We start from the raw sequence: 56282 nt of genomic DNA on the forward strand, positions 1-56282 counted from the left end.
CCCGAGTTCGACACCAAATCGTCTAAGTGGTTGATCTGTATAGGGTGAGCCCTTCGGCCTGCCACTACAAAAGGGACATTTGAGCGTCGTGGGTGGGTTTCTTGATGTTGAGTGCGGCCAGGACGGCGGCCTGGGCAGGAGTGATGGTGGAGAGGCCCTGGACGGGCGGCGCGTCGTCGATGCTGACGCTGTGGCGCTGGATGCGGCGCAGGTCTGACAGTGCGGCTTCAGGGGAGAGCGGGCTGCCGGCAAGCTTCAGTCGTGAGCGCATGACGCGGTACAGGATCAGCGCTGTGAAGCAGATGCTCGCGTGCGCCTTGATGCGCTCGGGCAGGCGATGGAACACCGGTGCGATCTCGATCTCGGACTTCAGCACGCGGAAGCCTCGCTCGATGTCGGCCAGACTTTTGTAGCGCTGCAGCACCTCGCGCGGCGTCAGGTCTTTGACGTTGGTGACCAGCAGCAACTTGCCGTCCATCGCCTGCGCGCGGGCCAGTGCGGCTTCGTCGATCTCGTAGGTGAACAGCTCGGACTTCAGGTCGACCTTGATGATGCGCGCCAAGTGCGCTTCGCTGACCTCGTGGAAGAAGCGCGCCTTGGCGCCAGAGTCGGAGAGCTTGCGTCCGCGCTGCACCTTGCCCTCGTCCTGCGCATCCAACTTGCCGGCCAGCTGCGCCGCACGCTGCACCAACGTGTCGATGCGGGCTCGACGTTGCGCGGTCTGCTCTGCCCCTTGCACGGGATCGTGGGCCACCACCAGGCGACGGCCTTGCCACGCCAGTTCTTGCACGTCCTGCTCGCTTGCTCCCGCAGTCTGCGCGCTCAATGGGGCCAGCAGATCGACGAACTCACCGTAGCGCCGCCCGGGGACGGCCAGGATGAATTCCAGCGCCTGCTGGCGCCCTGCCAGCATGAGCTTGCTCAGCGCTTCAAGGTTGTCCAACGAGAGCAGCCCCCGGTCTGCCACCACGACCAGGCGCTTGATATGCGGGTATCGCGCCAGCACCTTCTTGAGTGTGGGCTCCAACGTGGGGGCCTCAGCCGTGTTGCCGTCGAACACCTCGTGATAGATCGGCATGCCGTCGGCCGTCTGCACCACGCCTAGCATGAACTGGCGGGCGATCACGCCCTCCTTGGACATGCCGAAATGGCGCACGTCGTCGTCTTGTTGGCTCAGGCCCGCCGCGCGAATCGTGGTGAGGTCGTAGAACACCACCGACAGCTCGTCATCGATGAGCGGTCGCAGCAAGCCGGCGATGCAATCGTCCACCGCCGCCTGGTGGTCCATCAACGCGTCCATGCTGCGCAGCAACTGCTGATGCGTCAGCGCCGCCGGATCGACCCCCGGCATGCTCACCGTCTGCAACCAGCGCAGCACGCCCAGCTTGGAATCCGGGTCGCACAGCCGGTTGAAGACCATCGCCCGCAGCGCCTGCTCGACCGGCGTGGTGAAGCGGGCGCGCCGGAACACGGCGGAGAGGCGGTCAAAGCCCAGTTCGTGCCACAGCTCGTGAAGCGCCCACACGTCGCCCAGCGCCAGCGCCGACTCGAAGCGCAGCTGTGGCGCGGTGTTCGCTACCGTGGGACGGCCCTTGGAGCGCAGCAGCCCGTTGAGCAGCGCGTCGACCTGGCCACCGCTCTCGTCGACGCGGCCCAAGGTGGCGACGGTGCGCTGACGGGGCTTGCCGTGCTCATCGCGAAACGACTCCACCAACTGGGCGTAGGTGTGGCCGCCGGCGCGGGTGAGCTTGATGAACATTCGGGGAGTGTAGCGACGGTGCCAATTATTGCCAACACCCTTGACAACAGACTTTGCCACTACAGAAATTCTTCCGCGACGCCTCTAAGACATTGATTCACAATGGCGCGGCCTACGCAAATCGCCCGAAATGCCGATTTGGTGTCGAACTCGGGGGACAACGCCGGGCTTCGGCGGCGAAGAAGGTGCCACACCGGTGCGAAGCCGCGCAGCGCGCAGACCCCGAGAGCCCGCCGCGCGCGGGCTTTCTTTTTTCTTTGCTTTCTGTTTTGTTGCGCGGCCTCCTACACGCCCGGCCCGCGCCACACCGCCCAATCAAGGCATTCACCCGAGGAGTGCCCATGCCCACCGATCCCAACGAACATCCCGCCCACAAGGTGCCCGAGCAGTTTCCCCTGCCCCCGGGCGACCTGCCCCCGGGCGACCTGCCCCCGAGCACGGACAAGCCCACGCTGCCCCCACAGCCCAGCCTGCCCCCGGCATCGCAGGGCGGGCCCTATGCAGGCGAGAAAGAGGACGAGGCGGGCGACCCGGTGGGCAAGTCGCCCCGGATGTAAGCGGCGGCCACGCCGCACGGGCGGCGATGGCGCTTGGGCTGTTCGTGATGGGGCCGTGCCAAGATCCTGTTCAGGAACCCGCATGAACGGTGGGATTGCCGCGATTTCTCGCAACGTGTACCGAAAATAGCATCTATCGCTAGCTGCGTGAGACCTCGCCATGAGGCGTGATAGAGGCGCGAACGCGCAACATTACCGAGCCAAGTAAGCACTTCGACGACGTCTGGGTGAAATTTGGGTACGACCCGGAAAGGGGTGCATCCTCAAAGCGGGCATTTTTCGAGTCCTCCAGCTGTATTTCAGTATCCTGTTAGGCAGCGAAGTATGAAAAATGAGGATTCCGACTTATTTTTCCGGGGTGTAATGTTTTTGCGCTTTAGTTACATTTTTTTGATGTAACCAATCAATCCTCCGCCAACTTCACTTCCCATGCAGCAATGCGGAATTGACCATGTTGTTAGATAAATCATGCCCAGGATATAAAATATTCTTTTTTTGGGTAATTTTGTTTGAATATTTTCGGAAAGCGCCGTGCAGAAAATTAAGAAAACCAAGATGTATACCCATCGCCCATAATCAACTGCGACGAAAAAGAGTGGGGAAATTGTGATGGTGCTAACAATCAGTAGCAGAAACGTTTCTTTCCTGATCCATGTAGTGAATAACAATGGTGCAATCGCCAGGATAAATAAAATTGGTGTCCAGAGTGATTTTTGGGATATCAAACTTTTTACTGTGTTGGTGGCTGTTTTTGTATCTTCTTTTAGCCAATTTATGGCGCCATCACAGATTGATGGAGAAATGCTATTTTTGATCAAAGACAGGCAAATTAAATCTGCTGATTTCGCAGTTCCTTTGTTCAAAGATGCGAACAAAAGCACCGCTGCGCTGAGGAAAATTAGCGCGAGGCTGAATATGGTGGCGGTTCTCTGTGAAATGAGGCCTTCTTTTGCGCTGTTATAAATGATATAAGCAAAAAATGGCCAAGTGAGGGCATTTAATTCGTGGGAGAAGGCTGCAATTAAATAGGCAATGCTTATTAAGATGAGTTTTGGTGGGGTAACATTTTTTTTGCAGTAGAGGAGGCATAGAAAAGAATAAATGGCAAAAATCATTATTTCTTTTCTAAAGCTGCCTTGAGTATCATAGAATGAAAACAATAAAAACGCAGGCGAAAACAGAATCAGTAGCCAGAATGCACTGCGGTCCCGGATTTTGTAAATTGCAAACACAAGCAGGAAAGTTGCTAAGTAAAAAAAAGTTTGTATTGTGTATGCGATCCAAAGTGCAGGTATTTTTTCGGATGAAAGGGATAAAATCAACTCGCCGATCAAGCCTCTTCGAATGGGGCCTGCACTGTAATTTATCAGCCAATCGCCTGTTATCCAGCTGTTTCCCCCGTTATTTATTATCGCTGCGTATTGAAATATAGAATATGCAAAGAATATCCACACCCCATAAGGCAAATATTTTTCGAGCGACGTCCTGGTGCTCGGGGGAGTGATGGCTATTTCTTGCATGTCAAATGTCAAGCTTGCTAAAAATCATTATTGGTAGATGGCGAATTATCATCATAATGTACTGCCATTTTTTTGGAGTGTAAATGACCGGAGTGCCAGATTCCACTCCCTTAAAAATCTGCTTCGCCACGCTGTCAACCGACGCCAACTTGGCGCCCTTCTCCTTGAGATGAGTCGTCATCGGCGTGTCAGTAGGGCCAGGTTTGATGAGAACCACCTTGACCCCGCTACCCGCGAAGCGATGTTGTAAGCCTTGGGCGTAGCGTGTGACCAGTCCTTTTGCTGCTCCATATATATAGTTCGATTTGCGCCCGCGATCACCGGCGACTGAGCCTATCAGTGCAATGGTCCCGTGGTTCACTTTTTCCATCTCATTGGCAAATGCCTCGGCGAACAAGACGGGTGACAACCCGTTGAGTGCGAGTGCATCATGGCAAGCCTGAAGGTCGTGTTGGCATTCGGGCTGCTGAGGCAGTGATCCGTGCGCAATGAGGACGATATCTATGCGACCCAAGCTGACGATGTCCTTAACGGTTGCATTTATCGCCTGCGGGTTCAGAAATTCTGTTATGACAATCCGAGTCCCGGATTGCGGACCGCGCACCCTCAAGTCATTTGCAATCCGATCTAAGCGCTTGGTATCGCGGCCTACCAGAATCAACTCTGTCGGCTTTTGTGCCAGCCATAATCTGGCGCAATGCTCGGCGATTGCCGAGGTGGCGCCAACAATGACGATTCTCTTGTTGCTGTTCATTCAGCTTCCCATTAAGCGGCGTGAGAGAGAAGAGCTGATTCCCGGGTCTCGGTACTTCATGAATTCAGCGAGGCGGGGATAGCCTGCTTCAAACAGCTCTCTGGGCATACGTGCATCTTTGGCCAAATAGATACGGCCGTTGGCCTCGCGCACTATGGCGTCAAGACGATCAAAAAGTTTGTGGGTGCGTTGCCCATGGTTTGGGAAGTCCAGCGCTAGCGTAACCCCCGGCTGTGGGAAGCTCAGCATCCCCGTCGACCGGCGGTTGCCAAAAGTTTTTAGGACAGCTAGAAACGAGCCACTTCCCGATCGAGCGATCTCTTTGAGCATGGCCTGCACCGCTGCTGGCCCAACTTCTCGCGGAACCACACACTGGTATTGGAAGAACCCCTTCGGGCCGTACATCTTGTTCCAATCAAGCAGATTGTCCAGCGGGTAGAAATAAGATTCGTAGTGCGTAATGGCCCGTCCAGCCTGCCACTTTTTGAAGTAGTAATAGGCCATGTTGACCGGACGCAGCGACAGCTGGTTGATCAAAGAAACGGGTGGCACCACTGGCATGGTCAACTTCCGTCTCTGAGGTGCAGGGCGATCTCCGGCGGCAGTGGGATTGCCTCGCGTAAATAGGCCGCGCCCACCGTCGTCTGCAATGCAGTCGATCCAGGACACCGTGTGCTCCCACTCAACCTCGGAGTCATCCGCGAGCCGGAAGAACTCGCCCAGGTTGCTATAGTGCACAGTCTCGGTATCTAGCCATGGACCGGAAATACGGCGTAGCTGGATCTCGGCTTGTGTGATCACCCCGGTCAGGCCCAATCCGCCGACAGTGGCGGCAAACCAATCTGGCTGCTCATGAGGGCCACAAATTATGACTTCACCATTGGTGCGAATGAGCGTTAGGCTGTGTACGTGATCGCCAAAAGAACCCGCTACGTGATGGTTCTTGCCGTGCACATCATTGGCAATAGCCCCTCCTACGGTCACCAACTGGGTGCCCGGGGTCACGGGCAGAATCCATCCTCTCGGAACGGTAAGTCGCTGAATGTCTCGCAGTAGTACGCCGGCTTCACACACCAGACGACCGGTGCTGTCGTCAAAAGCGATGAAATGGTCGAGGCCGGTTGTGAGCCAGAGAGTTGCTTCCGGATTTAGGCAGACGTCGCCATAGCTGCGCCCCATGCCGTAAGCCACGCCCAGTTGGTTGCCATGGCAAACGAGCGACTTAACTCTGACCGGGTCAGTGAGACCGACGACGCGATGAGGATGGGCGCTCAAACGTCCCCAGGAAGATACTGGCTTCATACAGCTTCCATGCGAAAGACGTAGCGCTTATCGAGGTGGTACTTGGATAAATAACCGATCACTAGACCGACAACGCCGCCGATGTAGCGCATTTCCTTGGTTTCGAAGACGTGGTGGAAGCCAAACTCAAAAGCCCAGAAAATTATGGTTGTGGCCAAGCCCATAGCCGCATAGAGAACGAACGTTTGTGTGTCGTGGTTCAAGCTGCGGGGCCGGAATCGGAAGATATAGCGCTTGTCAAGGATGTACTTCACCACCAGCCCGGTGCCTGTTCCGACCACGACCGAGGTCAAAATGTTGGCCGTGCCGCTGTATGTGCGGATGACAAGATCCTGTGCACCAATGTTTGCTGCTGTTGCAATCAGTGCGAAAATTGCATAAGTAACTGCCAGCTTAGATGAGGTCATTATTCATTTAAATCGACGGGATTCAAAAATAATGCATGGTACCGCGATGGTCTGCTCGCCCTGGGATCGTCTGCTGGGCCTCGTCAAGCTGATGCGGCCAAAGCAGTGGATCAAGAACGGCTTTGTTCTGGCGCCACTTGTATTTTCCAAGGCGTTTTTAGATGTTGAAGCTGTCGGTCACGCCCTTTTGGCGGTACTGCTGTTCTGTGTGGCTTCATCGGCGACATACATCGTCAACGACATGCACGACATCGAGCGTGACCGTCGGCACCCCAAAAAGTCCAAGGCTCGTCCCCTTGCAGCCGGGATTGTGACGGTTCGCGCTGCGCTGGTCTTGTTGGTGGCACTTTACGCAGTGCTTGTGTGGGGCTGGTTTGTTGCCCCAAAGGTGGTGATGGTTATCGCGGCCTATTTGGTGCTAAACCTGGCGTACACCTTCGTGCTGAAGCACCAGCCTGTAGTCGACATCTTTACCATCGCTATAGGTTTTGTTCTGCGGGTCTATTCAGGGGCAATGGCCCTTGACGTGCCCGTGTCGTCATGGATGTTCATTACGACCCTGTGCTTGGCGCTGTACTTGGCCGCTGTGAAGCGCCGTCAAGAGCTCAGCCAAAGCGGAACAGAGGGCCGCAAGGTCTTAGAGAAATACTCCGTTTCGCTGGTGGATCGCTACGCTGAGATGTCAGCAACCGGAGCATTGTTTTTCTACAGCATGTTTGTGATGTCTGCGAAGCCTGAGTTGGTCATAACGGTTCCAATGGTCTTGTTTGGACTATTTCGCTACTGGTTCGTGGTGGAAGCACTCGATGGCGGCGAGTCGCCAACCGATGTTCTGCTGGCTGATTGGCAGCTTATGGTCACTGTGCTGCTGTGGGTGGCTGTGTGTGGCTGGGCGCTTTTACCGGTGCAGGAGTGATCATGGATTTGTCTTACGCTCTTACCCCATTCCTGGCATGGTTTGTCGCCGGAGTCTCAAAGTTCGTCATCAATAGCATCAAGACGAAGCAGCTAGCGTTCAGCCTCATCGGCTACGGTGGGCTGCCCAGCAACCACAGTTCTATCGTTAGCAGTATGGCTGCGCTTGTCGCGCTTAAGGAGGGAGTCGAACACCCTGCTTTCGGCGTCGCAACTTCGTTGGCGTTTATTGTGGTTCTCGATGCCAGTAGCCTGCGTCGGCAGGTGGGCAAGCATGCGGCAGCCATCAACAAACTGGCGGCCGGGGCGCCTGGTCAGGAGACCTTGCGTGAACGTATGGGTCACACCAGATTGGAAATTGCCGCTGGCATCCTCGTAGGTATTGCCGTTGCCGCATCGGTGAACTTGATGTCGACTGTATAGGGGGCTGCGGGTGGGCAGTGCTTAGGCCACGGCCGACCGACACGCTGAGCACGTCGTGATGCTCCTGGAAGCGTAGCCGCCTGGAAGCGTAGCCGCTAACGCCGCGCTAAGTTGATTTTTTACACCAACCGCGCGCCTCTTGACTCAAAAACCATAGCATAAAACCTATGGTGCCCGGGGCCGGAATCGAACCGGCACGCCTTGCGGCGGGGGATTTTGAGTCCCCTGCGTCTACCAATTTCACCACCCGGGCTGGAATTCGTGAAGCCGCAAATTATGGCACAGTAGGGCGCATGAAATATCCGACCATAGAAGACGCGGTGGGCCACACGCCGCTGGTGGCGCTGCAGCGCATCGGGGCGCAGGACAACGCAGCGCGGGGCAATGTGGTGCTGGGCAAGCTGGAGGGCAACAACCCGGCCGGGTCGGTCAAAGACCGGCCGGCGCTGTCGATGATCCGCCGCGCCGAGGAGCGCGGTGACATCCGCCCTGGCGACACGCTGATCGAGGCCACGTCGGGCAACACAGGCATTGCGCTGGCCATGGCGGCGGCCATCAAGGGCTATCGCATGGTGCTGGTGATGCCCGAGGACCTCTCCATCGAACGTGCGCAGACCATGAAGGCCTTTGGGGCCGAGCTGGTGCTCACGCCCAAGAGCGGTGGCATGGAGCATGCGCGCGACCTGGCCGAGGCCATGCAAAAGCGCGGCGAAGGCAAGGTGCTGGACCAGTTCGCCAATGCGGACAATCCGCGCGTTCACTACGAAACCACGGGCCCCGAGATCTGGGAGCAGACGGGCGGGCGCATCACACACTTCGTGAGCGCCATGGGCACCACGGGCACCATCACGGGCGTGTCGCGGTTCCTCAAAGAGAAAAACCCTGCCATCCAGATCATCGGCGCGCAGCCGGAGGAGGGCTCGCGCATTCCGGGCATCCGCAAGTGGCCGCAAGAGTATTTGCCCAAGATCTATGACGCGAGCACGGTGGACGAACTCGTGTACGTGAGCCAGGACGATGCCGAGGAAATGTGCCGCCGCCTGGCGCGCGAGGAAGGCATCTTTGCGGGCATTTCGGCGGCCGGAGCCTGCTGGGTGGCGCAGCAGATCGCCGCGCGCGAGAGCAATGCCACCATCGTGTTCGTGGTGTGCGACCGGGGCGACAGGTATCTGTCGACCGGCGTGTTTCCCGCGTGAGTTGGCCCGCGCGGGCTGGCGTCAAAACTTCAAGCAAAATGGGCCCCCAGCGCTTTATGGATAAGCGCTGGCAGCTATCAAATTCATAGTTTGCCATGCACTACGACGTTCGCTTTTGCACGCACTGCGGCACCGGCCTGCAGCCCATCACGCTGGCCGAGGATGGCGGCGACAAGGAGCGGCTTCGCTGCCCCGCCTGCGGCTGGACGCACTGGAACAACCCCACGCCCGTGCTGGCTGCGATCGTGGAAGTGGATGGCAAGGTGCTGTTGGCGCGCAACGCGGCCTGGCCCGCCAAGATGTTTGCGCTGATCACCGGCTTCATGGAGGCGGGCGAGTCGCCCCAGGAAGGCATTGCGCGCGAGGTGAAGGAAGAGACCAACCTCGACGTGCAGGCCGCCACCCTGGTGGGCGCCTACGAGTTCCTGCGCATGAACCAGATCATCATTGCCTACCACGTGGTGGCCACGGGGCAGGTAAAGCTGTCGCCCGAGCTGGTGGACTACCGCTTTTACGAGCTGAACGAGCTCAAGTGCTGGCCCGCCGGCACGGGGTATGCCTTGGCCGACTGGCTGCGAACCCGGGGGCATGAGCCTGTGTTCTTCACGGCAGAGGAAAATGCGGAGCGGCGCCGGGGGCTGGACCAGCCCGAGCCGCCCAAGCACTGATGGATCACCATGGACATTCACAAAGAAATCGACACCCGGGGCCTGAACTGCCCCCTGCCCATCCTCAAGGCCAAGAAGGCGCTGTCCGACATGGCCAGCGGCCAGCTGCTCAAGGTGGTGGCCACCGACAGCGGCTCGCTGCGCGACTTCCAGGCGTTTGCCAAGCAGACGGGCAACGAGCTGGTGGAGCAGCAGACGGTGGATGAGGAATTCATCCACATCCTGCGCCGCCGATAACGCGCTGGGCGCCGCGCCGTGGGATGCGGGTTTACAGGCTCAGGCCCTTGAGGTAGTCACGGAAGTAGTCACCCACCTGTGCATGCTGCAGCGCCAGTTCCACGGTCGCCTCCAAAAATCCTTCCTTGCTGCCGCAGTCATAGCGCTTGCCTTCGTACTGGAAGGCATACACCGTTTCATGGCTCATCAGGCGGGCGATGGCGTCGGTCAGCTGGATCTCGCCGCCTACGCCCCGGGGCTGGTTGCGGATCTCGGCAAAGATGCGCGGTGTGAGCACATAGCGGCCGGCCACGCCCATGCGGGAGGGGGCTTTTTCGGGCGCGGGCTTTTCCACGATTTCATCCACGCGCATCAGTGCGCCCCCGGCGGCCTCGCCCTTGACGATGCCGTAGCGCCGGGTGTGATCTTGCGGCACTTCCTGCACGGCCAGCAGTGACCGGCCCTGCTTGGAGAACGCGGCCGTCATCTGTGCCATCACGCCGGGGCCGCCGTTCTTGCCCACCATCAGGTCGTCGGCCAGCAGAACGGCAAAGGGCTCGTTGCCCACCAGCGGCTCGGCGCACAGCACCGCATGGCCCAAGCCCAGGCTGCGCGGCTGGCGCACGAACAGGCAGTTCATGTCGTCGGGCGCAATGCTGCGCACCAGCGACAGCATTTCCTGCTTGCCTGCGTTTTCCAGCTCGCTCTCCAGCTCGTAAGCGGTGTCGAAGTGGTCTTCAATGGCGCGCTTGCTGCGCCCGGTGACGAACACCATGTCGCGGATGCCGGCCTCGTAAGCTTCTTCCACGGCGTACTGGATCAGCGGCTTGTCCACCACGGGCAGCATTTCCTTCGGGCTCGCCTTGGTGGCGGGCAGAAAACGGGTGCCCAGGCCGGCAACGGGAAACACGGCTTTGCGGACGGTGGTGGCAGTGGTCATGGGGCTCCTTCCAGGCAGGCAAGCAGGGTGCTGGCGCCGCTGTGGGCCTCCGCCGGGCAAGCCGGCGCAAGCGCAACAACGACCGATCAACAACACCCGTGCAAAAAACAGTCTGCGAACGCAGACGGGAGATGGCGATGAGGCCCTGGCAGCAGGGCCACACCCGACAGTATGGCCCGGGTCTCAGCCCAGCCGTGTCAGCTGATCGCGCAATCTGGCGAGGGTGGCAGTGAAATCGGCCACGCGCTTCCTCTCCTGCTCCAGCACCGCCGCGGGCGCCTTGGCCACAAAGGCCTCGTTGGAGAGTTTGCCATTCGCCTTTGCAACCTCGCCCTCGATGCGAGAGACTTCCTTGCGCAGGCGCGCCTTTTCGGCGACCACATCAATTTCCATGAACAGGCACATGCGCGCATCGCCCACCACGGCCACGGGCGCGGCCTGGGCGGCGGCGGCCCAGGCCGCCTCGTCGTCAAACATCTTGACTTCGCTCAGCTTGGCCAGCGCCTGCAGCACCGGTGCCACGCCGCGCATGAAGTCGGCATCGCCCACCACGTACAGCGGCAGGCGGGTGGAGGGCGACACGTTCATCTCGCCGCGCAGCGCGCGGCAGGTGTCCACCAGGCCCTTCACGCGGCCCATGTGGGCAATCGCGGCCTCGTCGATCTTTGCGGGCTGCGCCTCTGGGTAGCGCGCAATGCTGACTGAATCGCCAGGGATGCCGGCGACGGGTGCCACCACCTGCCACAGGGCTTCGGTGATGAACGGGATGATGGGGTGGGCCAGGCGCAGGATGGCTTCGAGCGTGCGGATCAGGGTGCGGCGCGTGGCGCGCTGCTCGGCCTCGGTGCCGTTCTGGATCTGCACCTTGGCGATCTCCAGGTACCAGTCGCAGTACTCGTTCCAGACAAAGTCGTAGATCGTGTTGGCCACGTTGTCCAGGCGGTATTCCTCAAAGCCCTTGGCCACCTCGGCTTCGGTCTTTTGCAGCAGCGAAGTGATCCAGCGGTCGGCCTGGCTGAACTGCATGTAGCCGTGGGCGCTGCCGCCGGGCTGGCATTCTTCCTTGGTGTGCTCCTTCAGGCCGCAGTCCTGGCCCTCGCAGTTCATCAGCACAAAGCGGCTGGCGTTCCAGAGCTTGTTGCAGAAGTTGCGGTAGCCCTCGCAGCGCTTGCTGTCGAAGTTGATGCTGCGCCCCAGCGATGCCAGCGCGGCAAAGGTGAAGCGCAGCGCATCCGCGCCATAGGCCGGAATGCCCTCGGGGAATTCCTTTTGCGTGTTCTTGCGCACGGTGGGCGCGGTCTCGGGCTTGCGCAGGCCGGTGGTGCGCTTGCCGAGCAGGGGCTCCAGCGCGATGCCATCGATCAGGTCCACCGGGTCAAGCACGTTGCCCTCGGACTTGGACATCTTCTTGCCCTGCGCGTCGCGCACCAAGCCGTGGATGTACACATGCTTGAACGGCACGCGGCCCGTGAAGTGCGTCGTCATCATGATCATCCGGGCAACCCAGAAGAAGATGATGTCGTAGCCCGTCACCAGCACGGTGCTGGGCAGGTACAGGTTGAAGTCGTCCGTTTCGTCCGTGCCCTGGTTGGGCCAGCCCATGGTGCTGAAGGGCACGAGGGCGGACGAGTACCAGGTGTCCAGCACGTCCTCATCGCGGCGCAGCGTCTTGCCCGGTGCCTTGTCCTGCGCCTCGGCTTCTGTGCGGGCCACGATCACGTTGCCGTCTTCGTCGTACCACGCCGGGATCTGGTGGCCCCACCACAGCTGGCGGCTGATGCACCAGTCCTGGATGTTGTTCATCCACTGGTTGTAGGTGTTCACCCAGTTCTCGGGCACAAAGGTCACTTCGCCGCTGGCCACGGCGTCGATGGCCTTTTGCGCGATGCTCTTGCCCGTGGGGTCCTGGTCGGACACCTTGCTCATGGCCACAAACCACTGGTCGGTCAGCATGGGCTCGACCACCTGGCCGGTGCGGGTGCAGATGGGCACCATGAGCTTGTGCTTCTTCACCTCGACCAGTGCGCCGATGGCTTCGAGGTCGGCCACCACAGCCTTGCGGGCCACGAAGCGGTCCATGCCTTGGTACTTGGCGGGGGCGTTTTCGTTGATGGTGGCCTGCAGCGTCAGCACCACGATCATCGGCAGCTTGTGGCGCTGTCCCACGGCATAGTCGTTCTGGTCGTGCGCGGGGGTGACCTTGACCACGCCCGTGCCGAATTCCTTGTCCACGTACTCGTCGGCGATCACCGGGATCTGGCGGTCGCACAGCGGCAGGTTGACCATCTTGCCGATCAGGTGTGTGTAGCGCGCGTCTTCGGGGTGCACCATCAGCGCCACGTCGCCCAGCATGGTTTCAGGCCGCGTAGTGGCCACCGTCAGGCTGCCCGATCCATCGGCCAGCGGGTAGGCGATGTGCCACAGCGAGCCGTCTTTTTCTTCGTTCTCGACTTCCAGGTCGGACACGGCGGACTGCAGCTTCGGGTCCCAGTTCACCAGGCGCTTGCCGCGGTAGATCAGGCCCTGCTCGTACAGCTTCACAAAGGTGTCGGTCACCACGGCGCTCAGCTTGTCGTCCATGGTGAAGTATTCGCGGCTCCAGTCCACGCTATCGCCCATGCGGCGCATTTGCGTGGTGATGGTGTTGCCGGACTTTTCCTTCCACTCCCACACCTTGCTCACAAAGTTCTTGCGCGCCTCGGGCGGGGTAGGGCCCATGTCGTAGCGGCTGATGCCCTGCTCCTGCAGCTGGCGTTCCACCACGATCTGGGTGGCGATGCCCGCGTGGTCGGTGCCGGGCACCCACACCGTGTTGAAGCCGCGCATGCGGTGGTAGCGGGTCAGGCTGTCCATGATCGTCTGGTTGAACGCATGGCCCATGTGCAGCGTGCCCGTCACATTGGGTGGCGGCAGCTGGATGGAGAACGCGGGTTCACCCGCCTGTGGAACGCCCGTGCCCCGGTGGCCCGCGGTGCCGTAGCCGCGCTTTTCCCATTCGGGGCCCCAGTGGGCTTCCAGCGCGGCGGGTTCAAACGACTTGGACAGGCTTTCGAGGCCGGGTTGTGGTTGGGGCGTGCTCATGGGGTGTGGCGGTGAGGAGGAGGCGGCCCGCACGGGCGCCTCCGCAGACAAGAGGGTGAACCGCGCATTTTACGGGGAGCGCCAAGGCGCTTCGCGGGCGCCCAGGCAGCGGGTGCCGCTATCGATTTGTTACCTTGATGCGGCGCGTTCTGCCGCGTGCGTCCCCATAATCGCCGCGCATGGAGCGGGAGGGTGGGCGCACAACGCGCACCGGGCTCCACGCGTGCCTTCCGGATCGACAACTCACAACACAAACGGTCGGCGCAACACACCACTCAAGCAGCCCAAGGGATGGGCTAGTCCAGGGCCGCGCCCCGTGCCCGGCTGGACGGTGGTGGCGTTGCCCGAGCCAATCCACACGTCCGAACCATGACAATTCAATCTGCTCTGAAGGTGGGCCTGGCCAAGGTCTTTGCTTATGCGCTGCTCGCGCTGTTTTTCATACCCGCCATCACCTACGTCTTTGCCGGCCACGTGCAGCGCGACCAGGACGCCCGCTTTGTGGCCGGCATCAGCCAGCGCATCGACGCCGACCGGGCCCTGCCTGCCGCTGAAAAGCAGGCCCGCAAGGACTACTACCGCGCCCACCCTCCGTCCACCATCTGCACCAGCACCGACCCCGAAGCGCAGGACTACCGCGCCGCGTTGTGCGAGCGCTATGGCGACGTGTGGCAGTTCCACCTGGCGCGCCAGGCCTCGCTGTGGACGCTGGTGGCCGGCGGGGCGCTGCTGGTGGCCGTGCTGGGCCTTGGGGCGCTGGCCTTTGTGGACCGCAAGCTGCAGTACGCGAGCTTTGTGGCGGGCTGGCGCCTCACCACCTGGGCCAGCGCGGCGGCGCTGGTGGTGCAGGGCGCCATGGCCGTGTGGCTGTCGTTCTGGGTCACGGCGTTCTTCTTTCACAAATATTCGCCCAAGCTCATCATCATCGTGGGGCTGGCCGTGGCAGTGGGCGTGTTCGTGGCCGTGGCCGGCATCTTCAAGCGGGTGCAGGCGGGCAGCCATGCGGTGGGCGAGCTGGTGTCGGAAGAAGATGCCCCCATGCTCTGGAAGCGCATCCGCCACATGGCCCGGCGCCTCAACACCGAGCCGCCCCAGCACATCGTGGCAGGCATCGACGCCAACTTCTTCGTCACCGAAGCGCCCCTCACCGTGGGCACGCAGACCCTCACGGGGCGCACGCTGTTCGTCAGCCTGCCGCTGCTGCGCATCCTTGACCAGAGCGAGGCCGACGCCGTGTTTGGCCATGAGCTGGCCCACCTGCGCGGTGGCGACACCCAGAGCAGCGCCCGCCTGGGCCCCAAGCTCGTGCAGTTCGACCACTACCGCCATGCCATCCGCACCGGCGGCTTGTCGGCCGTGGTGTCGCCCCTGCTCGACCTGTACCGCACCATCTTCGAAATCGCCCTGGCCCGCGACAGCCGCGAGCGCGAGTTCAAGGCCGACCGCGTCGCCGCCAAGCTGGTCACGCCCGGCGCCATCGCGCAGTCGCTCGTCAAGATTGCGGCCTATGCGCAATACCGCTTCAAGATCGAGGACGAGCTGTTTGGCCGCAACGAGCGGCACGGCCAAGAGACGCTGGGCATCGCGGGCTTTGTGGCCCAGGGCCTGGCACCGTATGCGTCGTCCAGCGACTTTGTGGACGCCATGAAAACCGCCAACGTGCCGCACCCGTTCGACTCGCACCCCGCGATGCCCGAACGCCTGCGCAACGTGGGCATGCCGCTGAAAGAGCACGACTACGGCGCCATCGCGGTGCGCAAGCCCGCCAGCACCTGGGTGCAGGAGATCCTCACCGCCGACGCCATCGAACAACGCCTGTGGAGCGACTACGAACAGCAGTTCGCGCAAGACCACGAGCGCAGCCTGGCCTACCGCTACGAGCCCGCCAACGATGAAGAGCGTGCCCTGGTGCTGCAGTACTTCCCGCCCGTGGTGTTCGCGCTCAAGGGCGCCGACACGGTGGAGGTCAGCATTGACGGCATCCGCACCTTGGCCGACGGCGTGACCGTGGGCTGGGACGCGGTGAAGGCGCTCGAATTCAAGGAAAGCAGCTTCGGCAACGCGCTCATCGTCTCGCACCCCGAGAAGAACGCCATCGGTCTGGGCGCCAAGACCAGCAAGATCAAGCTGCCCGGGTTGAAAAAGGAAAAGGATTATTTCAACGCCGTGGTGGGCGACTACTGGCAGCGCCACCAGATCATGCGGGCGCAGCAGCAAGTGCCGCAGGCGCCGCAGGTGCCGATAGAGTGAATGCTATATTTTTGATAGCTGTCAGCGCTTGATGGTAAAGCGCTGAGAGCCATTTTTGTTCGAAGTCAGAGGATTGCTCAGTCCTTGGCAAACTCCGGCCGGTCGTTCTGCTGCGGCTTGAGCGGCGCTGCCTCCTTGCCTTCTGCGCGCTCCTTGCGCCATTGCTCCTTGCGGGCGGTCCATTCCTTCAGGCGCGCGTGGGCCACGGTGCTGTCTTTTTCCATCTGCTCTTCGTTGGCCAGCTGGGCCGACAGCTCCAGCCGAATGCCGTTGGGGTCGAAGAAGTAGATGCTCTTGAAGATGTGGTGGTCCGTCACGCCCAGCACCTCGATGCCATGTGCCTGCAGGCGCTGCTTGGTGTTCTCCAGCTCTTCGATGGTGTTCACGCGGAAGGCGATGTGGTTGACCCACAGCGGCGTGTTGGGCGAGGGCTCGGCCTTGATGTCGTCGCCCAGGTCAAAAAAGGCGATGAACGAGCCATCCTGCAGTCGGAAGAAAAAGTGCGTGTAGGGGCAGTATTCGCCGGTGCTGGGCACATAGTCGCTCTGGATGATGTGGTAGAGCGGCAGGCCCAGGATGTCTTCGTAGAAATGGCGCGTTTCCTCGGCGTCGCGCGCCTTGTAGGCGTAGTGGTGCAGCTGCTGGATCTTGGCGGGCGCGGGCAGCGAGGCCAGGTCGGGCGTCAGGATGGCGTTCATGCAGTGTCTCCTTGGGTGATCGCCTGATTCTACTATTCGTAATTCATTTACGTTAAGTTAATTTCGATCTTGCCAGTGCGCCATCGCAAAAAAGCCACCCGGGCGGATGCGCGGGTGGCTGGCATGGGGCGGGCGGCGGAGTGCTTATTGCTTCACAGCTTCGATCTGCACCACCAGGCGCACGTTCTTGGGAAAGCCCCATTCCACGCCGTAGTTCATGCCCCACTGCGTGCGGTCGATCGTGGTTTCAAAGTCGCCGCCGCACACCTCCCGCTTGAGCATGGGGCTGTCGTAGCAGTTGAACTGCGTGGCCTTGAGCGTGACGGGCGCGGTCTTGCCCAGCAGGGTGAGTTGGCCGCTCACTTCGCTGACCTTGTCGCCGTTGAAGCTGAACTTGTCGGACACGAACTTGATCGTGGGGTGCTTGGCGGCGTCGAACAGGTCGGCGCTTTGCAGGTGCTTGTCGAAGGCGGGCGTGCCGCTGTTGATCGAGGTGGCGTCGATGGCGATGTCCACCTTGCCGGTCTTGGCGGCGCGGTCAAACTCCACCGTGCCCTGCTTCTTGTCGAAGCGGCCGCGGTTGGTGGTGGCGCCAAAGTGGCTGATCTCGAACGTCACGAACGTGTGCGTGGGGTCGATGGCGTAGTTGGCGGCCTGGGCGGCGCCCGCGGTCATGGCTGTGGCAGCGGCCACAGCGAGCAGGGAGAACAAAGACTTACGCATGGAAAAGACTCCTTGAAAAGAGAAACTACGAAACGAACCAGGGGAAGTGGGGGCGAAAGAGGCGGTACTGCGGTCAAAGGGCATTCGAAGGCCGTCCAGAGGACGTTCAAAGCTTGCCGATGCCCGTCAGCGCCAGCTTGAATTTCACGGTCACGTCGTCGGCCACCATGGAGGTGTCGGCCCACTCGTTCTCGCCGATCTTGAACGCCAGGCGCTTGATGGGCAGGGTGCCGGTGGCGGTGGTGGTGGCGCCGCTCTGGGCCAGCGCCACGGGCACGGTCACGTTCTGCGCATTGCCCTTGATGGTGAGCTTGCCGGCCACTTCAAATTTGCCGCCGCCCAGTGCCTTGATGCTGGTCGACTCGAACTGCGCCTGCGGAAATTTGGCGACGTTGAACCAGGTGGGCTTGGGCAGCTCGGCGTCGGTCTCGCGCGAGCCCAGCGTGGCGCTGCCGGTGTCCACGGTGAGCGCCATCTTGCTGGTCGCGAGCTTGGCCGGGTCAAACGCCACCTGGGCGCTGAACGTCTTGAAGTGCCCCTCCAGCGGCACGCCCATCTGGCGCGCGGTGAACTGCACCTCGCTCTGGGCGGGCACCAGCGCCTGCTGGGCCAGGGCGGCCTGGGCCCCGATGGCGAGGGCGGCGCCCAGCAAGCTGCGCGAGAAGGCAAAAGACAAGCTCATTCAGAAACCCCGATCAAAAAAGGAAGAAGAAAGGCGCGGCAAGGCGTGTGAAAGCGCGTGAAGGCGTTGGAAAGCGCGGGAAAGTGGGGACGGCTCGGCGTGCAGATATTCGAAAGCGGCGCTAGGGCTCATCCCCACATGCGCTGCAGCAGGCCATCCCGGTCGATCAGCTGGTGCTTGAGCGCCGCCGCCACATGCAGCACCACCAGCCCCGCCATGGCAAACGCGGTGTACTGGTGCCAGGGCTTGATGGCCTCGGCCAGCTCCTTGCTCACCGGCACGAAATCGGGCAACGGCCACACGCCCAGGAACACGATGGGAAACCCGGCGGCCGAGCTGTAGGCCCAGCCGATCAGGGGCACGGCGAAGAACAGCACGTAGAGAAGACCATGCGTGCCGTGGTGCGCCAGCTTTTGCCAGCCGGGCATGGCCTGGGCCATGGCGGCGGGCAAGGCGGGCGGGCGGTGCGTGAGCCGCCAGAGCAGGCGCAATGCAGACAGCGCCAGCAGCGTGACGCCCGCCCACTTGTGCCAGTTGTAGAGCTTGAGGCGCTGCGGCGAAAACGGCAGCCCCGTCATGTACAGGCCCACGCCAAACAGACCGATGAGGGCCAGGCCCAGCACCCAGTGCATGGCCATGGCGGTGCGCGTGTAGCGGCCGGGCGCGGTCGGTGTCTTGGGGGGCGCTGGGCGCGCGGGGGGGGCAGAGGCGGTCATCAAGGTCGGCGCAAGAGGGGCGGGCGGTGCCCGGGTGTTGCGCAGTGTAGGAACGGCGGTGGCAGCCGGCCTTCAGCAGGATTGATGCCTTAATTCAAAAAAACTGAACCGATATGGGGCTAACGATTAAAGTTCCCCAACGGTGGAAATTTTTCTGCAGACCCTTGTGCACGTGTTCAGTGCCCGAGGGGAACGCATGGATGGTGGACGGGCGAGCCCGGCGCTGCGCGCGCTTGGCCGCCGGTGAGGCCCGGCAATGATGGAGGGGAATGCGGGAACGAAGGGGCTGTGCCCGGCGCCTCAGCGGCCGAGCGCCGCCTTCTTCCAGGCTTCTGCCGCCACGGCGGTGTCGCCGCGCTGCTCGGCCAGTTCGGCCAGGTGCCGCCATGCGCTGGCGCGCAACGCGGCGTCGGCCAGCTGGTGCGCGGCCTGGGTCAGCAGTTGCTGCGCCTTGCCCCACAGCTGGCGCTTGAGGCAGGCCATGCCCGCCAGGTACTGCAGGCGCGCATCGCGCGGGTTGGCCTGCTGGGCGGACTCGATGCGGGCCAGCCACGCTGCATCCACGGCGTCGAGGCCCGCCTCCAGTGCGCGCACCAGGCGCAGCGCGTGGTGCTCGGCCAGGGCATCGGGCAGGTCCACCATGCGCTCCCACACCGGCAGCAGCCAGGTGCGTACCTGCGCCGCCTCGCCACCCAGCGCGGCCAGGCGCTGCGCGGCATGGATGGCCAGTTCTGGCATGTTGCGCTCGGCGGGCTCCAGCGACAGCCAGATCTGCTGCAGTTGGGCGGTGTCGTGGGCGCTGTTGATCAGCTCGGTGGCCAGCCCGCGCACGATGCTTTGCGCGGCGGCCGCCGAAAACGCGCGGTGCTTGCCCAGCAGGCGCGCGGTGTCCAGCGCCTCCTGCGTCTGCCGCGCCAGCCGCGTGGCCTTGAGCTTTATGCGAAGAGCCAGCGTGCGGCGGGCCGCGCCCTGGGGCAGGGCGGCCAGTCGGTCGAGTGCGGCGGTGGCGTCGCGGTCGTCCAGCGACCAGCGCGCGGCCCGCATCTGCGCGCCTTCGCGCATCTCCTGCTCATTCACCGTGCCACGCGCCGGCGCCTCCTGCAGCGCGTCGTTCAGGTGGCTTTCGCGCGTGGCGCTGTCCTGCAGCGCATGCGACGCCTCGGCGGCAATCATGTGCGCGAGGGAGCGCAACTGGCGGCCGTGCGGCACGGCCTCGCCTGCGGCCGCCAGCGCGTGCTCCTGCGCCAGCGCCGCCACGGCGGCCTTGCGCGAGCGGATGAAGCGCCCGCCCAGCATGTGCGTGAGGGCGTCCAGCAGCGAAGCATGCATGGCGCGCTCTTTTTGCTGCACACGCCAGCGGCGGGCTTGGCGCGGCAGCTCCAGCAGCGCCGCCAACGCCCGCAGCGCGGCATACACGGTGACAAAGCCGCCCACCAGCAGCAGCACCACCATGTTCAGCGACAGGTCGATGCGGTAGGGCGGCCAGTACAGCGTGACCGTGCCCTGGTTGTTGCCCGCAAACAGCGCAGCCGCCACGGCCACGCCAAACAATGCCAAAAGCCAGAGAGCTGCGCGCATATCGCTTCAGTTGTTGAGTGCGTTGCAAGCAGGCCACTGCAACTGGCGCGCCCAAGACCAGTGCACCCGCGCAAGGGCCGCCAAGCCGTTCAAGCGGCGCTTCGCTCCCGTGCGCTGGGTGCGTCCCCCTCCCGCTTCGCGAAGCAAAACGAGAGAGGGGGAAGGCGCGAAGCGACTCAGGGGGTGGTTCATCTATCGGCCTGCAGCCGCTGTTGCCAGCGCAGACAGCGTTTCGTCCAGCCGGGGCATCTCGGCCGCCTTCATGCTGGCCTGGGCGGCCTGCAGGGTGCTGGCGGCGTTCTGTGTGCGGCGCGACGCCGGATCGAAATATTTGTTGAGCGCCGTGGTCGCTGCGGCCAGGTCGGCGCGGGCCGACTCGTACTGGCGCGCCAGCACGCCCAGGCGGGCGTTCAGCAGCTTGAGCTTGAGGTTTTCGCGCAGGAAGAAGGTCTGCTCGGGCGCCAGCAAGATGGCCTCGGGCTGGTCGATGCGGCTCACGCGCACCAGGGTGCGGGCCTCGTCGCGCACCACCTCCCAGCTGCGCTGCAGCGCGGCCTGCCACCAGGGTTGGTCACCTTGGGCGGCAGACGAAGAGGGAGCGGCCTGCGCAGTGGAGGCTGCACCCGCCAGTCGCCGAGTGGCCGCAGCCTGGGCCACGGCGTTCAGCACGGGCAGGTCGTCCACCTGGCGCACCAGCTCGTCCAGCCGGGCGAGCAGGCCGGCCGTGTCGGCCACGGCGGTGCGGGTGAGGCGGTCCAGGTCGCGGCCGATGGCGCGCTGCACAGGGGCCAGCCGGGGCTGGGCGGCGCGGCTGATGCGCTGGTCCGCGCTCTTGAGGGCGCCCACCAGCGGCTCCAGGCTGCCGGTGAGCTGGGCCTGCTGCTGGGCCAGGCGGATGGACGACTCGATGTCCACCACCAGGTTTTCATCGCGCGACCGCGACAGGCTCTGCATCAATTCTTCGAGCTGGCTGCGTTGCAGCGCCACCTCGCTCACGCGCGCTTCGGTCACCGACAGCCGCGCAGCGGTCTCGCGCACCTGCTCTTCGGCCTGGCGGGCCATGGTGCGCGCCTCGATGGCCAGCGCGCCCGAGTCGGCGGACTGCCGCGCCAGCTGTTCCTGAATGCTGCCCAGCTTTTGCCACAGCAGGCCGCAGCCGACCAGGGCCGCCACCGCCACCACTGCCAGCAGCACGGTGACCAGGGTGCTCCCGCGCCCTGCGGACGGTGCCGACGCGGCTGCCGCCACCGGCGCCGCAGTCGGAGCAGGGGCCGGGGCTGCAGTGGCTGCAAGGAACGGGTCGTTGGGGGGCACGGAACTCATGCGGCCGATTCTATCGACGCCACCACGTCGGCCAGTGCCGGGCGGCACTCCGCCACGCTGCCGAAACCCGCCGCGCGGGCGGCCTCGGCGATGCGCGGGTGCGTGGCCAGCGCGCGCGCTGCGCCCCAATGCACCGTGGGCAGAGCCTGCGCCAGGTGGGCCACGGCTTCCGAGCTGCTCAGCAGCCAGGTGGACCCGTCAGCCGCCGCCTGTTGCGCCAGCGCCACTTCGTCCGCACTGAACGTGGGGGCACCCCGCTCGTACGCCACCACGTAGTCCACCACCCCGCCGGCGGCCTCGATCTGCCTTGCGAGCCAGTCGCGCCCCGTGCCCACACCGCTGTCGTGCACGCCGTCTGAGCGGCCGCGAACGATCAGCACCCGGTCGCCAGGCCGCACCTGTGTGCCCACCTGCTGCCACAGCGCCTCCGAATCGAACTGGGCGGCGTCGGCTGCAGGCCCGTCGATGTGGTCACGCGGCACGCCCGCCTGCACCAGCGCGCGCGCCGTGCCGGGGCCAGGGGCCCATGCTCTTGTTTTGATAGCTGTCAGGGCTTTATCAGTAAGCGCTGATGGCCCATTTTGTTCAAAAAAATAAGTGGCCGCATTGCCGCTCACAAACATGAGGGCGCGGTACTGCGGCCACTGGCTGCGCGCCTGCTGCAAGGCGGCGTGGGCACCCGGCCCGGTGGCCGGGCCAATGGCGATGAGGGGCAGGGCCACGGCCTCTATGCCCTGGGCCTGCAGCTGCTGCACCCAGTGCGCCGCCTCGCGGGCGGGCCGCGTGACGATCACCCGGCGCATGCTGCGGCCTACCCCGCCGAGGCGGCCGCGCCCGCGCCCCGCGCGCCACCGGCGCGCAGGCGCTGGGCCACGGCCTCGCCCAGGGCTTCGGCCTGTGCCAGCGTGCCGACGGGGCCCGAGGCCTGTGCGCGCACCAGCGGGGCCTGGCCTTCGGTGTCGCCCCAGGCAGCATCCAGCTGCAGCACGCTGGCGGCCATCGTGCCGTGGGCCGCCAGCGGCATCGAGCAGCTGCCGCCCATGGCGCGGCTCACCGCGCGCTCGGCCGCCACGGTGAGCCAGGTGGGCTGGTGCGCCAGCGGCGCCAGCGCGTCGATCAGGTCTTGTCGGTCGCTGCGCACCTCGATACCCAGGGCGCCCTGGCCTGCGGCGGGCAGCATGGCGGCGGGCGTGAACGTGTCGCGGATGCGGTGCGCCAGTTCCAGGCGCTTGAGGCCGGCCGCTGCCAGCACGATGGCGTCGTACTGGCCCTCGTCCAGCTTGCGCAGGCGGGTGTCCAGGTTGCCGCGCAGCGGCTCGATCTTCAGGTCGGGCCGCAGGGCCTGCAGCAGCACTTGGCGGCGCAGGCTCGACGTGCCCACCACCGCGCCCTGGGGCAGTGCGTCCAGGTTCTCGTAGCGCGGCGAGACAAAGGCATCGCGCGGGTCTTCGCGCTCCATCACGCAGGCCAGGGCAAAGCCCTCGGGCAGCTCCATGGGCACGTCTTTCAGCGAATGCACGGCGATGTGCGCGCGGCCTTGTTCCAGCGCCACTTCCAGCTCTTTCACGAACAGGCCCTTGCCCCCCACCTTCGACAGCGAACGGTCCAGGATCTGGTCGCCCTGCGTCGTCATGCCCAGCAGTTGCACGGTGTGGCCGTGCGCCTGCAGCAGGGCCTTCACATGCTCTGCCTGCCACAGCGCCAGGCGGCTTTCGCGTGTGGCAATCACGAGGGATTGGGGGGTCTGGGGCATGCTCAAGTTCGTAACCTGTTTGTAATCATTCAGGGGCGGGCGATGCTAGCATGCGCCCGCACTGGGGTTGGTGCGCCCCGGGGGAGGGGAGCAGGCAGCGCCGGGCACTCTTTTCCATTCCCGGAGACACCTGCATGAAACGATCCGACAAGGACCAGCCCCTGATCGACGACATCCGCCTGCTCGGCCGCATTCTGGGCGATGTGATCCGCGAACAGGAGGGTGTGGCCGCCTACGAACTCGTCGAGCAGGTGCGCAAGCTCTCGGTGGCCTTCCGCCGCGATGCCGACCACGAGGCCGACCGCGCGCTCAAGCGGTTGCTCAAGTCCCTGTCGGGCGACCAGACGGTGAGCGTGATCCGCGCCTTCACCTACTTCAGCCACCTGGCCAACCTGGCCGAAGACCGCCACCACATCCGCCGCCGCGCCGTGCACGAGCGCGCGGGCGACACGCAGGAGGGCAGCATCGAAGTGGCCCTGTCGCGCCTGCGCTGGGCCGGCATTGCGCCCAAGACCATCGCCCAGACGCTGGCCGGCAGTTACGTGGCCCCGGTGCTCACCGCCCACCCCACCGAAGTGCAGCGCAAAAGCATTCTGGATGCCGAGCGCGACATCGCCCAGCTGCTGGCCGCGCGCGACGACATCCAGGTGCGCGCCCAGCTCTACAACAGCGCCAAGGACGCGCTCACCCCGCGCGAGCTGGCCGCCAACGAGGCCCAGCTGCGTGCCCGCGTAGCCCAGCTGTGGCAAACGCGCCTGCTGCGCTACAGCAAGCTCACCGTGGCCGACGAGATCGAAAACGCGCTGAGCTACTACGAGGCCACCTTCCTGCGCGAGATTCCCAAGATCTATGCCGACCTGGAAAGCGAGCTGGGCCAATACCCCGTGCACAGCTTTCTGCGCATGGGCCAGTGGATCGGGGGCGACCGCGACGGCAACCCCAACGTCACGGCGCAGACGCTGCGCTACGCGCTCGGCCGCCAGGCCGAGGTGGCCCTGCGCCACTACCTGACCGAAGTGCACTACCTGGGCGGCGAGCTGTCGCTGTCGGCCCGCCTGGTGCAGGTGTCGGCCGAGATGGAGGCCCTGGCCCTGCGCTCGCCCGACACGAACGAGCACCGCGTGGACGAGCCCTACCGCCGCGCACTCACCGGCATCTACGCGCGCCTGGCCGCGTCGCTGAAAGAGCTGACCGGCGGCGACGCAGCGCGCCATGCGGTGGCGCCGCAAAACCCTTATGCCAGTGCCGACGAGTTTCTGGCCGACCTGCGCGTCATCGAGGCGTCGCTGAAATCGCACCACGGCGAAGCCCTGGCCGGCGAGCGCCTGCACCCGCTGATCCGCGCCGTGCAGGTGTTCGGCTTTCACCTGGCCACGGTGGACCTGCGCCAAAGCTCCGACAAGCACGAAGACGTGGTGGCCGAGCTGCTGGCCCAGGCCCGCATCGAGCCCCACTATGCCGGCCTGCAAGAGGCCGCCAAGCGCGCGCTGCTGATCAAGCTGCTGAATGACGCGCGCCCGCTGCGCGTGGTGGGCGCCGAGTATTCCGCGCACGCCCAGGGCGAGCTGGCCATTTTCGAAACCGCCCGCGTGATGCGCGAGCGCTTCGGCCACGACGCCATCCGCCACTACATCATCAGCCACACCGAAACCGTGAGCGACCTGCTCGAAGTGCTGCTGCTGCAAAAGGAAGTGGGGCTGATGAGCGGCACGCTGGACGCCGAGTCGAAGAACCACCTCATCGTGGTGCCGCTGTTCGAAACCATCGAAGACCTGCGCAATGCCGCGCCCATCATGCGCGAGTTCTACGGCCTGCCCGGCGTGGCAGCACTGGTACAGCGCAGCGGCGGCGAGCAGGACATCATGCTGGGCTACAGCGACAGCAACAAGGACGGCGGCATCTTCACCAGCAACTGGGAGCTGTACCGCGCCGAGATCGCACTCGTCGACCTGTTCGACGAACTCGCCACCAGCCACGGCATTCAGCTGCGCATGTTCCACGGCCGGGGCGGCACCGTGGGCCGCGGCGGCGGCCCCAGCTACCAGGCCATCCTGGCGCAACCCCCGGGCACCGTGCGCGGCCAGATCCGCCTGACCGAGCAGGGCGAAGTCATCGCATCCAAATACGCCAACCCCGAAATCGGCCGCCGCAACCTCGAAACCCTGGTGGCCGCCACGCTCGAAGCCACGCTGCTGCAACCCACCAAGCCCGCCACCAAGGCGTTTCTGGACGCCGCCGCACAGCTCTCGCTGGCCAGCATGGGCGCCTACCGCGCGCTGGTGTACGACACCCCCGGCTTCACCGACTACTTCTTCAACAGCACCCCCATCCGCGAGATCGCCGAGCTGAACATCGGCTCGCGCCCCGCCAGCCGCAAGGCCAGCCAGAAGATCGAAGACCTGCGCGCCATCCCCTGGGGCTTCAGCTGGGGCCAGTGCCGCCTCACGCTGCCCGGCTGGTTCGGCTTTGGCGCGGCGGTGGAGGTGTTCATCAACGCCGAAGGCAAAGACCCCAAGGCGCAACTGGCCCTGCTGCAAAAGATGTACCGCCAGTGGCCGTTCTTCCGTACCCTGCTGTCCAACATGGACATGGTGCTGGCCAAGAGCGACCTGGCCCTGGCCTCACGCTACAGCGAGCTGGTGACGGACGCCCGCCTGCGCAAGAAGGTCTTCACCAGCATCGAAGCCGAATGGCACCGCACGGCCGAGGCGCTGACTCGCATCACGGGCGACAAGCAACGCCTCACGCATAACACCGCGCTGGCCCGCTCCATCAAACACCGCTTTCCGTACATCGACCCGCTGCACCACCTGCAGGTCGAACTGGTGCGCCGCTGGCGCGCGGGGCAGGGGGATGAGCGGGTGCAGACGGGGATTCATATATCTATCAACGGGATTGCGGCGGGGTTGCGCAATACAGGTTGACCGGACGCTGGGGCGGCCTCAATCCCCCAGCAGTTCTCCCACCGCCTTCAAATCCTCCACCCGGTCGCACACGGCCTTGACGGCCATCATGACGGGGATGCCCAGCAGCAGGCCCCACAGGCCCCACAGCCAGCCCCAGGCCAGCACGCTGACGAAGACGGCCACGGGGCTCATGCGGCTGGTGCGGCTGGTGAGCCAGGGGGTCAGCAGGTTGCCGATGAGGGTGTGGATGACCAGCGATGCGCCGCCGATGGCCAGGGCCATGTCGATGGTGCCGAACTGCAAAAACGCGACCAGCGCCGAGGCGCCGGTGACGAGGGCGGAGCCGATGTAGGGCGCGAGGTTGAGCACGGCCGCCACCACGCCCCACACGGCGGCGTTCTGCAGGCCCAGCGCCCAGTAGGCCACGCCGGTGGCCACGCCCACGAGCACGCTGGTGAACACCTGCACCAGCAGATAGCGCTGGATGTTGCCGGTGATGTCTTCCAGCACGTGGATGGTGATCTTGCGCCGCTCCAGGCTGGTGCCCGCGATGCGCAGCAGCTTGTTGCGAAACAGGTTGCCCGAGGCCAGCGCGAAGAAGGTCAGAAACACGACCACGGTCATCTGGCCCAGCGCGGACATGAGGCCCATGGTGCCGCTCCACAGATAGTCGCGGATGTTGAACGGGGGGCGCTCCACGACGACGCGCTGCACCCCGCGGCGGGTGGGTGCGGGCACGGTGTTTTCGCTGGCGGCCTGTTCGATCTGGGTGGCGGCCTTCTGCACGGTGTCCAGCGGGTTGGGGGCGCTGGATCGTGTTCGCAGGCTGTCGCGCACTTTCTTGGCCGCCACGGGCAGCGAGTCCACCAGCTCCACGGCGCCGTCGCTGAGCGCCCATGCGGTGCCGGCCAGTCCCGAGACGATGGCAATGAGCAGCACGCCCGCCCCCAGCCAGCGCGGCACGCGGTGGCGCCACAGGGCCTCCACGGCGGGGCGCAGCGCGGTGGTCATCAGCAGGCTGACCATGATGGGAATGAACACCGCGCTGGCCCAGTGCAGCAGGGCCACGCTGGCGAACAGGGCCAGCAGCGCGAGCGAGAGGTTGCGCACGTCCACGGGCATGTGCAGCATGACCGGGCCGGAAAAGGGTGGGGCGCCGTTGACGGGTGGCGCAGGGTGCGCGGGTGTGCTGCCGGGCTGGGGCTCCGCTGCCGGGGGCGCGGCGTTGATGTGTGCCTGGGCCTGGACAGCCGCAGCCGCCGCTGCCTCGGCCGCCGATGCTGCTTGCGATGCTGCCGTGGTTGATGATGGTTTTGTGGCTGTCGCCGTGGCTGCAGCTTCTGCTGGTTCTGGCGAAGCCTGCCTCCCGGGGCTTGGCGTTGGTGTGCCGGATGGTGCTGCGGCTTGCGCGGGGGAGGATGAGGGCGCAGTCACTGGGGGGCTTTCTGCGGTGCGGTGGGCCGGGGCGGGCGGCGAGGTGGGGTTGGCGGGGGCGGCAGGTTCGGGCGGCGGCGCAGTCATCTGCGGATTGTGCAGCGGCGCCTGGGCGGTGCGCTGTAGGCGGCTTCCCCGAGAGCGGTGGCCGCGTGCCTGTGCGAAGTGGGCCGCAAACCCGGGCTTGTTCGGCCCATCGCCGTGGCGCGCGCGGCATAGCATGTGGCCCATGCAATCTGATCAAGTAGCCCCTACTCGCCCCGGCCGTGCGCGCGGTGCCCGCTGGCCGGTGGCCGGGGCGGCGGTGCCCTTGCTGGGCCTGGCGCTGCTGGGCGCGGGCTGCGCCGCGCCCGATGTGCCGCAGGACAGCCGCCACGCGCCCTCTACCCAGAAAACGATGCGGGCCGTGCACCACTGGGACGTGTTGGCCCAGGACATGGCCAGCCGCATCGCCGACAAGACGCGCGACTGGCCTGCGGGCCAGCACCCGATCTATGTGGCGTCGAAGGCGGACACGCGCTTCAACCATGGGTTTCGCAAGCTGCTGATGGCGCGGCTGGCCGACCTGGGCGTGACGGTGTCGACTGAGCCCGCCACGGCCGTGCACCTGGTGGTGGAAGCCCAGGTGGTGCAGCACCTGCAGCCGCAGTCGAGCGCGCTGCACTGGGTGCCGCTGGCCTCGGGCGTGAGCGTGGCGCGCGACGGCGTGCACTTTCATGGCGCGCATTCGTTCAGCGCGCAGGGCGCCGCAGGCGCGCCCGCAGCGGGTGCCATGGGTGCGGACCCACGCGCCAGCGCGCTGCAGCCAGGCCGGGCGGCCCCTGCAGCGGCCGAGCGCGAGGTGATCGTGGCGCCCGGCAGTGCCTTTGGCGCGGCGGTGGCGGCGATCGGCCCCACCGGCCCCTCTGGCCCCGCCACGGCGTCGGCAGGGTCGGCATCCGGCTATGAACCAGCACCCTCTGCGATCCGCCGCGCGCCCCCTGCGCCGGAAACGCCCGTGGTCTACCCCCAGCCGGGCGTGCCCGCGCGGTCCGAAGTGCTGGTAACGGCGTCGCTGGAAAGCGGCGGGCGCTACCTGGCGGGCACGTCGGACGTGTATTCGCTGGCGCATGACGATGCGCTGCTGTACCTGGCGCCCGAGCCGCGCCTGCCCGGCCCGCCGTCTGCGGCCATCAAGACCTGGCGCGTGGTGGCCCCATGGTGACGCCGCGCCGTGCCGGGTTGCGGGGGCTGGCTGCCACCACCGCTGCAGTGGCCGCACTGTCTCTGGCGGGCTGCGCATCGCGCTATTACTACGGCGAGGCCGGGGGCGCGGGCGTGGGCGGTGCGCCGCGCACCTCGGTGATCCACGCCAACCACCATGCGGCCGACATGCTGCTGATGAACGCGCCGCTGGACCGTGAGCACGCGGTGCTGGTGGCCACGCTGGTGAACGTGGACCGGCTGGGCGAGTCGTCGCGCCTGGGGCGCATTTTCTCGGAGCAGATCGCGGGGCGGCTGGTGCAGCGCGGCCTGCCGGTCACCGAGCTCAAGCTGCGCGATTCCGTGATGATCCAGCGCGAGCAGGGCGAGCTGCTGCTCTCGCGCGAGCTGCGCGAACTGAGCCGGTCGCACGACGCGCAGGCCGTGGTGGTGGGCACCTATGCCGCGTCGGCCACGGTGCTGTATGTGAGCATCAAGCTGGTGAAGCCTGAGGGCAATGTGGTGGTGGCCGCGCACAACTACGCTGTGCCGATGGACGACAACGTGCGTGCGCTGCTGGCGGGGCGCTGAAGGGAAGTATCAATTTGATAGCTGCAAGCGCTTGCTGAATAAGCGCTGGAGGCAGATTTGCCTGATTCGGTACTTATCTCAGACAGACCCGTTCGCCCTGAGCCTGTCGAAGGGCTGCTGGCAAAGGGCGCCCCGGCTTCGACAAGCTCAGCCCGAACGGATGGGGGGCAGGCATCTGAGGAATGTACATAGTCAGGCATTTTTATACTCAGTAATCGTCTCCGGACCCCATCGCCAGGTTCTCGAAGCGCGTCTGGTTCTTCTGGAAGAACAGCTTCACCGTGCCCGTCGGGCCGTTCCGCTGTTTGCCGATGATGACCTCGGCCACATTGGGCTCCTTGGAGTCCTTGTTGTAGTAGTCGTCGCGGTAGATGAACATGATGATGTCCGCGTCCTGCTCGATGGCACCGGACTCGCGAAGGTCGGACATCATGGGGCGCTTGTCGGTGCGCTGCTCCACCGAGCGGTTGAGCTGCGACAGCGCAATCACCGGGCATTGCAGCTCCTTGGCCAGCATCTTGAGGCCCCGGGAGATCTCGCCCAGCTCGGTGGCGCGGTTGTCGCTGCCGCCGCTGCCCGAGCCGCTCATGAGCTGCAGGTAGTCGACCACGATCAGGCCCAGTTTGCCGCACTGGCGCGCCAGCCGCCGCGCGTTGGCGCGCAGCTCGCTGGGCGTGAGGCCCGGCGTCTCGTCGATGTGCAGCGACACGGTGCGCAGCTTTTCAATAGCCTCGGTCAGGCGCGGCCATTCATCGTCGGTGAGCTGGCCCGTGCGCAGGTGGCCCTGGTTCACCCGGCCAATCGACCCCACGATCCGCACCGCGAGCTGGGCGGCGCCCATTTCCATCGAGAAGATGGCCACCGGCAGGCCTTCGTGGAGCGCCACGTGCTCGGCAATGTTCACCGCGAACGAGGTCTTGCCCATGGACGGGCGCGCCGCCAGCACAATCATGTCGCCCGCCTGCAGGCCCGAGGTCATGCGGTCCAGGTCGGCAAAGCCCGTGGGGATACCGGTCACGTCCACGGGGTTGTCCGCCATCTCCTGCACCTTGTCGAGCAGGTCGATCACCAGCGTGTCGAGCGACTGAAACCCTTGTTTGGTGCGCGAGCCTTCTTCGCCGATGGCAAAGATCTTGGCCTCGGCCTCGTCCAGGATGCGCTCCACCGTTTTGCCCTGGGGGTTGAACGCATTGGTCGAGATGTCGTCGCTGGCCGTGACCAGCTTGCGCAGGATGGCCCGCTCGCGCACGATTTCGGCATAGCGGCGGATGTTGCTGGCACTGGGCACATACTGCGCCAGGTTGTTCAGGTAGGTCAGCCCCCCCGTCTCCTGCGCCTTGCCCAGGTTGGTGAGGTGCTCAAACACCGTGATCACGTCCGCCGGCTTGCTGGCATTGATCAGCGCGCCGATGGCCGTGTAGATCATCTGGTGCTCGTGCCGGTAGAAGTGGCTCTCTACCAGCAGGTCGCCCACCCGGTCCCAGGCGTTGTTGTCCAGCAGCAGCCCGCCCAGCACGCTGGACTCGGCCTCGATGGAGTGCGGTGGCACCCGCAGTTGCGCCACGTCGCGGTCCGGCACGGGCGTGAAGCCATCATCAAGGGGGGGGAAAACAGCAGACATGGGATCCTCGGAACGAACTTGGCATGCTAGCGCCCGAGCGGCGCGCCGTCATGGCACAAGTCTGTGGATAAGGTTGGGGCAACCGGTGGGCAACGGTGTACAAGCCGCCGCCGCACAAAAAACAAAAGCCGCCCGAAGGCGGCTTGGAAGACACGCAGAGAACTGCGTATCAGGCGGTTTCGCCGTAGACCGACACGGTCACGTCCACCACCACGTCGGTGTGCAGAGCCACGCTGACGGTGCTTTCGCTCACGACCTTGATGGGGCCGTTGGGCAGACGGATTTGCGACTTGGACACCTTGTAGCCTTGCTTGTTCAGCTCGTCGGCGATGTCGTGGTTGGTCACGGAACCGAACAGGCGGCCGTCCACGCCGGCCTTTTGCGTCAGCTTCACGGTGGTACCGGCCAGCTTCTCGCCTTGGGTCTGGGCTTCAGCCAGCTTGGCGGCCGCAGCCTTTTCGAGTTCGGCGCGCTTGGCTTCGAATTCGGCCTTGGCGGCTTCGGTGGCACGGCGTGCGCGGCCCGAAGGGATCAGGAAGTTGCGGGCGTAGCCGTCTTTCACCTTGACGATTTCGCCGAGGTTGCCGAGGTTCACAACCTTGTCGAGCAGGATGATTTGCATGGGTTGTGCTCCTTAGATCTTGTGCTGGTCGCTGTAAGGCACCAGGGCCAGGAAGCGCGCGCGCTTGATGGCAGTGTTCAGCTGACGCTGGAAGATGGCGCGCGTGCCGGTCAGGCGTGCGGGGATGATCTTGCCGTTTTCGGCGATGAAATCGCGCAGCGTGTCGACATCCTTGTAGTCGATTTCTTCAACACCGGTCACCGTGAAGCGGCAGAAGCGCTTGCGCTTGAACAGCAGGGACTGGGTGTTGCGCTTTGGGCGCTTGTCTTTGTTGAACTTCTTGAACGTGGCCATTGCGGACCCCTTGAAAATTAATCTTGTTGAATATCCTGGATGTGCAGCACTGCCGTCTTGCCATTGCGCGGGGTGGCCAGAAATCCTTCGAAAGTCCAGCGACTCCCGATGTTCTGCCTTGCCAGGCGCTCTGCCATCGCCCCGAAGGCCATGGCTTTCATGGCGGCCTTGACATCGCGTGGATGGCCCGCTTCGGTCTGCTGGGACTCGTGTTCGAGGCGCAGCGTGATGGCAGGCAATCCGGCGGGCGTGTAGCGCAGGGGTTCAGCCTCTGCGATACAGGCGGTCAAGACGACGTGGTTCTCCACTCCAAAGGGATGGATGGATCAGCGCTCGCCGCGCTCGCCACCGGCGGCTGCGTATTCAGCCTGGCTGGCCTTGCGGGCTTCTTCGCGCTCCACGGTCTTCATCATCGAAGACGGGCCCGTGTCGGCCTTCTTCTTCTGAACCGTCAGGTGGCGCAGCACAGCGTCGTTGAACTTGAAGGCGTGCTCCAGTTCAGCCATCACAGCCTGGTCGGCTTCGATGTTCACGCACAGGTAGTGGGCCTTGGCCAGCTTGTTGATCAGGTACGCCAGTTGACGGCGGCCCCAGTCTTCCACGCGGTGCACCTTGCCACCGCCAGCGGTGATCATGCCCTTGTAGCGCTCCAGCATGGCTGGGACTTGTTCGCTTTGATCCGGATGGATCAACAAAATGATTTCGTAATGACGCATGCAGACTCCTTTTGGGTAAGACCACCCACCGCGTCCAGAAGTGGTGTGGCAAGGGAAAGCCTGCGATTATAGCCCGCGCTGCGTGGCTTGTACACTCTGGCCTTTTGCGCACCGCAGGCACCCGACCTGCCCGGCCTGCGCGCGAAGCCCCTCCCCTTGCAAAACACCGGGATGGGCCGACATGCCAGCCATGGGCGCGCACGGCCCGCATGCCAGAAACGGCATGTCCCTGGTGCAGACCTTGATTTGCGCCAGCCTGCCCCCAACTCCCGCGCGTATCCGCAGCGCAGAGCTGCCGTTCACCCAACCCTTCAGACCACAACATGTCCGATACCAGCCCTACCAACCCACCCCAAAGCGCTCCCGCCCCAGAAGAAGTTGAAGCCGCCATGGCCGCACATGCGTCTGACGAGATGGCCCGCCTGCAGGGCGAGCTGGCCGAGCTGAAGGCCAAGAGCGCCGATCTGGCCGACCAGTTCCTGCGCGCCAAGGCCGAGGTGGAGAACGCCCGCCGCCGTGCGGACGACGAAGTGGCCAAGGCCCGCAAGTTCGGCATCGAGAGCTTTGCCGAGAGCCTGCTGCCCGTGTGCGACAGCCTGGATGCCGCGCTGGCCATCAAGGAAGCCACGCCCGAACAGCTGCGCGAAGGCGCCGACGCCACGCTGCGCCAGCTGACCTCCGCGCTGGAGCGCAACAAGGTGCTGGCCATCAACCCCGCCGCGGGCGAAAAGTTCGACCCGCATCAGCACCAGGCCATCAGCATGGTGCCTGCCGAGCAGGAGGCCAACACCGTGGTGGCCGTGCTGCAAAAAGGCTATGTGATTGCCGAGCGCGTGCTGCGCCCCGCCCTGGTCACGGTTGCCGCGCCCAAGTAAGCTTGCGCGGCCCAAAAATATCAGCATGGATCACTTGAACCCCCGAAAGTTATCCACAAGTTACTAGCCATCCACACATTCAAGCATTCGGAGAAAAATCATGGGAAGAATCATCGGCATTGACCTGGGCACCACCAACAGCTGCGTGTCCATCATGGAAGGCAACACCACGCGCGTGATCGAAAACAGCGAAGGCGCGCGCACCACGCCGTCCATCGTGGCCTACCAGGAAGACGGCGAGATCCTCGTCGGCGCCTCGGCCAAGCGCCAGGCTGTGACCAACCCCAAGAACACGCTGTACGCCGTCAAGCGCCTGATCGGCCGCAAGTTCACCGAGAAGGAAGTGCAAAAGGACATCGACCTGATGCCCTACAAGATCGTGGCCGCCGACAACGGCGACGCCTGGATCGAAGTGCGCGGCAACAAGATCTCGGCCCAGCAGGTGTCGGCCGACATCCTGCGCAAAATGAAGAAGACCGCCGAGGATTACCTGGGCGAGCCCGTGACCGAGGCCGTCATTACCGTGCCCGCGTACTTCAATGACGCACAGCGCCAGGCCACCAAGGACGCCGGCCGCATCGCGGGCCTCGATGTGAAGCGCATCATCAACGAGCCCACCGCTGCAGCGCTGGCCTTCGGCCTCGACAAGCAGGAAAAGGGCGACCGCAAGATCGCCGTGTATGACCTGGGTGGCGGCACGTTCGACGTGTCTATCATCGAGATCGCCGACGTGGACGGCGAAAAGCAGTTCGAAGTGCTGTCGACCAATGGCGACACCTTCCTGGGCGGCGAAGACTTCGACCAGCGCATCATTGACTACATCATCAGCGAGTTCAAGAAGGAACAGGGCGTGGACCTGTCCAAGGACGTGCTGGCCCTGCAGCGCCTGAAGGAAGCGGCCGAGAAGTCCAAGATCGAGCTGTCCAACAGCGCCTCGACCGACATCAACCTGCCCTACATCACGGCCGACGCTTCGGGCCCCAAGCACCTGAACATCAAGCTGACCCGCGCCAAGCTGGAAGCCCTGGTGGAAGAGCTGATCGAGCGCACGATTGCACCGTGCCGCATGGCCATCAAGGACGCGGGCGTGTCCGTGTCCGACATCCATGACGTGATTCTGGTGGGCGGCATGACCCGCATGCCCAAGGTGCAGGAAAAGGTGAAGGAGTTCTTCGGCAAGGAACCCCGGAAGGACGTGAACCCTGACGAAGCCGTGGCCGTGGGTGCTGCCATCCAGGGCCAGGTGCTGTCGGGCGATCGCAAGGACGTGCTGCTGCTGGACGTGACGCCGCTGTCGCTGGGTATTGAAACCCTGGGCGGCGTGATGACCAAGATGATCCAGAAGAACACAACCATCCCGACCAAGTTCGCGCAGACCTACTCCACGGCCGACGACAACCAGCCCGCCGTGACCATCAAGGTCTACCAGGGCGAGCGCGAGATGGCTGCTGGCAACAAGCTGCTGGGCGAGTTCAACCTGGAAGGCATCCCGCCCGCCGCGCGTGGCGTTCCGCAAATTGAAGTGTCGTTCGACATCGACGCCAACGGCATCCTGCACGTGGGCGCCAAGGACAAGGGCACGGGCAAGGAAAACAAGATCACCATCAAGGCCAACTCCGGCCTGTCGGAAGAAGAAATCCAGCAGATGGTGAAGGACGCCGAGCTGAATGCCGCCGACGACAAGAAGAAGCTGGAGCTGGTGCAGGCCAAGAACCAGGGCGAAGCCGCCGTGCACAGCGTGAACAAGAGCCTGGGCGAGCACGGCGACAAGCTGGATGCGGGTGAGAAGGACGCGATCACCGCCGCCGTGAAGGCCCTGGAAGAAGCCCTGAAGGGTGAGGACAAGGCCGCCATTGACGAAAAGACCACGGCCCTGATGGCTGCCAGCCAGAAGCTGGGCGAGAAAATGTATGCCGACCAGCAGGCAGCCGCACAGGCAGCCCAAGCCGCAGGTGGTGCCGAGGCCGCAGGCGCGGCAGGCGGCGCATCGTCTTCCGCCAAGCCTGCGGACGACGACAACGTGGTGGACGCCGAAGTCAAGGAAGTCAAGAAGGGCTGAGCGAGCCCCCGTTGACCGACGTCGCCGCGCACCGCCCCGGGGGGCTGCGCGGCGTTCCTGTTCCAACCGGGTTCTGAATCACCATGTCCAAAAGAGACTTTTACGAAATCCTGGGTGTTCCGAAGAACGCCTCGGACGATGAAATCAAGAAGGCCTATCGCAAGCTGGCGATGAAGTACCACCCTGACCGCAATCAGGGGGACGCGGCCAAGACGGCGGAAGAGAAGTTCAAGGAGGCCAAGGAGGCCTACGAGATGCTCTCCGACCCGCAGAAGAAGGCCGCCTACGACCAGTACGGACACGCGGGCGTGGACCCCAACATGCGCGGCCCCGGTGCAGGCGCGGAAGGTTTTGGCGGCTTTGCCGAAGCCTTTGGCGACATCTTCGGCGACATGTTCGGCCAGCAGGGCGGGCGGGGGCGCGGTGCCGGTGGCCGCCAGGTGTACCGGGGCAGCGACCTCAGCTACGCCATGGAAGTCACGCTGGAAGAAGCCGCCCGCGGCAAGGATGCGCAGATCCGCATCCCGTCCTGGGACACCTGCGACACCTGCCATGGCAGCGGCGCCAAGCCCGGCACCAGCGCCAAGACCTGCGGCACCTGCCAGGGGGCAGGCACGGTGCAGATGCGCCAGGGCTTCTTCAGCGTGCAGCAGACCTGCCCGCACTGCCGGGGCACGGGCAAGATCATCCCCGAGCCGTGCACCACTTGCCACGGCCAGGGCAAGCTCAAGAAGCAAAAGACGCTGGAAGTGAAGATCCCTGCCGGCATCGACGACGGCATGCGCATCCGCTCCACCGGCAATGGCGAGCCCGGCACCAACGGCGGCCCGCCGGGTGACCTGTACATCGAGATCCGGCTGAAGAAGCACGACATCTTCGAGCGCGATGGCGACGACCTGCACTGCCAGGTGCCGGTGAGCTTCATCACGGCCGCCCTGGGCGGCGAGATCGAGGTGCCCACGCTCGCGGGGAAGGCGGCCATCGATATCCCTGAAGGCACCCAGGCCGGCAAGCAGTTCCGCCTGCGCGGCAAGGGCATCAAGGGCGTGCGCGCCAGCTATCCGGGCGACTTGTATTGCCACATCGCCGTAGAGACGCCCGTGAAGCTCACCGAGCACCAGCGCAAGCTGCTGCGCGAGCTGGAAGAATCGCTCAAGAAAGGCGGCTCGCGCCATTCGCCCAGCGGAGAAAGCTGGACGGACCGGCTGAAGAACCTGTTCAGCTGATCACGAAAACCCCCTGCACCGCCGCCAGTGCCGATCTCGGCCTGGCGGCTTTTTTTTGCCTGCAGGCGGCGCCGATGCAAAAATCCAGCCGAGCGCTTGATGGGCATCAAGCTGCGTGGATAGCTGCGTGGGCCACCCCCCTGTGCAACAGCACACCGCATACCATGGCCTCTGCACCACACGCAGGAGAATCGCATGGACGTGAGCATCACCTTTCTGGGCGGCGCCAGCACCGTCACCGGGTCCAAGTACCTCGTGCGCCACAACGGCAAAAGCATGCTGGTCGATTGCGGACTGTTTCAGGGCTACAAGCAGCTGCGGCTGCGCAACTGGCAGCCCCTGCCGCTGCCCCCCGGGCAGATCGACGCCGTGCTGCTCACGCATGCCCACCTGGACCACAGCGGCTACTTGCCGCTGCTTACGCGCGACGGCTACCACCGCGACATCCACACCACGCCCGGCACGCGCGACCTGTGCGCCATCCTGCTGCCCGACAGCGGGCATTTGCAGGAAGAGGACGCCGCGTTTCTAAACCGCCACCGGCTCAGCAGCCACACTCCGGCGCTACCGCTGTACACGCGACTGGATGCGCTGCACAGCCTCAAGCAGTTCAAGGTACACCCGCTGCACCACCGTTTCGATCCTTTGCCCGGTTGGCATGTCACGTTCTTCAATGCGGGCCACATCCTGGGCGCAGCCTGCGTGCTGCTGGAAGTGGGCGGGCGGCGCATCCTGTTGTCGGGCGACCTGGGCCGGCCCGACGATATGCTGATGAACCCGCCCGATGCCCCGCCCCAGGCCGACACAGTGCTGATCGAATCGACCTACGGCGACCGCGAGCATCCGCAGGAAGCCCTGCTTAACGAATTGGGGCCGGCCCTACAACGCCTGGCCACACGCGGCGGCGTGGCCGTGGTGCCGGTGTTTGCGGTGGGCCGCGCCCAGGTGGTTCTGCACGCCATTGGGCTGCTCAAGGCGCGGGGCGCCATCCCGGCCCACCTAAAGGTATTCCTGGACAGCCCCATGGCCGTCAGCACCACCGGGCTGTACCGACACCACCTGGGCGAGCACCGCCTGGACGCGCGCCAGGTGAACACGCTGGAGCACGGCGCCACCATGGTGCAGACACCGGAGCAATCCAAAGGCCTGGCGCGTCTGCATGGCCCAAGGGTGATCCTGGCGGCCAGTGGCATGGCGACAGGCGGGCGTGTGCTGCACCACCTGGCACTGCACGCGGGTGACCACCGCAACATGATCATCCTGACGGGCCACCAGGCGCCCGGGACCCGCGGCGGCCGCCTGGCCGAGGGAGAAAAGAGCATTCGCATCCATGGTCAGGATGTGGCGGTGCGCGCTGAAGTGGTGAAACTCAGCACCGCCTCGGCCCATGCCGATGGCAACCAGCTCGTCGCTTGGCTGCGTAGCATGGAACACGCGCCCGACCAGGTGTTTGTGGTGCATGGTGAGATGGCTGCGGCCGACCAGCTGCGCCAGCGCATCGGCCACGAACTGCGCTGTCGCGCAACGGTACCGGAACACGGCGCCACCCATTCCCTCTGAGCGTCTCACTCGCTGACGTCTGCACTGGAGACTAAGCCATGACTGAGAAACGCGAAAGCCTGGTCCCGCGCGGTGCTTCCTGCTGGTCCCCGGTGCTTACCACGTTCCCCTTGACTTGTCCGAGGCCCGACCCAGGGGAATACGGTCTCGCGAAGCGCGTGCGCCTACCGCAACGGCGGGACACCCCGGCGCCGCAGTTCCACCCACACCATGGCAAGGACTGCGATGGCCAGCAGCAGCTTGCCCCACTCCGACAATGTCGGAATGGACGCTGTGCCGACCAACACAGGCACAACAGGATCATCAATAAACCCCAACGCGTTGTTGGTATCGCCAACCCCGTTGTCCGTCAACGAATAGCTGAAACTCTTGCGGTCAGCGCTCAGGGTTGCACCAGGCACCGAAAACCAGCTCGACACTGCGGCACCGGGGGTTGCGGGCCCGTACTTGTACAGGACGGTGTTGGCAGGAAAAGCCTGGTCATACGTCACCGTGATGGTGACCACCGCACCGGCACCGCAGTTTGTGGACTTGAACTGGAACGCGGCGCCCTGAGCGATGCCAATTCCAGGCACTCCATTTCCAACGCTGGAGGGAGGCACGAAATCCTGGCTGGCGAAGGTGCAGCCCACGCCGCCGCCGGTCATGCTTGCATTTGCACCGTTGGCGTAGGAGGTGAGGTTCGTGTTCTGCGTATTGTTGCTTTGGGTGGCGTTGAAAAAAAACATCACGCCCTGCGCGTTGTTGGAGCTGACGCCGACCAAGGTGTTCAACACCACGGACGTCTCATGACCGACGTTGACCGACGCGGCTGCGCGATTGGCAATCCCGGTAGCGCAGTTCGAAAAGATCGACTGCGCGATGTCGATGGATGCGCCGCTTGCGCCCGCATCGACCAGGAGGCAGTTTTGCGCGTAGCCGGAAACGTCAACGCGATCGAGCACGACACGGGCGTTGGACGCCACCCGGATCCCGTTCTTGCCTACGCCACCGAAGCCATTGAGCCGCACATTGCGCAAGATCACCTGGCCCGCCGTAGGCAGATTGATCACGATGGAGTCACTCGAACTCACCCCGCCAAAAGCAGCCACCGTCCCGCCACCGCCATCAATGGTGATGGGCTTCGTGATGGTCAGCGTTGACGGCGCTATGACGTCGGTACTGCCATCCAGCGCTGCAGGGTCCAGAACACTGATTTCACCGCCCGACGCCGTTTTGGACAGTGCCCCGGCCACCGTCAGGCACGGCGCCGTGCGTGAGCACGGATTCGCATCGTCCCCTACGCCAGAGACCCAGGTACGGTCAGCCTGGGCATGGACTCCGCCCACCGCCAGCAAAAGCCAGGCAGCGAGCCACCAGGCCCGCCACCGCAAAGCGCACATTGGATTCATGGCCTCCTCCAAACCTGAGTGGGTCACCTGTTGGAGGCCGTGCCGGTAAAGACACCATTGGTGGTGTTGCCCTGGACCTGGTTATTTCCAAAGCTCGTCAAATTGCCTGTGCTGGTCGTTGTCACAGGCTTTTGCGGAGTACCGTCTGTGGTCTCGACTGCAGTGGACAACCCCAGAGCGTTGCCGAACACCGTAGAGTTGGCCACCTGCACCACCGCCCCCGATCCTGTGGACGTAATACCCGACACTTGGTTGAAGATCATGCGGGACCGCTCCACAGACACCGACGCCGGATTGTTCCCGCCCGGCTGGCTGGCAACAAACACGCCGTGCCCGTTGTTGCTCAACGCGCTGTCCAGCACCTCCACCAGCACGGTGGCCGAGGGCGACGAGGCATTAGGCACCACGAGCAGCCCGGCCCCGGAGAAATTGTCCACCCGCACGTTTTGCAGCCGCAGGCTTCTTCCGCTGTTAACACGAACACCGTGCGTGCCCAATGTGGGGCCCGCGCCGTTGATGGTCAGGTTTCGCAGTACCACGTTGTCAGTGGCGCCCGCGTTCACGATCACCCCAGTGGTGCCGCTGGCAAGAATACTTGCCACGATCCCGCCACCACCGTCGATCGTGATGGCCTTGGTGATTGTCACGGAGCCGTAGCCGCCTGGATCCAGCACGCTGATCTCGCCGCCCGCGGCGGTCTTGCTGATTGCTCCTGCAAACGTTTTGCATGGCGCGGTGCGCGAGCACGGGTTGGCGTCATCCCCTACGCCCGATACCCAGGTCCGTGTCGCCTGGGCCCACGATTGCGCAGGGGCTATCCACGCAGCAATACCCAAGACCACGGCACAGACCATGCTCCACCGTGCCCGCAACAATCCACCTGAAAAAACATTTCGCACCATTGGAATCTCCCACTCAGCGATAGCCCAGGGACAGCATCCGCCATCGACCCACAGTCGCGCGCTTATGCAGCCCAAGGTTTCGATTTCATCACAATTTTTTACAAAGGCAGTCGGAGAAATACACATCCCGGCCGCGTGCCATCGTCATCAGAGACCCCTCCCATCGCAAGCCACTCCCAAGTTTGTCATCGTGCCCTGCGTGCACAAACAAGAAAGTCCAATAAAATTTTGCACAGCCATCTATTTTCGAGATGCCTAGTAGTCCCTTCCTTCCATGAAAAGCTCAGAGCGCAGTTTCGCGCGCCGCATAGACCTGACCTCGCTGCAATTGTTTGTGGCGGTGTGCGAGCTGGGCAGCATCGGCCGAGCGGCGGAGCGGGAATTCATCGCGGCATCGGCCGTCAGCAAGCGGCTGTCGGACCTGGAAACCGCCGTGGACACGGCGCTGCTGTACCGCCACAGCCGGGGCGTGACGCTGACCCCGGCGGGCGAGAGCCTGCTGCACCATGCACGCACCGTGCTGTTTGGCCTGGAGCGCATGCAGGGCGAGCTGAGTGAATACGCCGACGGTGTGCGCGGCCATGTGCGCATGCACGCCAACATCTCGGCCATCTTCCAGTTTCTGCCCGAAGACCTGGGCGCGTTTGCTCGCCAGCACAGCCAGATCAAGATCGACCTGCAGGAGCACCTCTCTAGCGACGTGCTGCACGCCGTGCAGGAAGGCGCGGCGGACCTGGGCATCTGCAACGTGGGCATGGCCAGTGCGGGGGGCACCACCGCCCTGCAAAGCCGCCCGTACCGCGCGGATAGTTTGGTGCTTGTTGTGCCCTCTGGGCACGCCCTGTCTGCCCAGGCAGCTATCCATTTTGAAGAGGTGCTGGACTGGGACATCGTCGGCCTGCATGCCAACAGCAGCATCAGTCTGGCCATGCGCGCGGCCGCAGCCGCTGCTGGGCGCCCCCTGCGCCAGCGTATCCAGGTCACGGGGCTTGACGCCATGTGCCGCATGATCGACAACGGCCTGGGCGTGGGCCTGCTGCCCGACCGCGCGTTTGCGCTGATGCGCGGCGTGGGCAAGCTGCAGGCGGTGCCGCTGACAGACGCCTGGGCGCAGCGCGAGCTGCGGGTGGTGGCCCGCGACTTCGACGCCCTGCCCGTCACGGCGCGTTTGCTGGTGGAACACCTTGCTCCGCGCCCTGAGCCGGACTCGGCACAACCCGCCCCCGACACTAAAATCCAATCCCCCACCTGACAGCCCGAAAGCAGAAAGAAAGCACGCCATGGGACGCACGCTGTACGACAAGATCTGGGACGAGCACGTCGTCCACACCGAGGAAGACGGCACGTCCATCCTCTACATCGACCGGCACCTGGTGCACGAGGTCACCAGCCCGCAGGCGTTCGAAGGTCTGCGCGAGGCAGGGCGCAAGGTCTGGCGCATGAGCTCCATCGTCGCCACGGCCGACCACAACACCCCCACCACCGGCTGGGAACACGGTTATGACGGCATCACCGACCCGATCAGCAAGGAACAGATCACCACGCTGAACGACAACATCGCCACCATCACGCCCGCGGCTTTCTTCCCCTTCATGCACAAGCGCCAGGGCATCGTGCACGTGATCGGCCCCGAGAACGGCGCCACCCTGCCCGGCATGACGGTGGTGTGCGGCGACAGCCACACCAGCACGCACGGCGCGTTCGGCGCGCTGGCCCACGGCATCGGCACCTCCGAGGTCGAGCATGTGATGGCCACGCAGACCCTGCTGGCCAAGAAGGCCAAGAACATGCTGGTGCAGGTGGACGGCACGCTCGCCCCCGGCGTCACGCCCAAGGACGTGGTGCTGGCCATCATCGGCAAGATCGGCACGGCGGGTGGCACCGGCTACACCATCGAATTTGCAGGCTCTGTCTTCCGCGCCATGAGCATGGAAGGCCGCATGACGGTGTGCAACATGGCCATCGAAGGCGGCGCACGCGCGGGCCTGGTGGCGGTCGACGACAAGACCATCGACTACGTGAAGGGCCGCCCCCTGTCGCCCACGGGCGTGGAGTGGGACCAGGCCGTGGCGTACTGGAAGACGCTGCACTCCGACGCCGACGCGCAATTCGACACCGTGGTCAAGCTCGACGCGGCCGAGATCGTGCCGCAGGTCACCTGGGGCACCAGCCCCGAAATGGTGCTGGGCGTGGACGCCCGCGTGCCCGACCCCGACAAGGAAAAGGACGGCAACAAGCGCGGTGCCATCGAACGCGCGCTGACCTACATGGGCCTCACGCCGGGCAAGCCGATCAACGACATCACCATCGACAAGGTGTTCATCGGCAGCTGCACCAACAGCCGGATCGAAGACATGCGCGAAGCCGCCGCCGTGGTGAAGAACCTGGGCCGCAAGGTGGCCAGCAACGTGAAGCTGGCCATGGTGGTGCCCGGCTCGGGGCTGGTCAAAGAACAGGCCGAGCGCGAGGGCCTGGACCAGATCTTCAAGGCCGCCGGCTTTGAGTGGCGCGAGCCCGGCTGCAGCATGTGCCTGGCCATGAATGCCGACCGCCTGGAGCCCGGCGAGCGCTGCGCCAGCACCAGCAACCGCAATTTCGAAGGCCGCCAGGGTGCAGGTGGCCGCACCCACCTCGTCAGCCCCGCGATGGCTGCCGCCGCCGCCGTGCACGGCCACTTCGTGGACATTCGTCAATTTGCCTGATCGCCAACCTCCAAGGAGCCCATCATGAACAACAAGACTGTCGCCTTCATCGCTCTCGCGCTGGCTTTTGTGCTGGCCGGATGCAACACCGTCAAGGGCGTCGGCCAGGACGTGCAGCGCGCAGGCGGCGCCCTCGAGCGCGCAGCCAACAAGTAACGGCACGCCATGCAGAAATTCACCGTGCACAAGGGCCTGGTGGCCCCGATGGACCGCGAGAACGTCGATACCGACGCCATCATCCCCAAGCAGTTCCTCAAGTCGATCAAGAAGACGGGCTTTGGCCCCAACCTGTTTGATGAGTGGCGTTATTTGGACAAGGGCGAGCCCGGCATCCCCGAGAGCCAGCGCAAGCCCAACCCCGACTTCGTGCTGAACCAGCCGCGCTACCAGGGCGCCAGCATCCTGATCGCGCGCAAGAACTTTGGCTGCGGCTCCAGCCGCGAGCACGCGCCCTGGGCGCTGGACCAGTTCGGCTTTCGCGCCATCATCGCGCCCAGCTTTGCCGACATCTTCTTCAACAACTGCTTCAAGAACGGCCTCTTGCCCATCGTGCTGCCCGAGGCCACCGTGGCCCAGCTGTTCGACGAAGTGGCGGCCTTCCCGGGCTACCAGCTCACCATCGACCTGGAGCGCCAGGTGGTGGTGCGGCCGCAAGGCGAGGAGATCCCGTTCGACGTGATCGCCTTCCGCAAGTACTGCCTGCTCAACGGCTTTGACGACATCGGCCTGACCCTGCGCCAGTCGGACAAGATCAAGGCCTTTGAAGCGCAGCGCCTGGCCACCAAGCCGTGGCTGGCGCACACCATGGTGTCCTGAACCAAAATTTCAGGTCAAATTAGCCTTCAGCGCTTACTGGATAAGCGCTGACAGCTATCATTTTTGAAAAGCATTACGTCATGAAAATTGCAGTGTTGCCGGGTGACGGCATTGGCACCGAAATCGTCGCCGAGGCCGTCAAGGTCCTGGAAGTGCTGGACTTGAAGTTCGAGATGGAGTCCGCCCTGGTCGGCGGCACCGCCTACGAAGCCCACGGCCACCCGCTGCCCGAGTCCACCCTGAAGCTCGCCAAGGAGGCCGACGCCATCCTGTTCGGCGCCGTGGGCGACTGGAAGTACGACAAGCTTGACCGCCCCCTGCGCCCCGAGCAGGCCATCCTGGGCCTGCGCAAGAACCTGGGCCTGTTTGCCAACTTCCGCCCCGCCATTTGCTACGAGCAATTGGTGGGCGCATCGAGCCTCAAGCCCGAGCTGATTGCGGGCCTCGACATCCTCATCATCCGTGAGCTGACGGGCGACATCTACTTCGGCCAGCCCCGCGGCCGCCGCACTGCGGTGGACGGCCACTTCCCCGGCGCCGACGAAGCCTTCGACACCATGCGCTACAGCCGCCCCGAGGTGGAGCGCATCGCCCACGTCGCCTTCCAGGCCGCGCGCAAGCGCAACAAGAAGGTCACCAGCGTGGACAAGGCCAATGTGCTCGAAACCTTCCAGTTCTGGAAGGACGTGGTCACCGACGTGCACAAGGAATACCCGGATGTCGAACTGCAGCACATGTATGTGGACAACGCCGCCATGCAGCTCGTCAAGGCGCCCAAGGCGTTTGACGTGGTGGTCACCGGCAACATGTTCGGCGACATCCTGAGTGACGAAGCCTCGATGCTCACGGGCTCCATCGGCATGCTGCCCAGTGCCAGCCTGAACAGCAGCAACCAGGGCCTGTACGAGCCCAGCCACGGCAGCGCGCCCGACATCGCCGGCAAGGGCGTGGCCAACCCGCTGGCCACCATCCTGAGTGCGGCGATGATGCTGCGCTTCAGCCTGAACCAGGAAGCCGCCGCCCAGCGCATCGAGGCCGCCGTGCAAGCGGTGCTGGCCCAGGGCCTGCGCACGCCCGACATCTACAGCGACGGCACCACCAAGGTGGGCACGGCGCAGATGGGTGATGCGGTGGTGAAGGCGCTGTCGGCACAACAAGCGTAGCCCGACGCGGGAAGTCCAAGAAAGCGCCGCCGTTGCGGCGCTTTTTTCATGGAGCGCTGGCCTGCCGATCTCGGCCTGCGCCTCGCCCTCTGTCTCCAGAAAACATCGGAAAACCCTGGAACAGCGAGCAAAACCGGCGAAAAGCAGCTTGCACTCCGCGAGGCAGCTGCGCCACCAAGCTTATCCGCTACAATTGCGCCCTATGTTTGCCGCCCGCCCGTTCGTCCTGAACACCGCAACTGCCGCCCTGGCAGGCGTGGCTGTGCGCGCAATCACCACCAAAACCACGACCATTAAGGGCTGACCCAGCTCCGGTATCGTCGTGCGCCCTCCCTGGCCCTGACGAGCCGGGGCAGAAGTCAGTCCCGGTCGGGCACTGTTTCTTACACTGAAAAGGGGCGTTGAGATGAGCAAGTTGGTAGGGTTGGTCGGCTGGCGCGGCATGGTCGGCTCGGTCCTGATGGACCGCATGGAACAAGAGAAGGACTTCGATCTGATCGAACCCATGTTCTTCTCCACCTCGAACGCTGGCGGCAAGGCGCCCGCCCAGGCCAAGAACGAAACCACGCTGCAGGACGCGTTCAACATCGAGCAGCTCAAGCGCTGCGAGATCATCATCACGGCCCAGGGCGGCGACTACACCAACGAGGTCTACCCCAAGCTGCGCGCCGCGGGCTGGAACGGCCACTGGATCGACGCCGCGTCGGCCCTGCGCATGGACAAGAACGCGGTCATCGTGCTCGACCCGGTCAACATGCCCGTGATCAAGAACGCCTTGGCCAACGGCGGCAAGGACTGGATCGGCGGCAACTGCACCGTGAGCTGCATGCTGATGGGCGTGGGCGCGCTGTACAAGGCCGGTCTCGTCGAGTGGATGAGCACCCAGACCTACCAGGCGGCATCGGGCGGTGGCGCGCAGCACATGCGCGAGCTGCTCACGCAGTACGGCACGCTGAATGCCGAAGTCGCCGACCTGCTCCACGACCCCAAGAGCGCCATCCTGGAGATCGACCGCAAGGTCATCGCCAAGCAGCGCGCGCTGACCGGCGCAGAGACGGCCAACTTCGGTGTGCCACTGGGGGGCTCGCTGATTCCCTGGATCGACAAGGACCTGGGCAATGGCATGTCCAAGGAAGAGTGGAAGGGCATGGCCGAGACCAACAAGATCCTGGGCCAGGGCGAAGGATTCGACTCTGCCGCCGTGCCGGTGGACGGCTTCTGCGTGCGCGTGGGCGCCATGCGCTGCCACAGCCAGGCCCTGACCTTCAAGCTCAGGAAGGACGTGCCCCTGGCGGACATCGAAGCCATGATCGCTGCCGACAACGAGTGGGTGAAGGTGGTGCCCAACACGCGTGAGGCCACCATCCAGGACCTGACACCCGTGGCCGTCACCGGCACCATGACCATTCCCGTGGGCCGCATTCGCAAGCTGGCCATGGGCCCTGAGTATGTGGGCGCCTTCACGATCGGCGATCAGCTGCTGTGGGGCGCTGCCGAACCGCTGCGCCGCATGCTGCGCATCCTGCTGGACGCCTGACGGCCGACGGCCCAGCCCTGAAAAGCGCGCACGATCCACCAAGGTCGTGCGCGCTTTTTTGCAGCCAACGTCTTGACACACCCGGTTACGGGTCGTTGGCAATTGGCAACAATCAATTGCCCCAACTTGGGGCGACGAGCGGCCGCTCAAAGCTTCGGCGCTACCTCAGCTTGTCAGTGCAAAACATTGATGCTATGGTGCTTTTTACATATTTTCACGCGCCGGGGCGGGGATCAGACCATGAGAGAAACTGCACCGCTCGTCCGAGCCGCAAAAAATCCTAATCAGTTATTGGCAAACATGCATCGTTGGAAATTTTCTGCGCTCGCGGCTGCGGCCGTTGTGTCGGCCGGCTTTTATGCTGGTGACGCAGCCGCTCTGGCCCTGGGCCGCATCACTGTGCAGTCTGCCTTGGGCGAGCCTCTGCGCGCCGAGATCGACCTTCCCCAGATCACCCCCGCCGAAGCCGACACCCTGCGCGCCACAGCCGCTTCGCCAGAGACCTTCCGCGCGCAGGGAATGGAATACACGCAGACGATGAACAGCCTGCAGATCCAGCTGCAGCGCCGAGCAGACGGCACAGCGGTGCTGCGGCTGACCAGCGATCGCCCTGTGAACGAGCCTTTCCTGGACCTGGTGCTCGACGCCAACTGGGGCACGGGCCGCATCGTGCGCAGCTACACCATGCTGTTCGATCCGCCCTCGCTGCGCCGCCCGGCGCCTGCAGTCACGGCGTCGCCGCAGATCACGGCACCCGCAGCAGCCCAGCCAGCCCCCACCGCCCGCGCCGCAGCCCCCGCGCCGACCCCGGCCCCGGCACGCAGCGAAGTTGCAGCCGCGCCACCAGCCCCGCGCCCGGCAGCAGCACCCCGAGCGGCGCCGGCCGATGGCGTGACGGTTCAGGCCGGCGACACCGCAGGCCGCATTGCCAATGCCTACCGCCCCGCCGATGTGTCGCTGGACCAGATGCTGGTCGCGATGATGCGCGCCAACCCCGATGCGTTCATCCAGGGCAACGTGAACCGTCTCAAGGCCGGCGCCGTGCTGCAGATGCCCGACCAGGCTGCCGCACGCGCAACACCTGCCCCAGAAGCGCGGCAGATCATGTCCGCACAGGCGCGCGACTTCAACGAATTCCGCCGCAAGCTTGCGGGCGCAGCGCCCTCCACCGAGGTGGCCGCCGCACAGCGCTCGGCCACGGGTACCGTGCAGACCCGCGTGGAGGACCGCAAACCCGCCACCGCAGCACCCGACAAGCTCACCCTGTCCAAGGGCACCGTCACCGGCCAGAAGGCTGCGGAAGACCAGGTGGCCCGCGACAAGCAAGCCAGCGAAGCCGCCACGCGCATGGCCGAGCTGTCGAAGAACATCACGGATCTGAACAAGCTCGGCGCGGCCTCCGCCCCCTCGGGCGGTGCAGCGGCACCTGCGGCCGCCGGTGCCGCCAGCGCGCCGGCAGGCGTTGCCGTGCAAACGCCAGCCGTTCCCGCCACACCCACCGCACCGGCAGCCCCTGATGCGCCGGCATCCGCACCCGAAGCCTCCGCCAGTGCCCCTGGCGAGGCCACGCCCGCCGCCCAGGCGGCTTCCGAAGCCGCTTCTGCGCCTTCACCCGCCCCGGCTCCGGTGCCTGTCCCCGCACCTGTCCCCGCCGAGGAACCCGGCTTCATGTCGGGCCTGATGGACGACCCGCTGCTGCCCCTCGCAGGTGGCGGCTTGCTGGCCCTGTTGCTGGGCTACGGCGCCTACCGCGTTGTGCAGCGCCGCCGCCAGAACGCGGGCGTGGACAGCTCCTTCCTTGAAAGCCGCATCCAGCCCGATTCCTTCTTTGGCGCCAGCGGCGGCCAGCGTGTGGACACCGCCAACAGCGAAATGACCACAGGCTCGTCCATGGCCTACTCCCCCAGCCAGCTGGATGCCGGTGGCGATGTGGACCCCGTGGCCGAGGCCGACGTCTACCTGGCCTACGGCCGCGACCTGCAGGCGGAAGAGATCCTGAAGGAGGCGATCCGCCACAACCCGGCGCGGGTGTCGGTGTACGTCAAACTCGGCGAAATCTACGCCAAGCGCCAGGACCGCAAGGCCCTGGAGGCGGTGGCTGGCGATGTGTTCCGGCTGACCCAGGGCGAAGGCCCTGACTGGGCGCGCATCGCCGAGCTGGGCCGCGACCTCGACCCGGAAAACCGTCTGTACCAGCCCGGCGGACGCCCCGGCATGGGCGATGACGAGTACCCATCGCAACCCCCGGGCGGCTTCCCCAGCACCTACACGGGTGCGGCAGCCGGTGCCGGTGCCGGCGCTGCGGCAGCCGCGCTGCCACCCGACCTTGATCTCGACCTCGACCTCGACCTGCCCGACGATGCCCTGACCGATGCGCCGCCGGCGGCACCCGGTGGCTTTGCAGCCGCCGCAGCAGCCGCCGCCGCAGCGACACCCACCCCTGCGCAGGCCGACGACGACGAACCCGCAACGCTGCGTCCCGGCCTGGACCTGCCCGACGTGCCCGCCGCCGCAGACCCCGAGTGGAACGCACAGGACACATCGCCAAGCCCCATGGTGGCCCCGCCACCGGTGGCGGACCTGGATTTCCCGGTCGACGACCTGAGCATGGCACCTTCCGGCCCCATGCCGTTGTCCATGCACCCCAAGGACTCCAGCCCCATGGAATTCGACCTGGGCGAGCTGTCGCTGGACCTGAACGCGCCCTCCACCCCCATGGCGGCGCCCGCTGCCAAGGCGGCACCGGCGCCCGTGCCCGTGCTGGAAGACGATGCCGACGACGGCACGGCCGCCGCGCAGGACGACCCCCTGGCCACCAAGCTAGCGCTTGCCGAAGAATTCAACGCGATCGGCGATACCGACGGTGCGCGCACACTGGTCGAAGAGGTGGTGGCCGAATCCAGCGGCGCCCTGAAGACCCGGGCCCAGCGCATGCTGGCCGAACTGGGCTGATGCGAGCCCCCAAGCTGCGCAAGCGTTCGACAGCCTGCCCCGCCACCTTGCCCCGGGCCACCCCATGAGGGTGGCCTTGGGTGTGAGCTACAGCGGTAGCGCCTACAGCGGCTGGCAAAGCCAGCTGTCTGGCAACACCATTCAAGACAAACTCGAAGCGGCCCTGGGCCGCTTTGCTACGCACGCCGTCAGCACGCTGTGTGCCGGGCGCACGGACGCCGGGGTGCATGGCCTGATGCAGGTGGTGCACTTCGACACGCACCTGCAGCGGCCACCCGCGTCGTGGGTGCGCGGCACCAACACCTTCCTGCCTGCAGACATCGCCGTCCAGTGGGCTCAGGAGGTTCCGGACAGCTTCCATGCGCGCGGCAGCGCCGTGGCGCGGCGTTATGCCTACGTGCTGCTGCAGTCGCCCGTGCGCCCCAGCGTGGATGCGGGGCGTGTGGGCTGGGTCTACCGCCCGCTGAACCTTGCCGCCATGCGCGAGGCAGCCGGATTCTTGTTGGGCGAGCACGACTTCACCTCGTTCCGCGCGTCGGCCTGTCAGGCCAAGACCCCCGTGAAGACGCTGCAGCGCATCGACATCTCACAGCGCGGCCTGAGCGCGCCCCACCCGGAGCTGGGCTGGAGCCCCTGCTACTGGCGCTTCGAGTTCGAGGCCAACGCCTTCCTGCATCACATGATCCGCAACATCATGGGCTGCCTGATCACCGTGGGCCAGGGCGACCAGCCACCCGAGTGGATGCAGCAGGTGCTGCAGGCGCGTTCGCGCAAGGTGGCGGCCCCCACGTTCTCGCCGGACGGGCTGTACTTTCAAGGCCCCGTCTACCGCCCCGAGTGGGGCTTGCCCGAGCGCACGGCTGCGTATGATTGGCTGCCATGACAGCCACCGCCCCTGCCCAGCCCGCCCTCCCCTCGACCCGAACGCGCATCAAGATCTGCGGACTCACGCGCGAGCAGGACGTGGATGCGGCCGTTGCGGCCGGGGCCGACGCGCTGGGCTTCGTGCTGTACGCGCCCAGCCCCCGAGCCGTCACGGTGGAACGCGCAGCCCAGCTGGCCCGGCGCCTTCCGCCCTTCGTCACGCCCGTGCTGCTGGTAGTCAATGAATCTGCTACCAATGTGATAGCTGCCAGCGCTTTGATACCAAGCGCTACCATCCAATTTCATGGTGATGAATCCCCCGAGGACTGCTGGAATGCCACCGGGCAGGGCGCGCGGCCCTACCTGCGCGCGGCGCGGATTCCCCTGGGTGACGGTGCGGCGCAGTTTGACCTCGTAAAATACGCGCTCGATTATTCCCACGCCCAGGCCATCCTGCTCGACGCCCATGTCGAAGGTTATGGCGGCGGCGGCAAGGCATTCAATTGGTCACTCCTTCCACCAAGCGTCGGCTCTCACCTCGTTTTGTCTGGTGGACTCACGCCTGCAAACGTGACCGATGGCATTTTGCAAGTCCGCCCGCGTTGCACCACGCTGGCGGTTGATGTGAGCTCCGGCGTCGAAGCCGATGGCCCGGATGGCAAACCCATCAAGGGCATCAAGGACGCCGACAAGATCCAACGCTTCGTAGCCGCCGTGCGCGCGGCCGACGCACAACTTGCAAAGAACCCGCATGAATTCCTATCAGCAACCTGATGCTTCGGGCCATTTCGGCTCCTATGGCGGCAGTTTCGTCAGTGAAACCCTCACCCACGCGATTGCCCAGCTGCGCGAGGCCTACGCCCGCTACCAGAACGACCCCGAGTTCCTCGCGGAATTCGAATACGAACTCAAGCACTTCGTGGGCCGCCCTTCGCCCGTGTACCACGCGGCGCGCACCAGCCGCGAACTCGGCGGCGCGCAGATCTACCTCAAGCGCGAAGACCTCAACCACACCGGCGCCCACAAGATCAACAACGTGATCGGCCAGGCGATGCTGGCCAAGCGCATGGGCAAGCCGCGCGTGATTGCCGAGACGGGCGCGGGCCAGCACGGTGTGGCCACGGCCACCATCTGCGCGCGCTACGGGCTGGAGTGCGTGGTCTACATGGGCAGCGAAGATGTCAAGCGCCAAAGCCCCAACGTGTTCCGCATGAAGCTGCTGGGCGCCACTGTGGTGCCGGTCGAGTCGGGCAGCAAGACGCTGAAAGACGCGCTGAACGAGGCCATGCGCGACTGGGTGGCCAATGTGGACAACACCTTCTACATCATCGGCACCGTCGCAGGCCCGCACCCCTACCCCATGATGGTGCGCGACTTCCAGAGCGTGATTGGCAAGGAATCCATCGAACAGATGCCCCCCATGCTGGCCGCGCAGAAGATTGCCGCAGAGCAGCCCGATGCCGTGATCGCCTGCGTGGGCGGCGGCAGCAATGCCATGGGCATCTTCCACCCCTACATCCCGTTTGAAAAGACGCGCCTGATCGGCGTGGAAGCCGCGGGCGAGGGCCTGGACAGCGGCAAGCATTCCGCCAGCCTGCAGCGCGGCAGCAGCGGCGTGCTGCACGGCAACCGCACCTTCATCCTGCAGGACGCCAACGGCCAGATCACCGAAACGCACAGCATCAGCGCGGGCCTGGACTACCCCGGCGTGGGCCCCGAGCACGCCTGGCTGCAGGAGATCGGCCGCGCCGAATACGTGGGCATCACCGACCAGGAGGCGCTGGCCGCCTTCCACTTCCTGTGCCGCACCGAAGGCATCATCCCCGCGCTTGAATCGAGCCACGCGTTTGCCTATGCGATGAAGCTGGCCAAGACCATGCGCCCGGACCAGTCCATCCTGGTCAACCTCTCGGGCCGGGGCGACAAGGACATCGGCACCGTGGCCGACCTGTCGGGTGAGGATTTCTACGACCGGCCGTCCATGCGCGGCCTGACTGTCAAGGGCGCCGCAGGAGACGCCAAGCCATGAGCCGCATTGCCACCACTTTCGAACAGCTGAAGGCCCAGGGCCGCAAGGCGCTGATCCCCTACGTCACCGCAGGCTTCCCGTTTGCCGACATCACCCCCGCGCTCATGCACGGCATGGTCGAGGCCGGTGCCGACGTGATCGAGCTGGGCGTGCCCTTCTCCGACCCCATGGCCGACGGCCCGGTGATCCAGAAGGCCGGTGAAAAGGCGCTGGGCCTGGGCGTGGGCATGGTGCAGGTGCTCGACCACGTGCGCGAATTCCGCAAGCGCAACAGCACCACGCCCGTGGTGCTGATGGGCTATGCCAACCCCGTGGAGCGCTACGACCAGGTCCATGGTGAGGGCGCCTTCGTGCGCGACAGCGCCGCTGCAGGTGTCGACGGCGTGCTGATCGTGGACTACCCGCCCGAGGAGTGCGAAGCCTTCGCCGCCAGCCTGCGTGCGCACGGCATGGACCTGATCTTCCTGCTGGCCCCCACCTCGACCGACGAGCGCATGGCCCAGGTGGCGCGCGTGGCCAGCGGCTACGTGTACTACGTCTCGCTCAAGGGCGTGACCGGTTCGGGCGCACTCGACACCGCGGCCGTGGAGCAGATGCTGCCGCGCATCCGCCAGCATGTGCACATCCCCGTGGGTGTCGGATTCGGCATCCGCGACGCGGCCACGGCCCAGGCCATCGGCCGCGTGGCGGACGCGGTGGTCATCGGCAGCCGCATCATCCAGCTGATCGAAGACCAGGAGCACGCCAAGGTCGTGCCCCTGACCATCGACTTCCTGCGCGGCATCCGCAAGGCGCTCGATACCGCCCCCAACGCATAATGCAGCCCGGCGCGGCCCCACCGGGCTGCGCCACTTCAAGGAGAACACCATGTCCTGGCTCGAAAAACTTCTGCCCTCCAAGATCCAACAGACCGACCCGACCGAGCGCCGCCAGGTGCCCGAGGGCCTGTGGACCAAGTGCCCGAGCTGTGAAACGGTGCTCTACAAGACCGACCTGGAGCAAAACCAGAACGTCTGCCCCCACTGCAGCCACCACCACCGCATTGGCGCCCGCGCCCGCTTGAACGCGTTTCTGGACGCCGAAGGCCGCTACGAGATCGGCCAGGAAGTACTGCCCGTGGACGCCCTCAAGTTCAAGGACAGCCGCAAATACCCCGAGCGCCTGAAGGAAGCCCTGGAAAACACCAGCGAGACGGATGCCCTCATCGTCATGGGCGGCGCGGTCAAGAGCATCAACGTGGTGGCGGCCTGTTTTGAATTCGACTTCATGGGCGGCTCCATGGGCTCCGTGGTGGGCGAGCGCTTCGTGCGCGGCGTGGAGACCGCCATCGAGCAGAAGGTGCCCTTCATCTGCTTCACCGCCACGGGTGGCGCGCGCATGCAGGAAGGCCTGCTCAGCCTGATGCAGATGGCCAAGACCAACGCCGCCCTCACCCGTCTGGCCAAGAAGGGCCTGCCCTACATCAGCGTGCTCACCGACCCGACCATGGGTGGCGTCTCCGCCGGCTTTGCCTTTGTGGGCGACATCGTGATCGCCGAACCCAAGGCGCTGATCGGCTTTGCCGGCCCGCGTGTGATCGAATCCACTGTGCGCGTGACCCTGCCCGAGGGCTTCCAGCGTGCCGAATTCCTGCAGACCAAGGGCGCGGTCGACTTCATCTGCGACCGCCGCGAGCTGCGCAATACCGTGGCCAGCAGCCTGGCCATGCTGCAGCGCCTGCCGGCCGACGCGGTGATGTAGGCCCTCCGCGAGAGCGGTGGTCTGGAACGGCGCCCGCGATGGCGCCGCTTCTTTTTTGATAGCTATCAACGCTTACCAGATAAGCGCTGAAGCGATATTTTGCAGAAAAATTCGCTGGCTCAGCCTCCGGCGCAGGCACCAAGGTGCCGCCGGCGGTTCAGGCGGATCAACGGGTTACCGCATCACCCCGCCCTGCAGGTGCCCCAGCACGATCATCGCCACCTGCAGCAGCACCAGCACCACCAGGGGCGACAGGTCGATGCCGCCCAGGAGCGGGATGATGCGGCGAAACGGCCGCAGGATGGGCTCGCACAGGCGGGTGATCACGTCGGCCAGCGGCGAGCGGGCCTGCACCCACGACAGCACGGCGTAGACGATCAGCAGGCCCATGAGCCCCGACACCGCCACGCGCGCCAGGCCGAAGAGGGCCAGCCAGGGCAGCCAGGCCCAGGCCGATGCCGCACCCAGCAGCAGCGTGAGCAAAAAATACTGCGCCAGCTGCAGCAAGACCGCTGCCACCAGGCTGGACATGTCCCAGCGGCCCACGGGGCGGATCACCCGGCGCAGGGGCATCACGATCCAGTCGGTCAACGCAAAGATCAGCCCGCCCACGGGGTTGGAAAACGAAATGCGCTGCCACTGCATGTACAGCCGAAGCAGGCAGGCGCCGGTGAGCAGGCCCCCGACGACGTCGAGCAGGAATGAGGCGATCTGATAGAGCATGGGCAGGACAAAAGCAAGGGCGCGCCGCGAAAGCGGGCAGCATCATGGGATGATAGCGGGCCAAGGCGTTTCCGATTCCATGACCCAACCCCTCACCCTGACGTCCCTGCCCCTGTTTCCGCTCGGTTCCGTGCTGTTTCCTGGCGGCGTGCTGGCGCTGCGCGTGTTCGAGGTGCGCTATCTCGACATGGTGCGCAAATGCCAGCAGGCGGGCGCGCCGTTTGGCGTGGTGTCGCTCACGCAGGGCAGCGAGGTGCGCCAGGCCGGCGCGCCGGACGAGCAATTCAGCGATGTGGGCACGCTCGCCATCATCGAGCAGCTCGACACGCCGCAGCCCGGGCTGATCACGCTGCAATGCCGTGGCAGCCAGCGCTTTCGCATCACCCAGCGCAGCCACCTGCCCCACGGCCTGTGGATTGCCGACGTCGGCCATCTGGACGACGATCTGCCCGTGCCGGTTCCGGCAGACCTGCGCAACGCCGCCACGGCCCTCGCCCAGGTGCTGCACACGCTGCGCCAGCGCGACCCGGATGCCGCCCTGGCGGCCGCCCCCACACCCGCGCAGCTGGACGACTGCGGCTGGGTGGCCAACCGGTGGTGCGAGCTGCTGCCGGTGCCGCTGGCACTCAAGCAGCGGCTGATGGAGCTGGACAACCCGCTGGTGCGGCTGGAACTGGTGGGCGACGTGCTGGAGCGCACGGGGATTGCGCCTTCTCCATGACCTGCTGCCCCTGCCCCGCAACGCCCACCGCCCCTTCGCCACGCGCACGCCCATGCTGAGCCGCATCCTGGGTTGGTCCCGCGCGGCCAAGCGCCTCGTGGTGGTGGTGCTGGATGTGTTCATGGGCGTGGCTGCCATGTGGCTGGCCTTCACGCTGCGGCTCGAAACCCCGCACTGGCCGCAGGGCAAGCAGTG

52 protein-coding genes and 1 tRNA gene (1 of these 53 running past the window's edge) are annotated in these 56282 nt (G+C 64.9%); 28 read left to right on the forward strand and 25 right to left on the reverse strand.

Annotated elements, in window-relative coordinates:
• Window positions 1-64 precede the first annotated feature (64 nt).
• Window positions 65-1759, reverse strand: a complete 1695-nt coding sequence (locus ACOQFS_RS14015) for an IS1634 family transposase (RefSeq protein WP_421563438.1) — start codon at window positions 1757-1759, stop codon at window positions 65-67.
• Between the two features lie 341 nt (window positions 1760-2100).
• Here ACOQFS_RS14015 and ACOQFS_RS14020 point away from each other — a divergent pair, with 341 nt between their 5' ends.
• Window positions 2101-2316, forward strand: a complete 216-nt coding sequence (locus tag ACOQFS_RS14020) for a hypothetical protein (RefSeq protein ID WP_421563439.1) — start codon at window positions 2101-2103, stop codon at window positions 2314-2316.
• 380 nt (window positions 2317-2696) lie between these two features.
• Here ACOQFS_RS14020 and ACOQFS_RS14025 read toward each other — a convergent pair whose 3' ends face one another.
• The 4 genes from ACOQFS_RS14025 to ACOQFS_RS14040 are packed head-to-tail and all read right to left on the reverse strand — an operon-like array spanning window position 2697 to window position 6299.
• The gene (locus ACOQFS_RS14025; RefSeq protein ID WP_421563440.1) at window positions 2697-3836 is read right to left on the reverse strand and encodes a hypothetical protein; all 1140 of its coding nucleotides are present in this window, start codon (window positions 3834-3836) and stop codon (window positions 2697-2699) included.
• A gap of 1 nt (window position 3837) precedes the next feature.
• The gene (locus ACOQFS_RS14030) at window positions 3838-4590 is read right to left on the reverse strand and encodes an SDR family NAD(P)-dependent oxidoreductase (protein ID WP_421563441.1); all 753 of its coding nucleotides are present in this window, start codon (window positions 4588-4590) and stop codon (window positions 3838-3840) included.
• Window positions 4591-5892, reverse strand: a complete 1302-nt coding sequence (locus ACOQFS_RS14035) for an FAD-binding protein (RefSeq protein WP_421563442.1) — start codon at window positions 5890-5892, stop codon at window positions 4591-4593.
• A complete protein-coding gene (locus ACOQFS_RS14040) occupies window positions 5889-6299 on the reverse strand; it encodes a GtrA family protein (protein ID WP_421563443.1) in 411 nt (136 codons plus the stop codon). Before ACOQFS_RS14040 ends, ACOQFS_RS14035 begins: the two co-directional genes overlap by 4 nt.
• Before the next feature lie 28 nt (window positions 6300-6327).
• On the opposite strand from ACOQFS_RS14040, the gene ACOQFS_RS14045 reads away from it, so the two are divergent.
• Window positions 6328-7215, forward strand: coding sequence for a decaprenyl-phosphate phosphoribosyltransferase (locus tag ACOQFS_RS14045; protein ID WP_421563505.1), 888 nt, complete (start codon window positions 6328-6330; stop codon window positions 7213-7215).
• A 2-nt stretch (window positions 7216-7217) separates the two neighbouring features.
• Window positions 7218-7637: a divergent PAP2 family protein gene (locus ACOQFS_RS14050; protein ID WP_421563444.1), complete on the forward strand. Its 420-nt coding sequence runs from the start codon at window positions 7218-7220 to the stop codon at window positions 7635-7637.
• A 168-nt stretch (window positions 7638-7805) separates the two neighbouring features.
• On the opposite strand, the gene ACOQFS_RS14055 is transcribed toward ACOQFS_RS14050, so the two are convergent.
• A tRNA-Leu gene (locus ACOQFS_RS14055) sits at window positions 7806-7890 on the reverse strand.
• A 40-nt stretch (window positions 7891-7930) separates the two neighbouring features.
• Between ACOQFS_RS14055 and cysM the strand changes: the two genes are divergently transcribed.
• The 3 genes from cysM (at window position 7931) to ACOQFS_RS14070 (ending at window position 9738) form a co-directional block, all read left to right on the forward strand.
• The gene (cysM, locus tag ACOQFS_RS14060; RefSeq protein WP_421563445.1) at window positions 7931-8833 is read left to right on the forward strand and encodes a cysteine synthase CysM; all 903 of its coding nucleotides are present in this window, start codon (window positions 7931-7933) and stop codon (window positions 8831-8833) included.
• Between the two features lie 95 nt (window positions 8834-8928).
• Entirely contained in the window at window positions 8929-9501 is a 573-nt protein-coding gene (locus ACOQFS_RS14065) for an NUDIX hydrolase (protein ID WP_421563446.1), read from the forward strand.
• Between the two features lie 9 nt (window positions 9502-9510).
• Window positions 9511-9738, forward strand: coding sequence for a sulfurtransferase TusA family protein (locus ACOQFS_RS14070; RefSeq protein ID WP_421563447.1), 228 nt, complete (start codon window positions 9511-9513; stop codon window positions 9736-9738).
• A 31-nt stretch (window positions 9739-9769) separates the two neighbouring features.
• On the opposite strand, the gene galU is transcribed toward ACOQFS_RS14070, so the two are convergent.
• Together galU and ACOQFS_RS14080 are read right to left on the reverse strand one after the other, a co-directional pair.
• Window positions 9770-10657 (reverse strand): UTP--glucose-1-phosphate uridylyltransferase GalU, encoded by an 888-nt coding sequence (gene galU / locus ACOQFS_RS14075; RefSeq protein WP_421563448.1) that lies wholly within the window; start codon window positions 10655-10657, stop codon window positions 9770-9772.
• 183 nt (window positions 10658-10840) lie between these two features.
• The gene (locus tag ACOQFS_RS14080) at window positions 10841-13738 is read right to left on the reverse strand and encodes a valine--tRNA ligase (RefSeq protein WP_421563449.1); all 2898 of its coding nucleotides are present in this window, start codon (window positions 13736-13738) and stop codon (window positions 10841-10843) included.
• Between the two features lie 369 nt (window positions 13739-14107).
• Between ACOQFS_RS14080 and ACOQFS_RS14085 the strand changes: the two genes are divergently transcribed.
• The gene (locus tag ACOQFS_RS14085; RefSeq protein WP_421563450.1) at window positions 14108-15988 is read left to right on the forward strand and encodes a M48 family metallopeptidase; all 1881 of its coding nucleotides are present in this window, start codon (window positions 14108-14110) and stop codon (window positions 15986-15988) included.
• Window positions 15989-16065: 77 nt separating this feature from the next.
• Here the strand turns inward: ACOQFS_RS14085 and ACOQFS_RS14090 are convergent, their stop codons facing one another.
• The 8 genes from ACOQFS_RS14090 to hemC form a co-directional block, all read right to left on the reverse strand.
• Window positions 16066-16686, reverse strand: a complete 621-nt coding sequence (locus ACOQFS_RS14090) for a VOC family protein (RefSeq protein WP_421563451.1) — start codon at window positions 16684-16686, stop codon at window positions 16066-16068.
• 144 nt (window positions 16687-16830) lie between these two features.
• Window positions 16831-17409 (reverse strand): YceI family protein, encoded by a 579-nt coding sequence (locus ACOQFS_RS14095; RefSeq protein WP_421563452.1) that lies wholly within the window; start codon window positions 17407-17409, stop codon window positions 16831-16833.
• Between the two features lie 106 nt (window positions 17410-17515).
• The gene (locus tag ACOQFS_RS14100; RefSeq protein ID WP_421563453.1) at window positions 17516-18091 is read right to left on the reverse strand and encodes a YceI family protein; all 576 of its coding nucleotides are present in this window, start codon (window positions 18089-18091) and stop codon (window positions 17516-17518) included.
• A 128-nt stretch (window positions 18092-18219) separates the two neighbouring features.
• Entirely contained in the window at window positions 18220-18807 is a 588-nt protein-coding gene (locus tag ACOQFS_RS14105) for a cytochrome b (protein ID WP_421563454.1), read from the reverse strand.
• A gap of 300 nt (window positions 18808-19107) precedes the next feature.
• Window positions 19108-20385, reverse strand: a complete 1278-nt coding sequence (locus ACOQFS_RS14110; protein WP_421563455.1) for a heme biosynthesis HemY N-terminal domain-containing protein — start codon at window positions 20383-20385, stop codon at window positions 19108-19110.
• A gap of 192 nt (window positions 20386-20577) precedes the next feature.
• The gene (locus tag ACOQFS_RS14115; RefSeq protein WP_421563456.1) at window positions 20578-21708 is read right to left on the reverse strand and encodes a uroporphyrinogen-III C-methyltransferase; all 1131 of its coding nucleotides are present in this window, start codon (window positions 21706-21708) and stop codon (window positions 20578-20580) included.
• On the reverse strand, window positions 21705-22511 hold the full coding sequence (locus tag ACOQFS_RS14120; protein ID WP_421563457.1) for a uroporphyrinogen-III synthase: 807 nt from the start codon (window positions 22509-22511) through the stop codon (window positions 21705-21707). The genes ACOQFS_RS14115 and ACOQFS_RS14120 overlap by 4 nt, the downstream gene beginning before the upstream one ends.
• 8 nt (window positions 22512-22519) lie before the next feature.
• Complete coding sequence (gene hemC, locus ACOQFS_RS14125) at window positions 22520-23461, reverse strand: hydroxymethylbilane synthase (RefSeq protein WP_421563458.1); 942 nt, start codon at window positions 23459-23461, stop codon at window positions 22520-22522.
• Window positions 23462-23595: 134 nt separating this feature from the next.
• Here hemC and ppc point away from each other — a divergent pair, with 134 nt between their 5' ends.
• Window positions 23596-26385, forward strand: coding sequence for a phosphoenolpyruvate carboxylase (gene ppc / locus ACOQFS_RS14130; RefSeq protein ID WP_421563459.1), 2790 nt, complete (start codon window positions 23596-23598; stop codon window positions 26383-26385).
• Window positions 26386-26403: 18 nt separating this feature from the next.
• Here the strand turns inward: ppc and ACOQFS_RS14135 are convergent, their stop codons facing one another.
• A complete protein-coding gene (locus ACOQFS_RS14135; protein WP_421563460.1) occupies window positions 26404-27888 on the reverse strand; it encodes an AI-2E family transporter in 1485 nt (494 codons plus the stop codon).
• 142 nt (window positions 27889-28030) lie between these two features.
• On the opposite strand from ACOQFS_RS14135, the gene ACOQFS_RS14140 reads away from it, so the two are divergent.
• Both ACOQFS_RS14140 and ACOQFS_RS14145 read left to right on the forward strand, forming a co-directional pair.
• Window positions 28031-29005 (forward strand): hypothetical protein, encoded by a 975-nt coding sequence (locus tag ACOQFS_RS14140; protein ID WP_421563461.1) that lies wholly within the window; start codon window positions 28031-28033, stop codon window positions 29003-29005.
• Window positions 28999-29574: a FlgO family outer membrane protein gene (locus ACOQFS_RS14145; protein WP_421563462.1), complete on the forward strand. Its 576-nt coding sequence runs from the start codon at window positions 28999-29001 to the stop codon at window positions 29572-29574. Before ACOQFS_RS14140 ends, ACOQFS_RS14145 begins: the two co-directional genes overlap by 7 nt.
• Before the next feature lie 208 nt (window positions 29575-29782).
• On the opposite strand, the gene dnaB is transcribed toward ACOQFS_RS14145, so the two are convergent.
• From dnaB to rpsF, 5 genes are all read right to left on the reverse strand, one after another.
• Window positions 29783-31195, reverse strand: a complete 1413-nt coding sequence (gene dnaB / locus ACOQFS_RS14150) for a replicative DNA helicase (protein WP_421563463.1) — start codon at window positions 31193-31195, stop codon at window positions 29783-29785.
• Window positions 31196-31364: 169 nt separating this feature from the next.
• On the reverse strand, window positions 31365-31817 hold the full coding sequence (gene rplI / locus ACOQFS_RS14155) for a 50S ribosomal protein L9 (protein ID WP_421563464.1): 453 nt from the start codon (window positions 31815-31817) through the stop codon (window positions 31365-31367).
• A 12-nt stretch (window positions 31818-31829) separates the two neighbouring features.
• Window positions 31830-32111 carry a 30S ribosomal protein S18 gene (gene rpsR, locus ACOQFS_RS14160; RefSeq protein WP_005795932.1) on the reverse strand — a complete coding sequence of 94 codons (282 nt, stop codon included), beginning with the start codon at window positions 32109-32111 and terminating at the stop codon, window positions 31830-31832.
• Between the two features lie 17 nt (window positions 32112-32128).
• On the reverse strand, window positions 32129-32419 hold the full coding sequence (gene priB, locus ACOQFS_RS14165; protein ID WP_421563465.1) for a primosomal replication protein N: 291 nt from the start codon (window positions 32417-32419) through the stop codon (window positions 32129-32131).
• Between the two features lie 18 nt (window positions 32420-32437).
• Complete coding sequence (rpsF, locus tag ACOQFS_RS14170) at window positions 32438-32827, reverse strand: 30S ribosomal protein S6 (protein ID WP_094285575.1); 390 nt, start codon at window positions 32825-32827, stop codon at window positions 32438-32440.
• 323 nt (window positions 32828-33150) lie between these two features.
• Here rpsF and grpE point away from each other — a divergent pair, with 323 nt between their 5' ends.
• The 4 genes from grpE (at window position 33151) to ACOQFS_RS14190 (ending at window position 38547) form a co-directional block, all read left to right on the forward strand.
• Window positions 33151-33702 (forward strand): nucleotide exchange factor GrpE, encoded by a 552-nt coding sequence (grpE, locus tag ACOQFS_RS14175; protein ID WP_421563466.1) that lies wholly within the window; start codon window positions 33151-33153, stop codon window positions 33700-33702.
• A 100-nt stretch (window positions 33703-33802) separates the two neighbouring features.
• Complete coding sequence (gene dnaK, locus ACOQFS_RS14180) at window positions 33803-35761, forward strand: molecular chaperone DnaK (protein ID WP_421563467.1); 1959 nt, start codon at window positions 33803-33805, stop codon at window positions 35759-35761.
• Window positions 35762-35844: 83 nt separating this feature from the next.
• The gene (dnaJ, locus tag ACOQFS_RS14185) at window positions 35845-36987 is read left to right on the forward strand and encodes a molecular chaperone DnaJ (RefSeq protein WP_421563468.1); all 1143 of its coding nucleotides are present in this window, start codon (window positions 35845-35847) and stop codon (window positions 36985-36987) included.
• Between the two features lie 195 nt (window positions 36988-37182).
• The gene (locus tag ACOQFS_RS14190; protein ID WP_421563469.1) at window positions 37183-38547 is read left to right on the forward strand and encodes an MBL fold metallo-hydrolase; all 1365 of its coding nucleotides are present in this window, start codon (window positions 37183-37185) and stop codon (window positions 38545-38547) included.
• Between the two features lie 164 nt (window positions 38548-38711).
• Here ACOQFS_RS14190 and ACOQFS_RS14195 read toward each other — a convergent pair whose 3' ends face one another.
• Both ACOQFS_RS14195 and ACOQFS_RS14200 read right to left on the reverse strand, forming a co-directional pair.
• Window positions 38712-39938 carry an IPTL-CTERM sorting domain-containing protein gene (locus ACOQFS_RS14195; RefSeq protein WP_421563470.1) on the reverse strand — a complete coding sequence of 409 codons (1227 nt, stop codon included), beginning with the start codon at window positions 39936-39938 and terminating at the stop codon, window positions 38712-38714.
• A gap of 23 nt (window positions 39939-39961) precedes the next feature.
• Complete coding sequence (locus tag ACOQFS_RS14200; RefSeq protein ID WP_421563471.1) at window positions 39962-40840, reverse strand: hypothetical protein; 879 nt, start codon at window positions 40838-40840, stop codon at window positions 39962-39964.
• Window positions 40841-41114: 274 nt separating this feature from the next.
• Here ACOQFS_RS14200 and ACOQFS_RS14205 point away from each other — a divergent pair, with 274 nt between their 5' ends.
• The 12 genes from ACOQFS_RS14205 (at window position 41115) to accD (ending at window position 54643) form a co-directional block, all read left to right on the forward strand.
• Window positions 41115-42092: a LysR family transcriptional regulator gene (locus ACOQFS_RS14205; RefSeq protein ID WP_421563472.1), complete on the forward strand. Its 978-nt coding sequence runs from the start codon at window positions 41115-41117 to the stop codon at window positions 42090-42092.
• Window positions 42093-42120: 28 nt separating this feature from the next.
• The gene (gene leuC / locus ACOQFS_RS14210) at window positions 42121-43542 is read left to right on the forward strand and encodes a 3-isopropylmalate dehydratase large subunit (protein WP_421563473.1); all 1422 of its coding nucleotides are present in this window, start codon (window positions 42121-42123) and stop codon (window positions 43540-43542) included.
• A 24-nt stretch (window positions 43543-43566) separates the two neighbouring features.
• The gene (locus tag ACOQFS_RS14215) at window positions 43567-43698 is read left to right on the forward strand and encodes an entericidin A/B family lipoprotein (protein WP_421563474.1); all 132 of its coding nucleotides are present in this window, start codon (window positions 43567-43569) and stop codon (window positions 43696-43698) included.
• Window positions 43699-43707: 9 nt separating this feature from the next.
• On the forward strand, window positions 43708-44358 hold the full coding sequence (gene leuD / locus ACOQFS_RS14220) for a 3-isopropylmalate dehydratase small subunit (protein WP_421563475.1): 651 nt from the start codon (window positions 43708-43710) through the stop codon (window positions 44356-44358).
• Between the two features lie 80 nt (window positions 44359-44438).
• A complete protein-coding gene (leuB, locus tag ACOQFS_RS14225; protein ID WP_421563476.1) occupies window positions 44439-45521 on the forward strand; it encodes a 3-isopropylmalate dehydrogenase in 1083 nt (360 codons plus the stop codon).
• Window positions 45522-45927: 406 nt separating this feature from the next.
• Window positions 45928-47058, forward strand: a complete 1131-nt coding sequence (asd, locus tag ACOQFS_RS14230; protein ID WP_421563477.1) for an aspartate-semialdehyde dehydrogenase — start codon at window positions 45928-45930, stop codon at window positions 47056-47058.
• Window positions 47059-47358: 300 nt separating this feature from the next.
• Entirely contained in the window at window positions 47359-50010 is a 2652-nt protein-coding gene (locus ACOQFS_RS14235; protein ID WP_421563478.1) for a FimV/HubP family polar landmark protein, read from the forward strand.
• Between the two features lie 64 nt (window positions 50011-50074).
• Window positions 50075-50893 carry a tRNA pseudouridine(38-40) synthase TruA gene (gene truA, locus ACOQFS_RS14240; protein WP_421563479.1) on the forward strand — a complete coding sequence of 273 codons (819 nt, stop codon included), beginning with the start codon at window positions 50075-50077 and terminating at the stop codon, window positions 50891-50893.
• Window positions 50890-51648 (forward strand): phosphoribosylanthranilate isomerase, encoded by a 759-nt coding sequence (locus tag ACOQFS_RS14245; RefSeq protein ID WP_421563480.1) that lies wholly within the window; start codon window positions 50890-50892, stop codon window positions 51646-51648. The genes truA and ACOQFS_RS14245 overlap by 4 nt, the downstream gene beginning before the upstream one ends.
• Window positions 51626-52903, forward strand: coding sequence for a tryptophan synthase subunit beta (trpB, locus tag ACOQFS_RS14250; protein ID WP_421563481.1), 1278 nt, complete (start codon window positions 51626-51628; stop codon window positions 52901-52903). Before ACOQFS_RS14245 ends, trpB begins: the two co-directional genes overlap by 23 nt.
• Window positions 52900-53721: a tryptophan synthase subunit alpha gene (gene trpA / locus ACOQFS_RS14255; RefSeq protein WP_421563482.1), complete on the forward strand. Its 822-nt coding sequence runs from the start codon at window positions 52900-52902 to the stop codon at window positions 53719-53721. Before trpB ends, trpA begins: the two co-directional genes overlap by 4 nt.
• A gap of 49 nt (window positions 53722-53770) precedes the next feature.
• A complete protein-coding gene (accD, locus tag ACOQFS_RS14260) occupies window positions 53771-54643 on the forward strand; it encodes an acetyl-CoA carboxylase, carboxyltransferase subunit beta (protein WP_421563483.1) in 873 nt (290 codons plus the stop codon).
• 174 nt (window positions 54644-54817) lie between these two features.
• Here the strand turns inward: accD and ACOQFS_RS14265 are convergent, their stop codons facing one another.
• A complete protein-coding gene (locus ACOQFS_RS14265; RefSeq protein ID WP_421563484.1) occupies window positions 54818-55366 on the reverse strand; it encodes a YggT family protein in 549 nt (182 codons plus the stop codon).
• 79 nt (window positions 55367-55445) lie between these two features.
• On the opposite strand from ACOQFS_RS14265, the gene ACOQFS_RS14270 reads away from it, so the two are divergent.
• The gene (locus tag ACOQFS_RS14270; RefSeq protein ID WP_421563485.1) at window positions 55446-56087 is read left to right on the forward strand and encodes an LON peptidase substrate-binding domain-containing protein; all 642 of its coding nucleotides are present in this window, start codon (window positions 55446-55448) and stop codon (window positions 56085-56087) included.
• Window positions 56088-56139: 52 nt separating this feature from the next.
• Window positions 56140-56282: the 5' end (the start) of a polysaccharide biosynthesis protein gene (locus ACOQFS_RS14275; protein WP_421563506.1), read on the forward strand. The gene runs 1774 nt beyond the window's last position; only the first 143 of its 1917 coding nucleotides appear in the window; the start codon lies at window positions 56140-56142; its stop codon lies beyond the right edge, outside the window.

The sequence above is a fragment of the Paracidovorax sp. MALMAid1276 genome (assembly GCF_049198005.1).
Classification (GTDB): Bacteria; Pseudomonadota; Gammaproteobacteria; order Burkholderiales; family Burkholderiaceae_C; genus Acidovorax.

Excerpts from the sequence above, each read along its gene's own strand:
- ACOQFS_RS14015 (WP_421563438.1), bottom strand. The coding sequence starts at position 1,759 with ATGTTCATCAAGCTCACCCGCGCCGGCGGCCACACCTACGCCCAGTTG.
- ACOQFS_RS14020 (WP_421563439.1), top strand. The coding sequence starts at position 2,101 with ATGCCCACCGATCCCAACGAACATCCCGCCCACAAGGTGCCCGAGCAG.
- ACOQFS_RS14025 (WP_421563440.1), bottom strand. The coding sequence starts at position 3,836 with ATGCAAGAAATAGCCATCACTCCCCCGAGCACCAGGACGTCGCTCGAA.
- ACOQFS_RS14030 (WP_421563441.1), bottom strand. The coding sequence starts at position 4,590 with ATGAACAGCAACAAGAGAATCGTCATTGTTGGCGCCACCTCGGCAATC.
- ACOQFS_RS14035 (WP_421563442.1), bottom strand. The coding sequence starts at position 5,892 with ATGAAGCCAGTATCTTCCTGGGGACGTTTGAGCGCCCATCCTCATCGC.
- ACOQFS_RS14040 (WP_421563443.1), bottom strand. The coding sequence starts at position 6,299 with ATGACCTCATCTAAGCTGGCAGTTACTTATGCAATTTTCGCACTGATT.
- ACOQFS_RS14050 (WP_421563444.1), top strand. The coding sequence starts at position 7,218 with ATGGATTTGTCTTACGCTCTTACCCCATTCCTGGCATGGTTTGTCGCC.
- cysM (WP_421563445.1), top strand. The coding sequence starts at position 7,931 with ATGAAATATCCGACCATAGAAGACGCGGTGGGCCACACGCCGCTGGTG.
- ACOQFS_RS14065 (WP_421563446.1), top strand. The coding sequence starts at position 8,929 with ATGCACTACGACGTTCGCTTTTGCACGCACTGCGGCACCGGCCTGCAG.
- ACOQFS_RS14070 (WP_421563447.1), top strand. The coding sequence starts at position 9,511 with ATGGACATTCACAAAGAAATCGACACCCGGGGCCTGAACTGCCCCCTG.
- galU (WP_421563448.1), bottom strand. The coding sequence starts at position 10,657 with ATGACCACTGCCACCACCGTCCGCAAAGCCGTGTTTCCCGTTGCCGGC.
- ACOQFS_RS14080 (WP_421563449.1), bottom strand. The coding sequence starts at position 13,738 with ATGAGCACGCCCCAACCACAACCCGGCCTCGAAAGCCTGTCCAAGTCG.
- ACOQFS_RS14085 (WP_421563450.1), top strand. The coding sequence starts at position 14,108 with ATGACAATTCAATCTGCTCTGAAGGTGGGCCTGGCCAAGGTCTTTGCT.
- ACOQFS_RS14090 (WP_421563451.1), bottom strand. The coding sequence starts at position 16,686 with ATGAACGCCATCCTGACGCCCGACCTGGCCTCGCTGCCCGCGCCCGCC.
- ACOQFS_RS14095 (WP_421563452.1), bottom strand. The coding sequence starts at position 17,409 with ATGCGTAAGTCTTTGTTCTCCCTGCTCGCTGTGGCCGCTGCCACAGCC.
- ACOQFS_RS14100 (WP_421563453.1), bottom strand. The coding sequence starts at position 18,091 with ATGAGCTTGTCTTTTGCCTTCTCGCGCAGCTTGCTGGGCGCCGCCCTC.
- ACOQFS_RS14105 (WP_421563454.1), bottom strand. The coding sequence starts at position 18,807 with ATGACCGCCTCTGCCCCCCCCGCGCGCCCAGCGCCCCCCAAGACACCG.
- ACOQFS_RS14110 (WP_421563455.1), bottom strand. The coding sequence starts at position 20,385 with ATGCGCGCAGCTCTCTGGCTTTTGGCATTGTTTGGCGTGGCCGTGGCG.
- ACOQFS_RS14115 (WP_421563456.1), bottom strand. The coding sequence starts at position 21,708 with ATGAGTTCCGTGCCCCCCAACGACCCGTTCCTTGCAGCCACTGCAGCC.
- ACOQFS_RS14120 (WP_421563457.1), bottom strand. The coding sequence starts at position 22,511 with ATGCGCCGGGTGATCGTCACGCGGCCCGCCCGCGAGGCGGCGCACTGG.
- hemC (WP_421563458.1), bottom strand. The coding sequence starts at position 23,461 with ATGCCCCAGACCCCCCAATCCCTCGTGATTGCCACACGCGAAAGCCGC.
- ppc (WP_421563459.1), top strand. The coding sequence starts at position 23,596 with ATGAAACGATCCGACAAGGACCAGCCCCTGATCGACGACATCCGCCTG.
- ACOQFS_RS14135 (WP_421563460.1), bottom strand. The coding sequence starts at position 27,888 with ATGACTGCGCCGCCGCCCGAACCTGCCGCCCCCGCCAACCCCACCTCG.
- ACOQFS_RS14140 (WP_421563461.1), top strand. The coding sequence starts at position 28,031 with ATGCAATCTGATCAAGTAGCCCCTACTCGCCCCGGCCGTGCGCGCGGT.
- ACOQFS_RS14145 (WP_421563462.1), top strand. The coding sequence starts at position 28,999 with ATGGTGACGCCGCGCCGTGCCGGGTTGCGGGGGCTGGCTGCCACCACC.
- dnaB (WP_421563463.1), bottom strand. The coding sequence starts at position 31,195 with ATGTCTGCTGTTTTCCCCCCCCTTGATGATGGCTTCACGCCCGTGCCG.
- rplI (WP_421563464.1), bottom strand. The coding sequence starts at position 31,817 with ATGCAAATCATCCTGCTCGACAAGGTTGTGAACCTCGGCAACCTCGGC.
- rpsR (WP_005795932.1), bottom strand. The coding sequence starts at position 32,111 with ATGGCCACGTTCAAGAAGTTCAACAAAGACAAGCGCCCAAAGCGCAAC.
- rpsF (WP_094285575.1), bottom strand. The coding sequence starts at position 32,827 with ATGCGTCATTACGAAATCATTTTGTTGATCCATCCGGATCAAAGCGAA.
- grpE (WP_421563466.1), top strand. The coding sequence starts at position 33,151 with ATGTCCGATACCAGCCCTACCAACCCACCCCAAAGCGCTCCCGCCCCA.
- dnaK (WP_421563467.1), top strand. The coding sequence starts at position 33,803 with ATGGGAAGAATCATCGGCATTGACCTGGGCACCACCAACAGCTGCGTG.
- dnaJ (WP_421563468.1), top strand. The coding sequence starts at position 35,845 with ATGTCCAAAAGAGACTTTTACGAAATCCTGGGTGTTCCGAAGAACGCC.
- ACOQFS_RS14190 (WP_421563469.1), top strand. The coding sequence starts at position 37,183 with ATGGACGTGAGCATCACCTTTCTGGGCGGCGCCAGCACCGTCACCGGG.
- ACOQFS_RS14195 (WP_421563470.1), bottom strand. The coding sequence starts at position 39,938 with ATGAATCCAATGTGCGCTTTGCGGTGGCGGGCCTGGTGGCTCGCTGCC.
- ACOQFS_RS14200 (WP_421563471.1), bottom strand. The coding sequence starts at position 40,840 with ATGGTGCGAAATGTTTTTTCAGGTGGATTGTTGCGGGCACGGTGGAGC.
- ACOQFS_RS14205 (WP_421563472.1), top strand. The coding sequence starts at position 41,115 with ATGAAAAGCTCAGAGCGCAGTTTCGCGCGCCGCATAGACCTGACCTCG.
- leuC (WP_421563473.1), top strand. The coding sequence starts at position 42,121 with ATGGGACGCACGCTGTACGACAAGATCTGGGACGAGCACGTCGTCCAC.
- ACOQFS_RS14215 (WP_421563474.1), top strand. The coding sequence starts at position 43,567 with ATGAACAACAAGACTGTCGCCTTCATCGCTCTCGCGCTGGCTTTTGTG.
- leuD (WP_421563475.1), top strand. The coding sequence starts at position 43,708 with ATGCAGAAATTCACCGTGCACAAGGGCCTGGTGGCCCCGATGGACCGC.
- leuB (WP_421563476.1), top strand. The coding sequence starts at position 44,439 with ATGAAAATTGCAGTGTTGCCGGGTGACGGCATTGGCACCGAAATCGTC.
- asd (WP_421563477.1), top strand. The coding sequence starts at position 45,928 with ATGAGCAAGTTGGTAGGGTTGGTCGGCTGGCGCGGCATGGTCGGCTCG.
- ACOQFS_RS14235 (WP_421563478.1), top strand. The coding sequence starts at position 47,359 with ATGCATCGTTGGAAATTTTCTGCGCTCGCGGCTGCGGCCGTTGTGTCG.
- truA (WP_421563479.1), top strand. The coding sequence starts at position 50,075 with ATGAGGGTGGCCTTGGGTGTGAGCTACAGCGGTAGCGCCTACAGCGGC.
- ACOQFS_RS14245 (WP_421563480.1), top strand. The coding sequence starts at position 50,890 with ATGACAGCCACCGCCCCTGCCCAGCCCGCCCTCCCCTCGACCCGAACG.
- trpB (WP_421563481.1), top strand. The coding sequence starts at position 51,626 with ATGAATTCCTATCAGCAACCTGATGCTTCGGGCCATTTCGGCTCCTAT.
- trpA (WP_421563482.1), top strand. The coding sequence starts at position 52,900 with ATGAGCCGCATTGCCACCACTTTCGAACAGCTGAAGGCCCAGGGCCGC.
- accD (WP_421563483.1), top strand. The coding sequence starts at position 53,771 with ATGTCCTGGCTCGAAAAACTTCTGCCCTCCAAGATCCAACAGACCGAC.
- ACOQFS_RS14265 (WP_421563484.1), bottom strand. The coding sequence starts at position 55,366 with ATGCTCTATCAGATCGCCTCATTCCTGCTCGACGTCGTCGGGGGCCTG.
- ACOQFS_RS14270 (WP_421563485.1), top strand. The coding sequence starts at position 55,446 with ATGACCCAACCCCTCACCCTGACGTCCCTGCCCCTGTTTCCGCTCGGT.